General features: G+C 46.4%; 61 protein-coding genes (1 of these 61 running past the window's edge). 58 read left to right on the top strand and 3 right to left on the bottom strand.

Annotated elements, in window-relative coordinates; all coding sequences use genetic code 11:
- Window positions 1-78: 78 nt before the first annotated feature.
- The gene (locus HMPREF2626_RS05310; protein WP_070618452.1) at window positions 79-453 is read right to left on the bottom strand and encodes a RidA family protein; all 375 of its coding nucleotides are present in this window, start codon (window positions 451-453) and stop codon (window positions 79-81) included.
- Window positions 454-608: 155 nt separating this feature from the next.
- On the opposite strand from HMPREF2626_RS05310, the gene HMPREF2626_RS05315 reads away from it, so the two are divergent.
- The 4 genes from HMPREF2626_RS05315 (at window position 609) to HMPREF2626_RS05330 (ending at window position 3,691) form a co-directional block, all read left to right on the top strand.
- Window positions 609-1,121 (top strand): ribonuclease domain-containing protein, encoded by a 513-nt coding sequence (locus HMPREF2626_RS05315; RefSeq protein WP_070618453.1) that lies wholly within the window; start codon window positions 609-611, stop codon window positions 1,119-1,121.
- A gap of 1 nt (window position 1,122) precedes the next feature.
- Window positions 1,123-1,431, top strand: coding sequence for a barstar family protein (locus HMPREF2626_RS05320; protein WP_070618456.1), 309 nt, complete (start codon window positions 1,123-1,125; stop codon window positions 1,429-1,431).
- Window positions 1,418-2,221, top strand: a complete 804-nt coding sequence (locus tag HMPREF2626_RS05325) for a hypothetical protein (RefSeq protein ID WP_070618459.1) — start codon at window positions 1,418-1,420, stop codon at window positions 2,219-2,221. The genes HMPREF2626_RS05320 and HMPREF2626_RS05325 overlap by 14 nt, the downstream gene beginning before the upstream one ends.
- Before the next feature lie 66 nt (window positions 2,222-2,287).
- Entirely contained in the window at window positions 2,288-3,691 is a 1,404-nt protein-coding gene (locus HMPREF2626_RS05330; RefSeq protein WP_141744591.1) for a hypothetical protein, read from the top strand.
- Between the two features lie 522 nt (window positions 3,692-4,213).
- Here HMPREF2626_RS05330 and uvrC read toward each other — a convergent pair.
- Window positions 4,214-6,043: an excinuclease ABC subunit UvrC gene (gene uvrC, locus HMPREF2626_RS05335; protein ID WP_070618465.1), complete on the bottom strand. Its 1,830-nt coding sequence runs from the start codon at window positions 6,041-6,043 to the stop codon at window positions 4,214-4,216.
- Between the two features lie 218 nt (window positions 6,044-6,261).
- Between uvrC and HMPREF2626_RS05340 the strand changes: the two genes are divergently transcribed.
- From HMPREF2626_RS05340 to HMPREF2626_RS05360, 5 genes are all read left to right on the top strand, one after another.
- A complete protein-coding gene (locus HMPREF2626_RS05340) occupies window positions 6,262-7,419 on the top strand; it encodes a metallophosphoesterase (RefSeq protein ID WP_070618469.1) in 1,158 nt (385 codons plus the stop codon).
- Window positions 7,420-7,434: 15 nt separating this feature from the next.
- Window positions 7,435-8,676, top strand: coding sequence for a DEAD/DEAH box helicase (locus HMPREF2626_RS05345; protein WP_070618472.1), 1,242 nt, complete (start codon window positions 7,435-7,437; stop codon window positions 8,674-8,676).
- A gap of 13 nt (window positions 8,677-8,689) precedes the next feature.
- Window positions 8,690-10,072 (top strand): bifunctional UDP-N-acetylglucosamine diphosphorylase/glucosamine-1-phosphate N-acetyltransferase GlmU, encoded by a 1,383-nt coding sequence (gene glmU / locus HMPREF2626_RS05350; protein ID WP_070618474.1) that lies wholly within the window; start codon window positions 8,690-8,692, stop codon window positions 10,070-10,072.
- Between the two features lie 71 nt (window positions 10,073-10,143).
- A complete protein-coding gene (locus tag HMPREF2626_RS05355; RefSeq protein ID WP_070618477.1) occupies window positions 10,144-11,142 on the top strand; it encodes a ribose-phosphate diphosphokinase in 999 nt (332 codons plus the stop codon).
- Window positions 11,143-11,341: 199 nt separating this feature from the next.
- Window positions 11,342-12,280, top strand: coding sequence for an AEC family transporter (locus tag HMPREF2626_RS05360; protein WP_070618480.1), 939 nt, complete (start codon window positions 11,342-11,344; stop codon window positions 12,278-12,280).
- A gap of 147 nt (window positions 12,281-12,427) precedes the next feature.
- Here the strand turns inward: HMPREF2626_RS05360 and HMPREF2626_RS05365 are convergent, their stop codons facing one another.
- Window positions 12,428-13,390, bottom strand: coding sequence for an L-lactate dehydrogenase (locus tag HMPREF2626_RS05365; RefSeq protein ID WP_070618483.1), 963 nt, complete (start codon window positions 13,388-13,390; stop codon window positions 12,428-12,430).
- A 416-nt stretch (window positions 13,391-13,806) separates the two neighbouring features.
- On the opposite strand from HMPREF2626_RS05365, the gene pth reads away from it, so the two are divergent.
- The 49 genes from pth to rpsE all read left to right on the top strand — a co-directional run.
- On the top strand, window positions 13,807-14,370 hold the full coding sequence (gene pth / locus HMPREF2626_RS05370; RefSeq protein WP_070618486.1) for an aminoacyl-tRNA hydrolase: 564 nt from the start codon (window positions 13,807-13,809) through the stop codon (window positions 14,368-14,370).
- Window positions 14,371-14,385: 15 nt separating this feature from the next.
- On the top strand, window positions 14,386-17,925 hold the full coding sequence (mfd, locus tag HMPREF2626_RS05375; protein WP_246818930.1) for a transcription-repair coupling factor: 3,540 nt from the start codon (window positions 14,386-14,388) through the stop codon (window positions 17,923-17,925).
- A 9-nt stretch (window positions 17,926-17,934) separates the two neighbouring features.
- A complete protein-coding gene (locus HMPREF2626_RS05380) occupies window positions 17,935-19,557 on the top strand; it encodes a polysaccharide biosynthesis protein (RefSeq protein WP_070618489.1) in 1,623 nt (540 codons plus the stop codon).
- A gap of 12 nt (window positions 19,558-19,569) precedes the next feature.
- Window positions 19,570-19,848, top strand: a complete 279-nt coding sequence (locus HMPREF2626_RS05385; protein WP_070618492.1) for an RNA-binding S4 domain-containing protein — start codon at window positions 19,570-19,572, stop codon at window positions 19,846-19,848.
- Window positions 19,849-19,984: 136 nt separating this feature from the next.
- Window positions 19,985-20,440 carry an FtsB family cell division protein gene (locus HMPREF2626_RS05390; RefSeq protein WP_067973118.1) on the top strand — a complete coding sequence of 152 codons (456 nt, stop codon included), beginning with the start codon at window positions 19,985-19,987 and terminating at the stop codon, window positions 20,438-20,440.
- Between the two features lie 31 nt (window positions 20,441-20,471).
- Complete coding sequence (locus HMPREF2626_RS05395) at window positions 20,472-20,915, top strand: S1 domain-containing RNA-binding protein (RefSeq protein ID WP_067973116.1); 444 nt, start codon at window positions 20,472-20,474, stop codon at window positions 20,913-20,915.
- Window positions 20,916-20,985: 70 nt separating this feature from the next.
- Window positions 20,986-22,365, top strand: coding sequence for a tRNA lysidine(34) synthetase TilS (gene tilS / locus HMPREF2626_RS05400; protein ID WP_070618495.1), 1,380 nt, complete (start codon window positions 20,986-20,988; stop codon window positions 22,363-22,365).
- A 136-nt stretch (window positions 22,366-22,501) separates the two neighbouring features.
- Window positions 22,502-23,047, top strand: a complete 546-nt coding sequence (hpt, locus tag HMPREF2626_RS05405) for a hypoxanthine phosphoribosyltransferase (RefSeq protein WP_070618498.1) — start codon at window positions 22,502-22,504, stop codon at window positions 23,045-23,047.
- Window positions 23,048-23,092: 45 nt separating this feature from the next.
- On the top strand, window positions 23,093-25,234 hold the full coding sequence (ftsH, locus tag HMPREF2626_RS05410) for an ATP-dependent zinc metalloprotease FtsH (protein WP_070618500.1): 2,142 nt from the start codon (window positions 23,093-23,095) through the stop codon (window positions 25,232-25,234).
- A 451-nt stretch (window positions 25,235-25,685) separates the two neighbouring features.
- Window positions 25,686-26,567 carry an Hsp33 family molecular chaperone HslO gene (gene hslO / locus HMPREF2626_RS05415; RefSeq protein ID WP_070618502.1) on the top strand — a complete coding sequence of 294 codons (882 nt, stop codon included), beginning with the start codon at window positions 25,686-25,688 and terminating at the stop codon, window positions 26,565-26,567.
- A gap of 14 nt (window positions 26,568-26,581) precedes the next feature.
- Window positions 26,582-27,478, top strand: coding sequence for a pyridoxal-phosphate dependent enzyme (locus tag HMPREF2626_RS05420; protein ID WP_070618504.1), 897 nt, complete (start codon window positions 26,582-26,584; stop codon window positions 27,476-27,478).
- Window positions 27,479-27,553: 75 nt separating this feature from the next.
- Window positions 27,554-28,549, top strand: coding sequence for a tRNA dihydrouridine synthase DusB (gene dusB, locus HMPREF2626_RS05425; RefSeq protein WP_070618508.1), 996 nt, complete (start codon window positions 27,554-27,556; stop codon window positions 28,547-28,549).
- Window positions 28,550-28,637: 88 nt separating this feature from the next.
- Window positions 28,638-30,146: a lysine--tRNA ligase gene (gene lysS, locus HMPREF2626_RS05430; RefSeq protein WP_070618595.1), complete on the top strand. Its 1,509-nt coding sequence runs from the start codon at window positions 28,638-28,640 to the stop codon at window positions 30,144-30,146.
- Window positions 30,147-30,791: 645 nt separating this feature from the next.
- Entirely contained in the window at window positions 30,792-31,601 is an 810-nt protein-coding gene (locus HMPREF2626_RS05435) for a sensor histidine kinase (RefSeq protein ID WP_168162714.1), read from the top strand.
- On the top strand, window positions 31,594-32,325 hold the full coding sequence (locus HMPREF2626_RS05440; RefSeq protein WP_070618515.1) for a LytR/AlgR family response regulator transcription factor: 732 nt from the start codon (window positions 31,594-31,596) through the stop codon (window positions 32,323-32,325). The genes HMPREF2626_RS05435 and HMPREF2626_RS05440 overlap by 8 nt, the downstream gene beginning before the upstream one ends.
- 246 nt (window positions 32,326-32,571) lie before the next feature.
- Window positions 32,572-33,420, top strand: a complete 849-nt coding sequence (locus HMPREF2626_RS05445) for an ABC transporter ATP-binding protein (protein WP_070618518.1) — start codon at window positions 32,572-32,574, stop codon at window positions 33,418-33,420.
- Window positions 33,413-34,108, top strand: a complete 696-nt coding sequence (locus HMPREF2626_RS05450; protein WP_070618521.1) for an ABC transporter permease — start codon at window positions 33,413-33,415, stop codon at window positions 34,106-34,108. The genes HMPREF2626_RS05445 and HMPREF2626_RS05450 overlap by 8 nt, the downstream gene beginning before the upstream one ends.
- Window positions 34,109-34,581: 473 nt before the next feature.
- Entirely contained in the window at window positions 34,582-37,281 is a 2,700-nt protein-coding gene (locus tag HMPREF2626_RS05455) for a GW dipeptide domain-containing protein (RefSeq protein ID WP_070618523.1), read from the top strand.
- Window positions 37,282-37,733: 452 nt separating this feature from the next.
- Window positions 37,734-38,147, top strand: coding sequence for a 30S ribosomal protein S12 (rpsL, locus tag HMPREF2626_RS05460; protein WP_067973086.1), 414 nt, complete (start codon window positions 37,734-37,736; stop codon window positions 38,145-38,147).
- 24 nt (window positions 38,148-38,171) lie between these two features.
- Window positions 38,172-38,642: a 30S ribosomal protein S7 gene (rpsG, locus tag HMPREF2626_RS05465; RefSeq protein ID WP_070430141.1), complete on the top strand. Its 471-nt coding sequence runs from the start codon at window positions 38,172-38,174 to the stop codon at window positions 38,640-38,642.
- Window positions 38,643-38,850: 208 nt separating this feature from the next.
- Window positions 38,851-40,941 (top strand): elongation factor G, encoded by a 2,091-nt coding sequence (gene fusA / locus HMPREF2626_RS05470; RefSeq protein WP_070618524.1) that lies wholly within the window; start codon window positions 38,851-38,853, stop codon window positions 40,939-40,941.
- A gap of 172 nt (window positions 40,942-41,113) precedes the next feature.
- On the top strand, window positions 41,114-42,301 hold the full coding sequence (tuf, locus tag HMPREF2626_RS05475; RefSeq protein WP_070618528.1) for an elongation factor Tu: 1,188 nt from the start codon (window positions 41,114-41,116) through the stop codon (window positions 42,299-42,301).
- 177 nt (window positions 42,302-42,478) lie between these two features.
- Entirely contained in the window at window positions 42,479-42,871 is a 393-nt protein-coding gene (locus tag HMPREF2626_RS05480; RefSeq protein ID WP_070618531.1) for an SseB family protein, read from the top strand.
- A 116-nt stretch (window positions 42,872-42,987) separates the two neighbouring features.
- Entirely contained in the window at window positions 42,988-43,671 is a 684-nt protein-coding gene (locus HMPREF2626_RS05485; RefSeq protein ID WP_070618534.1) for a 2,3-bisphosphoglycerate-dependent phosphoglycerate mutase, read from the top strand.
- 203 nt (window positions 43,672-43,874) lie between these two features.
- Complete coding sequence (locus HMPREF2626_RS05490) at window positions 43,875-44,423, top strand: carboxymuconolactone decarboxylase family protein (RefSeq protein WP_070618537.1); 549 nt, start codon at window positions 43,875-43,877, stop codon at window positions 44,421-44,423.
- Window positions 44,424-44,434: 11 nt separating this feature from the next.
- Window positions 44,435-45,499 carry an acyl-CoA dehydrogenase family protein gene (locus tag HMPREF2626_RS05495; protein ID WP_070618540.1) on the top strand — a complete coding sequence of 355 codons (1,065 nt, stop codon included), beginning with the start codon at window positions 44,435-44,437 and terminating at the stop codon, window positions 45,497-45,499.
- A gap of 111 nt (window positions 45,500-45,610) precedes the next feature.
- Entirely contained in the window at window positions 45,611-45,994 is a 384-nt protein-coding gene (locus HMPREF2626_RS05500; RefSeq protein WP_246818931.1) for a YbaN family protein, read from the top strand.
- An 11-nt stretch (window positions 45,995-46,005) separates the two neighbouring features.
- Window positions 46,006-46,947 (top strand): FAD:protein FMN transferase, encoded by a 942-nt coding sequence (locus HMPREF2626_RS05505; RefSeq protein WP_371440393.1) that lies wholly within the window; start codon window positions 46,006-46,008, stop codon window positions 46,945-46,947.
- Between the two features lie 25 nt (window positions 46,948-46,972).
- On the top strand, window positions 46,973-47,599 hold the full coding sequence (locus tag HMPREF2626_RS05510) for an NADPH-dependent FMN reductase (protein WP_070618546.1): 627 nt from the start codon (window positions 46,973-46,975) through the stop codon (window positions 47,597-47,599).
- A complete protein-coding gene (locus tag HMPREF2626_RS05515; protein WP_070618550.1) occupies window positions 47,599-48,879 on the top strand; it encodes an NAD(P)H-dependent oxidoreductase in 1,281 nt (426 codons plus the stop codon). Before HMPREF2626_RS05510 ends, HMPREF2626_RS05515 begins: the two co-directional genes overlap by 1 nt.
- A 340-nt stretch (window positions 48,880-49,219) precedes the next feature.
- Complete coding sequence (gene rpsJ / locus HMPREF2626_RS05520) at window positions 49,220-49,528, top strand: 30S ribosomal protein S10 (RefSeq protein ID WP_067973054.1); 309 nt, start codon at window positions 49,220-49,222, stop codon at window positions 49,526-49,528.
- 77 nt (window positions 49,529-49,605) lie between these two features.
- Window positions 49,606-50,241 carry a 50S ribosomal protein L3 gene (gene rplC, locus HMPREF2626_RS05525; RefSeq protein ID WP_070618553.1) on the top strand — a complete coding sequence of 212 codons (636 nt, stop codon included), beginning with the start codon at window positions 49,606-49,608 and terminating at the stop codon, window positions 50,239-50,241.
- Window positions 50,242-50,267: 26 nt separating this feature from the next.
- A complete protein-coding gene (gene rplD, locus HMPREF2626_RS05530; RefSeq protein WP_070618556.1) occupies window positions 50,268-50,891 on the top strand; it encodes a 50S ribosomal protein L4 in 624 nt (207 codons plus the stop codon).
- Complete coding sequence (gene rplW / locus HMPREF2626_RS05535) at window positions 50,891-51,184, top strand: 50S ribosomal protein L23 (RefSeq protein ID WP_067973045.1); 294 nt, start codon at window positions 50,891-50,893, stop codon at window positions 51,182-51,184. The genes rplD and rplW overlap by 1 nt, the downstream gene beginning before the upstream one ends.
- A gap of 18 nt (window positions 51,185-51,202) precedes the next feature.
- Window positions 51,203-52,033 carry a 50S ribosomal protein L2 gene (rplB, locus tag HMPREF2626_RS05540; RefSeq protein ID WP_067973042.1) on the top strand — a complete coding sequence of 277 codons (831 nt, stop codon included), beginning with the start codon at window positions 51,203-51,205 and terminating at the stop codon, window positions 52,031-52,033.
- Between the two features lie 39 nt (window positions 52,034-52,072).
- Complete coding sequence (rpsS, locus tag HMPREF2626_RS05545; protein ID WP_070618559.1) at window positions 52,073-52,351, top strand: 30S ribosomal protein S19; 279 nt, start codon at window positions 52,073-52,075, stop codon at window positions 52,349-52,351.
- 21 nt (window positions 52,352-52,372) lie between these two features.
- The gene (rplV, locus tag HMPREF2626_RS05550; protein ID WP_067973036.1) at window positions 52,373-52,726 is read left to right on the top strand and encodes a 50S ribosomal protein L22; all 354 of its coding nucleotides are present in this window, start codon (window positions 52,373-52,375) and stop codon (window positions 52,724-52,726) included.
- A gap of 3 nt (window positions 52,727-52,729) precedes the next feature.
- Window positions 52,730-53,380 carry a 30S ribosomal protein S3 gene (gene rpsC / locus HMPREF2626_RS05555; RefSeq protein WP_067973033.1) on the top strand — a complete coding sequence of 217 codons (651 nt, stop codon included), beginning with the start codon at window positions 52,730-52,732 and terminating at the stop codon, window positions 53,378-53,380.
- 1 nt (window position 53,381) lies between these two features.
- On the top strand, window positions 53,382-53,810 hold the full coding sequence (rplP, locus tag HMPREF2626_RS05560; protein ID WP_067973029.1) for a 50S ribosomal protein L16: 429 nt from the start codon (window positions 53,382-53,384) through the stop codon (window positions 53,808-53,810).
- A complete protein-coding gene (rpmC, locus tag HMPREF2626_RS05565) occupies window positions 53,803-54,000 on the top strand; it encodes a 50S ribosomal protein L29 (protein ID WP_067973027.1) in 198 nt (65 codons plus the stop codon). The genes rplP and rpmC overlap by 8 nt, the downstream gene beginning before the upstream one ends.
- Before the next feature lie 28 nt (window positions 54,001-54,028).
- A complete protein-coding gene (rpsQ, locus tag HMPREF2626_RS05570; RefSeq protein WP_067973024.1) occupies window positions 54,029-54,292 on the top strand; it encodes a 30S ribosomal protein S17 in 264 nt (87 codons plus the stop codon).
- A gap of 28 nt (window positions 54,293-54,320) precedes the next feature.
- Window positions 54,321-54,689 carry a 50S ribosomal protein L14 gene (gene rplN / locus HMPREF2626_RS05575; RefSeq protein ID WP_067973021.1) on the top strand — a complete coding sequence of 123 codons (369 nt, stop codon included), beginning with the start codon at window positions 54,321-54,323 and terminating at the stop codon, window positions 54,687-54,689.
- A 29-nt stretch (window positions 54,690-54,718) separates the two neighbouring features.
- Complete coding sequence (gene rplX / locus HMPREF2626_RS05580; RefSeq protein ID WP_067973017.1) at window positions 54,719-55,027, top strand: 50S ribosomal protein L24; 309 nt, start codon at window positions 54,719-54,721, stop codon at window positions 55,025-55,027.
- Between the two features lie 23 nt (window positions 55,028-55,050).
- Window positions 55,051-55,593 (top strand): 50S ribosomal protein L5, encoded by a 543-nt coding sequence (gene rplE / locus HMPREF2626_RS05585; protein WP_067973015.1) that lies wholly within the window; start codon window positions 55,051-55,053, stop codon window positions 55,591-55,593.
- An 18-nt stretch (window positions 55,594-55,611) separates the two neighbouring features.
- Window positions 55,612-55,797, top strand: a complete 186-nt coding sequence (locus tag HMPREF2626_RS09935) for a type Z 30S ribosomal protein S14 (RefSeq protein ID WP_083272384.1) — start codon at window positions 55,612-55,614, stop codon at window positions 55,795-55,797.
- 34 nt (window positions 55,798-55,831) lie between these two features.
- The gene (rpsH, locus tag HMPREF2626_RS05590) at window positions 55,832-56,230 is read left to right on the top strand and encodes a 30S ribosomal protein S8 (protein ID WP_067973014.1); all 399 of its coding nucleotides are present in this window, start codon (window positions 55,832-55,834) and stop codon (window positions 56,228-56,230) included.
- A gap of 36 nt (window positions 56,231-56,266) precedes the next feature.
- Window positions 56,267-56,803 (top strand): 50S ribosomal protein L6, encoded by a 537-nt coding sequence (rplF, locus tag HMPREF2626_RS05595; RefSeq protein WP_070618561.1) that lies wholly within the window; start codon window positions 56,267-56,269, stop codon window positions 56,801-56,803.
- Between the two features lie 55 nt (window positions 56,804-56,858).
- On the top strand, window positions 56,859-57,206 hold the full coding sequence (gene rplR / locus HMPREF2626_RS05600; protein WP_070618564.1) for a 50S ribosomal protein L18: 348 nt from the start codon (window positions 56,859-56,861) through the stop codon (window positions 57,204-57,206).
- A 20-nt stretch (window positions 57,207-57,226) separates the two neighbouring features.
- Window positions 57,227-57,671, top strand: the 5' portion of a protein-coding gene (gene rpsE / locus HMPREF2626_RS05605; protein ID WP_070430158.1) for a 30S ribosomal protein S5. It continues 62 nt past the right edge of the window; only the first 445 of its 507 coding nucleotides appear in the window; its start codon is at window positions 57,227-57,229; its stop codon lies beyond the right edge, outside the window.

The following is a 57,671-nucleotide window of genomic DNA, read 5'->3' on the forward strand; positions in this document are numbered from 1 at the left end:
GGGAACGACCGGCTGGAGCCGCTCTTATCCCTTTTGCCTCCAGTTATCCCTTTCTGACCGCCTTTGCTCACACCCTGATTATTTAACTGCGATGGCGTCGACTTCGATTTGAACGCCTTTTGGTAGGGCGGCGACTTGGACACAGCTTCTTGATGGGAAAGGTTCTTCTAGGAAGGAGCCGTAGATCTCATTGACTGCTTGGAAATTAGCCAAATCCGTTAAGAAGATGGTGCAGCGAACGATATCGCTCACTTGGTAGCCGGCTTCTTCAATGATAGCCTTCAAGTTGGTCATGGATTGTTTGGCTTGGCTTTCAATATCTTCAGCAATTTCACCAGTGCTTGGGTCGACAGGAATTTGCCCAGAGACAAAGAGACTGTTGTTAATCTCTACAGCTTGGGAATAAGGTCCGATAGCAGCTGGTGCTTGCTTAGTTTCAATGACTTTTTTCATATGAGAAAACTCCTTTCAAAAATAAAGCGTTTCAACTAGTCTTATTATAGCAGAAAAATGAGCAATGGCTAGTTTCAGCTGGTATAAAATAAGTCCTAACCATGACCCCCTTCCTAAAATCAGTTATAATAAGGGTAAAAGGATGGAGGATAAGAATGAAGGGATTAAAGAATAATAAACTACTGCAAAGCTTGCTCGCCTTGATCGTCCTAGGTCTAGCGTTGTGGACGGGCCAAGACTTGGGGCAAGGAGGTCTAGAGACGGGGACGGATGAGCTGGCTACTAGCCAATCAAGCGCTACTTCTCAGTCTTCTCCAGCCGTCGTTGAAGGCGAGACTTACTCAAGTCCGGAAGAGGTGGCAGCCTATATCGATCAATTTGGTGACCTGCCTAAGAATTATATCAGCAAGGCTGAAGCCAAGGCGGCCGGCTGGATTCCCGAAGAGGGCAATCTTTGGGAAGTCACCGACCACAAATCGATTGGAGGCGATCGTTTTGGGAATTATGAGGGACAGCTGCCGGAAGATGAGGATTACCGGGAAGCCGATGTCAATTACCAGGGTGGGCCGCGGGGGCCAGAGCGCCTGGTTTATTCCGAAGATGGGGATAAGATATACTACACCAAGGACCACTATGATAGCTTTAAAGCATTAAAGGAGGCGAATTAGGATGCGAGACCAGGGACATGATCCAATCCAGATTGACTGCCGACACTTAGCGAAATCAGCTGAGGCTTATGCCTATCTTTACGAGCAGATCTTGGCCGGGAGACCGACCCAAGCCTCCTATAATCTCGATGCCTTGTATGATGTCCTGAGCCAGCTGCCTCCAGGCCAAGAAATTGTTGTCAGCCATTATGCTGACCTCCAAGCACGGGAAGGGCGCTGGGCTAAGCGGTGGCGGCGGGTATTGCTTGAAGCTGCAAGAGACTGGGCCTTGGACTTAACTTGGGAGGAGAACGATGATGCCAAGCATTAGTGTCTTACAATTAGCTTGCGGGGATTTGTCTATAAATGACCCGCTCTGGCTCACGGCCCAGGCTTTTGTCCGCGAATGGTTTAAACCAGGCCTGCTTGCGAGCCCACAGTCGGGAGACCTAGTATTCAAACACTCTGCCGCTGCTTTTTTGGCCTACCGGATTTTTAACCAGCTGCTTTTTCCCCTGCGTGTGGATGGGGGGATCGGCCTGGCGAGTGTGACAGAAGACCTGTCCTTGGACCAGGAGCGCGCACGATCCTACGCCCAAACGGTTTTGGAACAGAGCCAGCTTTTTGCTTCGTCGACGGTCCTCTATAATGCGGATTTCTTGGAAGACGCCATTGTCAATACCCAGCTTCTTCACTGGGCAGACCTCAAGGCCAAGCAGTCGGAAATTCAAGCCTTGTTGACCTTACTTTATGAACTCCACTATCCCCTCTACCTGGCAGAAGATATGCAGGAAGAAGAGCATTTGGTGCGGGGCATCCAGCGCATCTGGCAAGCCAAAAACAAGTATCTCGCTCAAGATGAGAAATTAGCGGCTTACCAGACACTTGACCTCTCCGCTCCTAAAGCTGTTCGCTACCGTGATATCCATGAAGAACTGGGCCGGTCACACTATTATGTGACAGGCTTCTTTAAGAAAGGTTATGCAGCTTCTATCGCTCGAATCGCCCAAACCAGCCGGCAGAATATTGATTATCATTTGCAGAATGGTCGCTTTGCTTGGGAGCGGGATACGGCCGCGGCCCTAGTTTTGCAGCTGGCGCGTGAAGAAGCGGCCCTTTAACTTTTTACAAGAGGGCGCGAGATGCGGTATAATAGGAAAGAAGATGCCTAGTGAATGGAGGAGAAGATGATGAAATACAAATTGAGTGTCGCGAACCGTGATATTCGCGAGCAGGCTGGCTACGCCCAGAGAGGTAACAGCTGGCAAATTATCCTAGCCTTTGTCTTAGCTGTGATTATTCTCAGTGCCATGGGGATTCTCGGGACAACAGGCCTGATTTATCTGAGCCAGCAAGAAGCGGCTGGATGGCTCCTAGGACTTGTGGGCCTTGTTATTGTTTTAATTTATTTATATGTCATTATTCAAATGATGGTATTCGGCTTTCCTTGGTCTTTCTTGGAGATGGTGGATACCGGCCGCTACCAGATCAAGACGATCTTCCGTCCTTTTAGACGGCGGCCAGGACGGAATGTTCTTGCCTATATTTTCTTTGAGCTACTTTTAGCTTTGGTTAGTCTCTTGCTGAGCTTGGTGTCAGGTGTCCTCTTTGGCTTGACCAGCTATAATTTCTTGCCTAATCAAGCTTGGAGCCTGACTGCCCAAATGCCCGATCTGGCAGCAGGTCAAGAATTGACCCAGGGACTTCTGGCAGGGGACACGCGCCTCTTGATCTTAGCAGGGATTAGCTTCGCTCTATGGCTGGTTCTGACTTTGATTTATTTGGTCTTTATCTATGGCTTTGCCTTTAGCCCCTTCCTGCCCTACGATAGTGAAACGGCTTCAGCCTCAGCACTCTTGGGGATTAGCCGGCAGATGATGCGGGGGAATAAGTTCAAACTTTTCCGTATCCACTTCTTCTATATGGTGGTTCCCTATCTCTTGGCCTTCCTCTTTGGCCTCGTGCTGATGGCAACGAGCTTGCTCTTCAATCTCGATGCGGGGCTCTTTGGTCTCCTGGCAGGGGTGATTACCTTTATTTTGGTGGTTGTTTATGTGGTCTTTGGCCTCCGTGCCTTCACCGCAACGGCTGTATTCTACCGGAACTATATTAAGCAATACCGCTTGGAGTTGAATGAAGCTTTCCCTGAATTAAATCTCACAACTTGGGGGCAAGGCAGCGAGACGGAGATTTACCAACAAGAGGACCGTCCCCAAGTGCCTGAAGAAACCATGGCCTTCGCTGTCCCAGATGAGCTGAAGGTGGACGAAGCGAGCGAAGAAGACCTGAGTCCAAGTGAACGTGCGGGGGCTGCAGCAGTCTTTACCGAAGCAGAGCCAAGCCTAGATGCAGATCCTGGCACAGTAGAAGATGACCTGCCTGAGACGACCCAAGTGGTGGATCCCCAACATGATCCTGAACTCTTTGACCACATGGACCAATCTTTCTCCGATGATATTCGCGGGAAGGATGAAGAGCCCCAGGCTATCTTTGATCCTGAAGATGACTTGACCTACGACGAGAAGACCCAATTGCGTGATAATCCGACCCTCTATGTGGACCAGTCGGATGATAAATCGTCCAAGGACTAGGCAAGCGGCTTTAAGGATTAATCAGTCTTAAGTTAAAAGCATAGTTTTCTTTATGACATTGTATTGGTGAGCATCCGTTCCGCTTTTGAATTTGGTCCTTGAATTTTAGAGGGTCAAGAACGGCTTTCGTCGTTTTGTACTTTATCCGTAAGTCGCTAGCGCTCCAACGGCTAAAGCAGCATCGGTTCGAGCCAAGGTCTCTCACCTAGCGAGCTTCAAACGTCTAGTACGGCTGACGCCTACTATACGTAATTCACATCGCTTGCTTATTCATGGCTAAGGACCAACTTCAAAGCTCCACTCCTGCTCACAAATAAACTGTTATAACAACCATTTTTTAATTACAAGTGACCTATACTTGCTGACTATGCCCTTGACCTGGTCGATGAAATTGAAAATAAAGCCTTTAACCAAGAAAGAATTTCAGGCATTTCATAAATAAGACAGTAGCTCATTCAAAAAAAAAGCCTCCGCCCAACTGCCAATCTTAAGAGATGCAGTGGGCGGAGGCTTTTTTTGTTTTTATTCGGATTTTTTAACTTGTGTTTCGCTTTGATAAGGATTATCCGGCAGGCCTTCCCAGGCGGCTTTGTGGATTTCTAGGGCGACTTGGGCGGGGATGGAGAGTTGCTGGATGTCTTCTGGGCTGGCGGCGCGGATCTTCTTCAGGGTCTTGAAGTGGCGCATGACCTTGGTCCGTGTCTTGGGGCCGACGCCTTTGATGGCATCCAGGCGGGAGGTGAAGGAGTTCTTACTGTGGACATTGCGGTGGAAGCTCTTGGCATAGCGGTCGACCTCGGTTTGGATGCGTTGGATCAGGTGGAAGGCTTGGGACTTAGGATCCAGGTCCACAATTTCAGGGGGCTGGCCATAGATCAGGTGGGCCGTCCGGTGCTTGTCGTCCTTAACCATACCGGCCACGGGGAGGTCCTCTAAGCCGAGTTCGTTATCCAGGACATCGCGGGCAGCATTGACTTCAATAATGCCCCCATCCATGAGAATAATATTGGGCAGGGGTTGGCCTTCCTTGAGCAAGCGCGAATAGCGGCGGCGGATGACCTCTTGGCTGGAAGCATATTCGTCAGCACCTTCGAAGCCTTTGATCCGGTACTTCCGGTACTTCTTCTTGTTGGGCTTGCCATCTTCATAGCAGACCATCCCCGACACATTATCTGCCCCTTGGTGGTTGGAGTGGTCGAAGCTTTCAATGACCCGCAAGTAGGGCAGCTTGAGGGCCTGGCTGAGTTCTTCGACGGCCCCTGTTGTTTTTTGTTCGTTCATGGCTAGGAGGCGGAATTTTTGTTGGTGGGCGAGTTCGGCATTGGACTTGGCCAAGTCGAGCATCTTGCGCTTGTCTCCGCGCTGGGGGGTGGCCACGGAAATGTCTAGGGTTTCTTCTAATAAGCGGTTGTCCAGACCCTTGGGCACCAGGATTTCTTTGGGCAGGGTGTGGTTCTTATCTTGGTAGAACTGGACGATATAAGAAGTCAGTTCCTCTTCGGGTTCTGTGTAGCAGGGGAAGAGGGCCGAGTCCCGCTTGATAATGGAGAACTGGCGGAGCATGAAGGTTTGGATGCTGATCCAGCCCTTATCCATGTAGAAGGCGAAAACGTCTCGGTTGTTGTATTGCTTGCTCATGACATTCTGGGGTTCAACGGTCTGCTCGATGTAGTGGATTTGGTCCCGGTAGTCGGCGGCTCGCTCGTAGTGCATGTTTTCCGCTGCCTGGGCCATTTTCTTTTTCAGATCATTTTTAATCTTTTTGACATTGCCATTTAGGAAGCGGGTAATGTTTCTGATCTGCTTATCATAAGTTTCTTTACTGACAGGGTGGTCACAGCAGCCGATGCACTGGCCCAGGTGGTAGTAGAAGCAGGCCCGCTTTTCGTTTTTACCGCAGCGTCGCAAAGGATAGGTCTTCTGCAGGAGGTCGCGGGTGGCATTGGCGGCATTGACATTGGGATAGGGGCCGAAGTAGTGGCCGCCGTCATTTTCAACTACGGAACTGATGATTAATTGGGGATCTTTTTCATTGGTGATCTTCAGATAGGGGTACATGGTGCCCTGCTTGAGCTTGATATTGTAATGGGGCTGGTATTTTTGGATCAGGTTGATCTCTAAGAGCAGGCTTTCCTTATCGGTGGTTGTGATGATAATTTCAAAATCATGGATTTCACTGACTAATTGGGCCGTCTTTCCGGTGTGAGAGCTCTTGAAATAGGAGCGAACCCGGTTTTTAAGATTTTTTGCCTTGCCAATATAGATAATATGGTTGTTGCGGTCCCGCATAATATAGCAGCCAGGATCGTTAGGCAGTAATTTTAATTTATTTTCAATTAATTCGCTCGCCATAAAAAGGCTCCTTTCTAGCTTGTTGAATTCAATTCTTTATTATAACACGTTGGTCTGGAAAGCGATAAGGAATTGACCCTTAAGTCCTTATCCTTTAAATTTTCTTTGGACTCAGTCAAAATTTCTCAAAGCTTGCTACATTATGATAAAATAGGAGTAAATGACTTGAAGAGCCCCGAGTGAACTGTCAAGGGGCAACAGAATGAGGAGGCCTTCATATGACTCAATCCCATTTCAAAAAATTGCTTTGGCGGGGAGGCTGTTTAGCGGCCCTCGCCCTCTACGGCTATGTCCAAAATTACCGCTTAAAACGCCAAGACTATCTCTTAGAGAGTCCGCGTTATGCGGGGGCCTTGGATGGTTTTACCATTGCCGTCCTATCTGATTTGAACTTCCCTAAGCACCGGGTAGACCTAAAAGATCTCTTGAAGCAGACCAAGGCTAGCCAGGTGGATATGATTGCGCTGACGGGGAATATCCTCAACCAAGAAGGAACGCTTAACTTGACTGAGCTCGCAGCCTTTGCCCGTGAACTGACAGCCCTTGCACCGACCTTTGCGGTTTATGGCCCTAACGAATTAAAACATCCCCAGGCACCCCAAATGGAGCGGCTCTTCCGCGAATATGGCGTCCAATTCTTGCACGACCAAGCCGTCGACTTGACCTATAAAGGCCAGGCTATTACCATCATGGGCCTTATGGAGAAGGGCAACCGCTCTTTCCTCAAAGGAGACGCCTTACGCCATGTGGACTTGACGCCTAAGCAGACCCAGCAGGTTAAGATTTTGTTGGCCAGCCATCCGGAAGCTTTCCTGCGCTACCATGAAGATCTCAGTAAGTCACCAGACCTGGTCCTCTCAGGCTTGGCTACTGGGGGCAGCATCCATTTAGGACCGCTGGGCGGTCTCTATGCACCAAGCCAGGGCTACCTGCCTAAGTATACGGAGGGTATCTTCCGCCTGCCCGGTAACCCGTACAAGTCTCTCTTGATTTCGCGGGGGATCGGTCGAGCCAGTCTGGGCGTCCGGGTGAACAATCGGCCTGAATTGGTCCGTGTCCAATTGACGGCCTCACGCGAGGATCAGCTCAAGGATTGGGCCCGAGATCTAGGGGAGAAGGCGGACCAGTCAGAACATAGCCAGCCTGGCCCAGATAGACAGGAAAACTTAAGCGAAGGGATTACGGTTTATGATGACCGGCCTAGCCAACACTACAGCCAGCCTGACCATGTCCTCATCCAGGACCAGGGTGGAGACTATCTGTTAGAGCCTTTACCGGAAGAGAAAGTAGGGGCTGAGGACCTGCCCTTAGCAGTCGATCCCAGCCATCCTGCTAGTCCGATTCGGCCCCTGCCAGACCTTGAAGAAGACAATTAGCGAGGAGCAAGACTTGTGTGGAATAATTTATCAGAAGAAGTCCGTGACTTAGTGGAAGCAGCCGGCTTCCAAGCGCCTACCGAGGTGCAAAAGGCAGCCTGGGAGCCCATGCTTGCGGGAGAAAATTTTTATATGGTATCTCCTACTGGGACGGGTAAAACCCTGGCCTATCTCTTACCACTATTAGAGAAACTTGAGACCAATGGGCAAGTGCAAGCTGTGATTCTTGCCCCTTCCCAGGACCTTGCCGCCCAGATTGCGGACGTGGCTAGGCATTGGGCCAAGGCGAAGGGAATCAAAGTCCAGTCCTTAGTTGGCGGGGCAAATATTAAACGTCAAATTGAAAAATTAAAAGGAAAACCAGAGCTGGTGATTGGGACCGCTGGCCGCTTAAATGAACTGGCTCAGAGCCGCAAGCTCAAGCTCCACCAAGTGAAGCGCCTGGTCTTGGATGAGTGCGACCGCCTCTTTAGCCAGGAGCAAGCAGCAACGACCCAAGCCTTCATCGACCGGCTCCAACAATCGGTAAGTCTGGCTGCCTTTTCAGCAACGGCTAATGCGGAAGCTTGGGCCCAGTTCGAAGGATTGCGCGAAGAGGTTTTCTTCCTCGATTGCAGCCAGGCCTCCCAAGCGTTGACGGCTAAGCGTCAACACCTCTACTTGCAAGTATCCAGCCGTAAGCGGGATGATGCCCTGCGACGCTTGGCCCAGGTGGAGGGGATGCAGGCCTTGGTTTTTGTCCGGAGTATTGCCGAACTTGACCGGCTCAAGGAGAAGTTGACCTATCGCCAGGTGCCGGTGGCTGTTCTCCATAGTGAGATGACCAGCCAGGACCGGCAAAATGCCCTGCAAGGCTTCCGTCAGGGGCGCTATGTCTATCTCTTAACCACGGATGTGGCGGCACGGGGAATGGATATTCCAGATTTGCCCTATGTGATTCAGTATGACCAGGCAGAAGACCAGGCCACTTATACCCATCGCAGCGGACGGACTGGCCGGATGGGAGCTGAGGGAAGTGTTCTAAGCTTTGTGACTGATCGCAGCTTACGCGAGCTTAAGAAGCAGGTCCCCGACCAAGCCAAGCTGGAAGAAGTCTTTCTCAGCCAGGGGCAAGTCAGCAAAGAAGCCCCTGTCCACCGCGACCAAGGGACAAGCAAATCTAAGCGGGGCCAATCGCAAACACAGAAATCAAAAAACAAAAATAAAAAGCGCAAGCGCCAACAGAAGAATAAGGGCGCACGTCGCCAGAAGAAGTAAACTGGAGGGAACTATGGGAAAGAAATTTGCAATTATCCTAGCAGCAGGTAAGGGAACACGGATGAAGTCCAAGCTCTACAAGGTCTTGCACCCGGTCGCTGGTAAGTCCATGGTAGAACATGTGGTGGATAATATCAGCCAGGCAGGCTTTGATGAGAAGATTACCGTAGTTGGTCATGGGGCAGACCAGGTGAAGGAACGCCTCGGTGACCGGTCCCTCTACTGCTTACAAGAAGAACAATTGGGAACGGCTCATGCGGTCATGCAGGCAGAATCCCTATTAGCTGATAAGGAAGGCCTTACCTTGGTCGTAGCCGGGGACACTCCTTTAATCCGCGCTGAGACTTTTGAAGCGCTAGTTGACTACCATGAAGCGGAAGGCGCTAAGGCAACTATCCTCACAGCCCATGCCGATAATCCTTATGGCTATGGACGAATTATCCGCCGAGCTGATGGGTCGGTAGACTGCAGTGTCGAAGAGAAGGATGCCACAGAGGAAGAACGCCAAGTCCAAGAAATTAACACAGGGACCTATGTTTTCGACAACCAATGGCTTTTCAAGATGCTCCATGAAGTGAACAATGACAATGCCCAGGGTGAGTATTACTTGCCAGATGTTCTCGAATTGCTCAAAGACCGGGGCCAGCATATTGCTGCCTACCAGATTTCCGATATGTCAGAGGCGCTAGGTGTTAATGACCGCCTGGCCTTGGCGGAAGCTAACCGTCTCTTCTTTAAACGACAAAATGAGCACTTTATGCGCCAAGGGGTCAGCTTCGTTGATCCGAGCACGGTCTATATTGAAGCAGGGGTATCGATAGCTAGCGATACCTTGATTGAAGCGAATGTTCAATTGAAGGGGCAAACGAGCATTGGTCACGATTGTGTGATCGGTAGCCAGACCTGTATTCGCGATAGCCAGATCGGTGATGGGGTTAAGATCCGGTCTTCAGAAATTGAAGAAGCTGAAGTTGGCTCAAATTCAGATATCGGACCTCATGCCCACCTCCGCCCCAAGGCTAAGCTGGCTAGCCATGTTCACATTGGCAACTATGTTGAAGTGAAGAACGCGACCATCGGCCAAGGGACCAAGGTTGGCCACTTGACCTATATTGGTGATGCCGACCTGGGTGCTGATATTAATGTTAGCTGTGGCGTTATTTTCTGTAACTATGATGGAGTCAACAAGGCCCGGTCGGTGGTCGGTGACCATAGCTTTATTGGCTCCAATGTGAATATCGTAGCCCCCGTCCAAGTTGCTGCCAATACCTTCCTAGCAGCAGGGTCTACCATTACCGATGATGTGCCGGAAAAGAGCTTAGCCATTGCCCGGGCTCGGCAGTCTAATAAAGAAAACTATTGGGATAAGCTGGCAATTGGCAAAAAGAATCACTAGTTTGTAAAAAATATGTTAAGATATGTGTGTAGCAAATTTTAAATGACCAATAGTAGGAGGAATATCAGGAAATGTCTCAACATAAGCCGAATAATCTTAAGGTGTTTTCTCTCAATTCGAACCCAGAATTAGCTGAAAAGATCGCTAAAGCTATGGATACTGAACTAGGGGAATGTTCTGTTACCCACTTTAGCGACGGCGAAATCTATATCAGTATCGATGAATCAATTCGTGGGGATGATGTTTATATTGTTCAATCAACATCAGAACCTGTTAACGACCACCTCATGGAACTCTTAATTATGATTGATGCCTGCCGCCGGGCGAGTGCGGCGACGATTACAGTTGTCATTCCTTACTTCGGCTATGCCCGTCAAGACCGTAAAGCCAAACCGCGTGAACCCATCACAGCTAAGCTTGTTTCTAATATGATTGAAAAGACTGGTGCTGACCGAGTGGTAGCCCTTGACTTGCACGCTGCCCAAATCCAAGGTTTCTTCGATATTCCAGTGGACCACCTGCTTGGTTCTCCTCTTCTGGCTAACTACTTCATTGAAAACCCAGACTATAGCTTAGAAGATGTTGTGGTGGTTTCACCAGACCATGGTGGGGTGACCCGGGCACGTAAATTGGCAGAGTTCTTGAAGGCGCCAATTGCTATTATTGACAAACGTCGACCTAAAGCCAACGTGGCAGAAGTGATGAATATTGTCGGTAATGTTGAAGGCAAGCACGCTCTGATCATTGACGATATGATCGATACTGCAGGGACAATTACGGCAGCGGCTAAAGCCTTGGGCGAAGCAGGCGCTGTTTCGGTAGCGGTTTGCTGTACTCACCCTGTTCTTTCAGGTCCAGCAGTTGAACGTCTGGCTAAGTCCAACATCTCAGAAGTTGTAGTTACAGACTCCATCTACCTGCCAGAAGAAAAACGAATCGATAAGATCAAGCAAGTAACCGTTTCTGAACTGATTGCAGAAGCTATCCTCCGTATCCACGACAAGCGTTCGGTAAGTCCTTTATTTGTTGAAGAATTCAAGGGCATGGACAATGGCCATAACGCCGACTAGAAGAAAAGAATTAAGGCTGGAACGAGTTTCCAGTCTTTTTTAGTGTTTAATTTTTTAGTATAGGCGATCATCTCATTCAGCTTTATCTGGAGCTTCGGACCAGGAGAGTCAAAAGGCTGAGCCAGTCTCTTGCTCGAACGGTTGACGGCAGGAGGGATTTATGCTTGAATACTTTTATCAGAAAGTGAGGAATGGATGAATGACGAATTTTATGATTGGCTTCAATGCGGTAATGCCTGTCCTGCTCTATATCTTGATCGGACAGCTGATCCACCGCATTGGTTGGATGTCCCGCAAGTCCCTTAGCGAGATGAATAAGGCACTCTTTGCCTTTTTCCTGCCCTTGAACTTATTTAACAATGTCTACCACATGGATCTGGATAAGAACTTTAATCCGCGGACCTTGGCCTTTGTGATTATCTATGCGATTGCAATTTTTATTGTCTATGCCCTGATTATTCCCATTTTTCAGAAACGTAATGACCGCCGGGGAGTGATGCTCCAAGGATCTATTCGTTCGAACGCCATTCTTTTCGGCTTACCCCTGGGAACAGCCCTGCTCGGCAAAGAAAACTTGGGCATGGTCAGTATCGCCCTAGCGATTATCGTGCCGGTGAATAATATCCTGTCGGTAATTGCCCTGTCCATTTATACGGATGAAGATTTCTCCTTCAAGGACTTGATGCACAAAATCATCAGCAATCCCATGGTGATCGCTACGGCTTCGGGGATTGTGGTAGCTGCCCTCGGTTTGCGCTTGCCCCGGTCTGTGGAAGTGGCTTTCGATAATCTGAGTGCTATGACCTCACCCTTGGCCCTCACCGTGATGGGCAGTCTCTTTAAATTTGATAAGATTAAAGATGCCGATTGGTCGCTCTACTTCACGGTGATCAATAAACTGTTGGTGAATCCAGCTATTGCTCTGAGCTTGGCTGTCCTCTTTGGCCTTCGTGATGATAATATTATCAGTGTCTTGATTGCGACCGCTGGACCGACCGCCGTTTCGTCCTATGCCCAAGCCGTGATGGCAGGGGGCGATGAAGATTTGGCCAATCAGATTGTCGTTTTCACCACTTGCTTTGCCATGTTTACCTTGGTCTTTTGGATCTGGCTTTTGAAGAGCCTAGCTCTCTTCTAAGAAGGTCAGTGTGACAAAAGTTCGATATAAAAACCGGTCATTTTAAAATCGGAGTGATCGCTAAGCAATATATTTGAAGTCAAAAAAGCCGTCCCAGCTAGCGCATGAGCGTTAGCTGGGACGGCAATTTTTATGGACTTAGAGAGCTTATTTGTTTTCTAATTCAGCAAAGGCTGAATCAATGACTTCTTTCATTTGACCGGCAGACTTGTCCATTAAGTTTTGTTCGTGGTCGCTGAGTGGTAATTCGATGACGCTACGAACACCTTCACTGGTTAGGACAGCAGGGGCACCGATATAGATGTCCTCTTGGTTGTACTCACCATCGAGGTAAACAGAGATAGGGAGAATTGCCCCTTCGTTGTTTAGGATAGCCTTCACGATCCGGGCTAGGGAAGCGGCGATACCGTAGAATGTTGCTCCCTTGTTTTCGATAATGTGGTAAGCTTTATCACGAACATCGTAATAGATTTCTGTCAAGCGTTCTTCATTGATTTCGGGGTGAACCTTAACCCAGTCTTCCATTGGGAGTCCCCCAATATTAGCGTGAGACCATACGGCAAATTCGCTGTCGCCGTGTTCCCCCATGATGAGAGCGTGGACACTACGGGAGTCCACATTGGTTAAAGCACCAATTTCTTGGCGGAAACGAGCGCTGTCGAGGGCAGTCCCTGAACCGATAACCCGGGAAGATGGGAAGCCAGAGAATTTCCATGTGGCATAGGTCAGGATGTCCACAGGGTTGGTGGCTACCAGGAAGATCCCGTCGAAACCACTAGCGACAACTTGATCAACCATGTCTTTGAAGATTACCAAGTTCTTGCTGACAAGGTCGAGACGAGTTTCACCTTCTTTTTGAGCCATGCCTGCGCAGAGAACCACGATGTCGGCATCTTTACAATCGCTATATTCAGCAGCAAAAATCTTTTTAGGGCTAGAATAAACTAGGGCGTCTTTTAAGTCTTCGACGTCACCAATCACACGTTTTTTATTAATATCAATGATTCCAAGTTCGTGGCCGATGCCTTGCAATACAGTGGAGAAAGCGAAGCTAGAGCCAACTGCACCATCACCAATTAAAATAATTTTATGTGTTTTATCTTTTGCCATCAATAAGACCTCTCATTTCTATTCTATCAATATGCTTATACTAGCAATTATAGTGATTAGCTAGGGGGATTTCAATGCTTTCCTAGAAATTGTGAAATGATAAACGAAGTTATAAAAAAACAGCAAGCGTTATCATATGTGATTTAACAAAAAAGGAAAGAAATAAAAGGGGATGAAGTAAATACAAAAAATGTATTTGATAGATAATTGTGATTGTTTTTACAATTATGATAGATAAAGTTTAAGCCTTAAAAGATAGGCTTGGTACTAGCTTAACTGCAAGCTGAGAACTTGTTTGCGCTGGGGGTCTAAGGTACAATAAGTATGAGTAGAAGCTACTTGCGCTTCGCAATCAGAGCAGCAGTATAGGATGCTTAGTAGAGAAGGGCTCCGCCCTTAAATAAAGGAGTATGACGATGAAATTAGTAGCAGGTTTGGGGAATCCAGGCCCTAAATATGAACGATCCCGCCACAATATTGGTTTTATTACTTTGGATGAATGGGCTTACCAGCACCATCTGACCTTTGACCAGGAGAAATTCAAGGGCAAATATGTGGAATACCGTATCCAAGGGGAGAAGGTTTTCTTTGTCAAGCCACAGACTTTTATGAACCTATCGGGCGAGAGTTTGATTGGCTTTGTGAATTATTTCGATATTGAATTAGAGGACCTCCTAGTGGTCTATGATGATATGGATATGGATGTGGGTCGCTTGCGTATGCGGCGCAAGGGCAGTTCTGGTGGCCATAATGGGATGAAGAGTATTATCCAACACTTAGGGACTGACCAAGTCCAACGTTTGAAACTAGGCGTGGGGCGGCCGCAAGCAGGCGTGAGTGTGGTGAACCATGTCTTAGGGAGCTTCCCCAAAGAAGACCATACCGCCATGCTCGAGAGCACTCGCCAGGCGGTAGCAGCCATTGATTATTGGCTAGCCGGCCATTCTTTTGAAGAAACTATGACCAAGTATAACCATTAGAGAGCAGGTGTTTTCTTGCAATTAGATCAATATATGACTGAAGCGCTCGATACGGATGCCCGTCAAGCTCTGGCTGAAGGGCAGAGCGTTCTCTTTCTAGGCTTACAGGGTTTATCCAAGGCCTATATCGCCCAACTTGCCTACAAGCAGGCGATGGGTCAAAAATATTTAATTGTGACTAATAATTTACTTGAAGCTGAACGCTATTTGGATGATTTAGCCAATTTCATTCCCGAAGACCGGCTCTATCTCTTTAATAGCGCAGAGAGTGTGGCAGCCGACCTAGCTGTAGCCAGTCCAGAAGCCTTGGCTGACCGCTTGGCCGTGATGAAATTCTTAAGAGAAAGTGAAGAAGGGGGAATCATTCTTGCCCCGCTTTTTGCTTTGAAGAAGCGTCTGATGCCTGCTGAACTCTGGGATAGTCTGCATTTAGAATTAAGCTTGGGGGACGACTTGCCTGCCCCCCAACTAGCCAAGGACCTCCTAGCGCGGGGCTATAAGCGTCGGCCGATTGTCGCGAGTCCGGGTGAGATGAGTTTACGGGGAGATATTGTGGATTGCTTTCCTCTTGACCGGGACCAACCCGTCCGCTTCTCTCTGGCCTTTGATGAACTGGAACGGATTTCAAGCTTTGATCCAGACAATCAGAAAAGTCTGGAGGACCTAGACCAAGTCCAGATCATCCCAGCTGATGACTTCCTCTTTCAACCTGAACAAATGAAGGCCCAAGCGGACCGGCTCCAAGAAGCAGTCAAACAAGAAGTTGAGGGCATGGCGGATGCTGACCTAGTCCAAGAAATCAAGGAAAATATGGCAGAAGAAGTCAACTTATGGCGGACCGGGGAGAGTTCGGAACTGACCGCTTACTTTAGCCAATACCTCTATGAGAGTGAGGATAACTTGCTCAGTTACTTAGGGGACAAGAGTCTTCTAATAATTGATGACTATCCCCGCCTCCAAGAATCTGCTGTTAGTATTGACGAGAATGCAGCAGCCTTCCTCCAAGCTAAAACGGAGCAAGGCCAGCTCCCTCCGCAGATCACTTATTATACTTCTTTTAAGGAGAGTTTAGAGGCCTACAAGGGGCGGTGCTTGTACTTGGGGATCTTCCAGAGGGGCTATGGACAGATGAAGTTTGACTATCTCCATGAATTCCAAACCCGTCCGGTCGTTCAATTCTATGAGCAGATGGATGCCCTCAAGATGGAAATCCAGGCCTGGCAGAAGACCAAGCGTCAAGTGGTCATTGCCCTGTCGACCGCTGACCGCCGGCGCAAATTAGAGGAAATCCTCCAAGCTGAAGGCCTGGCGGTGGTGTCTTCGGACTTAGGCCAGCTCCAAGAAGATGCCGTGAACTTAGTTTTAGCTAATTTTACTGCTGGAATTGAGTTCGTCAACGAGCGTTTGGTCCTAGTGTCGGAGGCAGATATCTACCAGCAGGTCAAGAAGAAGAAACGCCCTAAAGCTAACAAGCAGCTCTCGAATGCGGAGCGCCTTAAGAACTACCAGCAATTAGAGGTGGGCGATTATGTCGTTCATATCAATCATGGGATTGGGCAATTCACAGGGATTGAGACCATTGAAGTGGCGGGTTCGCACCGGGACTATCTGACCATTGTCTATGCTGACCAGGCGGCTATCCATGTGCCTGTGGAGCAGATCGACTTGGTACAAAAATATGTCTCTAGTGAAGGCAAGACACCTAAGCTCAATAAGATGGGTGGCAGTGAATGGGCCAAGACCAAGCGTAAGGTGAGCGGGCAGATCGAGGATATTGCAGATGATCTGATCGAAATCTATGCCAACCGGGAAGCCCAGGAAGGCTATGCTTTCGGCCCAGATACCCCGGAACAAGCAGACTTTGAAGCTGCCTTTCCTTACAGTGAGACGGAAGACCAGTTGCGATCCATTGACGAGATTAAGACGGATATGGAGAAGTCCAAAGCTATGGACCGTTTACTCGTGGGAGATGTCGGCTTTGGGAAGACGGAAGTTGCCATGCGGGCTATTTTCAAGGCGCTAATGGAAGGAAAACAGGCTGCCTTCCTAGTACCTACTACCGTGCTGGCTCAGCAGCATTATGAAACGCTCCTGGAACGTTTCCAAGACTGGCCCTTTGAAATTGCCCTCTTGAGTCGTTTTAGGACTAAGGCCCAGCAGGATCAAACCATTGAGGGCCTCGCTTCTGGCAGGGTCAACCTAGTTGTTGGTACCCACCGGCTCTTGTCCAAGGATGTCAGTTTCCTAGATCTGGGCCTCCTCGTTGTTGATGAGGAACAGCGCTTCGGGGTCAAGGCCAAGGAACGACTCAAGCAGCTCAAGGCCAATGTAGATGTGCTGACCCTGACGGCGACACCGATTCCACGGACCCTCCATTTATCGATTCTAGGCGCCCGCGACCTGAGTGTGATTGAGACGCCACCAGCCAACCGCTATCCAGTTCAGACTTATATTCTCGAGCAGAATCCAGAAGCTATCCGCGAAGCCATTGAGCGCGAGCTCGGCCGGTCGGGTCAAGTTTTTTATCTCTTTAATAATGTGCAAAAAATCGAAGAGAAGGCCTTGGCTATCTCGGGTCTGGTGCCAGAAGCCCGGGTCGGGATTGCCCATGGTCAGATGTCGGTGAACCAGCTGGAAGAGGTCTTGATGGCCTTTATCGAGGGGGACTACGATGTCCTCGTGACGACCACGATTATTGAGACAGGCGTGGATATTCCTAATGTCAATACTCTCCTCGTTGAATCGGCTGACCGCATGGGGCTCTCAACCCTCTACCAATTGCGCGGCCGGGTAGGGCGGAGCAACCGGGTAGCCTATGCCTACTTCATGTACCAGCCGGACAAGATGCTCAGTGAAGTCTCTGAGAAACGCTTGGCAGCCTTGCGTGACTTCACTGACTTAGGTAGCGGGTTCAAGATTGCCATGCGAGACTTGGCTATCCGGGGCGCCGGTAATCTCTTAGGCAAGCAGCAGCACGGCTTCGTGAATTCGGTCGGTTTCGACCTCTATTCGCAAATGCTCAGCGAAGCGGTGGCTAAGAAGCGGGGTCAAGCGCCAAGCCAAGCTGAAGAGCCGGTCGAACTCGAGATGAATATCAATGCCTATATTCCTTCGACTTATATTGCTGACGAGAAGCAGAAGTTGGAAATCTATAAGCGGATCAACCTATTAGAAGATACGGAAGCCATGTGGGACCTGGACGAAGAATTGATGGACCGCTTTGGCGAACCCCCACTCGAAGTCCAACTCCTCTTGAATGTGGGTGCGCTCAAGGCCAATGCCAAGAAAGTTGGCATCAACCATATTCAGACTCGCAATAATGGGGTAGAGTTACACTTCCATGCCAGTCTGGACCAGCAGACGGCTGTACCTAAGATATTTGAGGCCTTGGATAAGATTCCTATGCGCCTACAGATGAAAGAAGACAAGGAAGGCCAACTTACCCTCTTCCTACAGATTGGAAAGTTAGAGCCAGTAGAATGGCTCGACTACTTGCTCCAATTTGTGAGTCAGCTCGCTGACCAGATCGATAGCCCGTCCGATGAGGAGAGCTAGGAGGCTAAAATGAAAGACCCAAGGAAAAATATTGCCAAAGGAGCCTTCCTCTTGACCCTAGCCGGTATCATTGCCAAGATTTTGAGTGCGGTCTACCGGGTACCCTTCCAAAATATTGTGGGCGATGAGGGCTTCTATGTTTACCAGCAAGTCTATCCCATCTATGGGATAGGCATGACCTTTAGCCTGTCCGGTTTGCCTAATTTTATTGGCCGGCAGATTGCCTTCCAAGCCAAGCTGAGTCAGCGGCGTCTCTTTGTCCAACGTTACAGTCTGATGATGCTGGTTTTTGCTGGCCTATGTTTTATCCTGACTTATTTTGGAGCTGGAATCTTGGCCCAGGCCATGGGGGACTCCCTCTTGACACCGGTCATCCGCTCGGTTAGTTTTATGTTCCTCTTTATGCCGGTGCTGATGATCTTGCGGGGAAGTTTCCAAGCCTACCAAGTGATGCTGCCTGTCGCTCTCTCCCAGATCATTGAACAAGTAGTCCGGGTAGGGGTGATCCTCTTAGCCGCCTTCCATTTTGTCAACCTGAGTGCTGGAGGAAGAAATTATTACCAAATGGGAGCCCAGGCCATGCAGGGGGCTTGGCTTGCGGCCCTGGCTGCTAGCCTTGTCCTAGTTTGGGCCTTGGCTCAGAGCCGGAGCTTGCGGCGTTTTATTACTTGGCCCAAGCCCCAGCAGCAGGCGGAAAAGACGCCCTACCATCTGCGCTGGTCATATCTTATTAAGGAATTTCTCAGCGAAGGCCTGCTCTTGTGCTGCTTCGCTTCGCTCTTGGTCTTCTTCCAATTGGTGGATTCATTCACCCTCTATGAGGCCCTAATAGGGAGCGGTTGGTCAGATTTAAGCGCCAAGTTGGCTAAGGGGGTCTATGATCGAGGCCAGCCCCTCGTTCAACTGGGCATGGTCCTTGCTATTGCTTTCTCCAGTTCCTATTTACCGGCCCTGACCCGATCCTATATCCGTCGGCAAGAATCTGCCTTTATCCAGAATAGCCGTCTCTACCTCCGCCTGACCACTTTCGTTAGTCTTTTAGTGACGGCGGGCTTGGTGAGCATCATGCCCCAGCTTAACCACCTGCTCTTTAGCGATCGGGAAGGGTCTCTGGTTCTGGCCCAATATGTCCTGATGATTATCTTTGCCAGCCTGGTGACGGGTTTAGCCAATATCTACCAGGCCCAGGGGAGGAGCCTCTATGTTGCCTTTAGCTTTATCCTAGGTATTACGCTCAAGATGGTGGTCAACTCCCTCCTAGTAAGTTGGGCGGGCAGTCAAGGAGCCGTCTGGGCGAGCTTACTAGCCCTAGCTGCCATGCTGACCTTGCTCTATAGCCTCTTAAAGGCCAAGATTCGGTGCAAGCTAGGACTTGCTGATTTGCTGTTAAGGACCCTGCCTCTCTGCTTGCTCATGCTTAGCATCAATTATTTCGCCCTGACCAGCTTTGAAGCGGTCTTCGGGGCTAGCCGTTTCTTGGATAGCCTAGCTGTCTTTCTGGGTATGGGGCTGGGCCTTCTTCTAACAGCGGTCTACATGCACCAAGTGGCTGTTCTCAGTGAAGAGGAGCTTTTAAGCTTGCCTCTAGGTCGGGCTCTGTTAAAATGGATAAAAGTAAGAAAAACACAGTAAAGGAGTGCTCTTATGCGTTTAGACAAGTTTCTCAAAGTCTCCCGGGTGATTAAACGGCGGACGGTTGCTAAGGACATTGCCGACAAGGGGCGGATCCAAGTGAATGGGAATCCAGCTAAGTCGGGGACCAAACTCAAGATTGGGGATGAACTTACCATCGAGTTTGGTAATAAGACGCTGAAAATCCGTGTCGACGACCTCAAAGAATCAACCCGCAAAGCAGATGCGACCTCCATGTATACGATTCTGGAAGAAGACTTCAAGTCGCGCGACCTACCCGAATTTTATTAAAAAATAATAAAAATGGCGCTATACTTTCTGGCTTAAGATAGGTATACTGTATTAATAAGCTATCAGATGGAAGTTGTGCTATAATAGATGCTGATAGATAAGAGCTGGGAATTTAGGCGGCTTTTAATCCTAGGTGATGAAGGTAGGTGTCAGTGTGCGGCCTAAGAAACGAAATAAAAAAGTAACCCCCCTCTATGCAAAAAGCTCCTCAAAGAAACGTCCCCATCATTCTAAACAGTCTGCCCGCCAGTGGTTAGTGCGGGGGCTCTTAGTGATTATGGGAGTGATTTGCTTGACGAGTCTCTTCCAGATCCGGCGCACCCAGCAAGCGACTGCTTCGGTTAAGGAAGAAATGAAGGCAGCGGAGGCTGCCTTGCTCAGTGAGGAAAATAATCTGGCTTACTTGAAGGACCAGGAGACCCTGCTTGAGAATGAAGACTATGTGGCTAAGCTAGCCCGCAGCCGCTTCTACTTAAGCAAGGACGATGAGATTATCTTTAGCCTGCCTGAAGATAATGATTCCAAGCAAGCTAAAGCCTTCAATAAAGCCTATCTTAAGGAACAAGAGAATGCACAAAATCAAAAACAATAAGTAAGAGCTGAAGGGAGAAAGAAATTAGTTCATGGCAATTGAAATCGGAAGCAAACTTACTGGCAAGGTCACAGGCATTACAAATTTTGGTGCCTTTGTTGACCTTGGAGACGGTAAGAGCGGATTAGTACATATTTCTGAAATTTCAAATGAATATGTCAAAAATATTAATGACTTTTTAAGTGTAGGGGATGAGGTGAAAGTCCTCGTTACCAATATTGATCAATCAGGTAAGATTGCCTTGTCAATGCGGAAGGCGGAAGATTCTGCCCCAGCAAAAGCTCCTAAGGCAGCGCGTGACAACAAGCCACGCCGGTCCAAACCCGCCCCTAATTTTAAGCGGCAACAAAGTTCGCGGAGTTCGGATTTCGATACCATGATGAGTAATTTCTTGAAAGACAGTGATGACCGCTTAGCATCACTGAAGAAGAATACAGAAGGCAAGCGCGGTGGCCGTGGGGGTCGTCGCAGCTAGCAAGTGATGGAGAAGAGGCCTAGGAAGTAATTTCAAGCCTCTTTTTTCGTCTTTAAAGCAGGAGGTTGTGATGTTATTTAAAGAATTGGTTGAGCGAGTGGAAGCGTTTTTTAGACGGGAGGCGGCGGAAGTCTTTGAAGAGGGCGCGCCCTTATTGCTGGCTGTTTCTTATGGGGTGGACTCCATGGTTTTGCTGCGGGTGGTTGAGTATTTAGGAGAAATAAGGGGATTGAAATTTGCGGTGGCTCATATTAACCACCGCTTGCGTCCTGAGTCAGATGCTGAGCAGGAAGCGCTAGTGACCTACTGCCAGGACCGGGATATTCCAATCTATGTTCGCATCTGGGCCCATCCAGATTTTGGTCAAGCTTCTTATGAAGAGGCGGCCCGGCACTTTCGCTATGCCAATTTTGGCCAAATTTTGGAGCAAAAGGGCTGGTCCTATTTGCTGACTGCCCACCATATGAATGACCAGGCGGAGACGGTACTCATGCGGCTCATCCAAGGCAGTCAGCTCCAAGCCCTAGCAGGAATGCGGCCAGTCAGCGTGCTATATAGCTATCCTAAGGCTCAAGTCCTCCGCCCCTTCTTGGATGTTCCTAAGGCAGATCTCTATGCCATCGCCCAGGAAGAGGGGATTCCTTATGCGGAAGACGCGTCTAACCAAGAGCGAGCGGCTCTGAGAAACCGCCTGCGCTTAGACTATTTGCCCGCCTTAGAGGAGCTCAATCCTAATGTCCAGGACCAGCTAGCTACTTTTGCTAAGGACCTGGGAGCGGGTTGGCAATTGATGGAAGAGGCCCTAGAAGCGAAGACAAGGGGCCTCATGACAGGGGCAGAGGACCACTGGCAGTTAGCTATCGACCAGCTTGAGCGCTTGCCTAGGAACCAGCGTCTTTTGGCCTTGCAGTACGCTTTTCAAGGAAGTCGGGTGGAAGCCTTGGCTACTTTCCCGCGCCAGGGCCTAGAGAAGTTGCTGGACTTTTTATTAGAAGGCAAGGCTCAGGGTCTGTGGAGCTTACCTGCTGGCTACCAATTAGCTAAGGTCTACCGGCGAGCTTACATCTACCCTGCTGGCCAAGAAAAGCCCAGTCCTAGTCCCAGCCTGACTTATCCGCTAAAGATCGGCCAGTCTTTAACTTTGGAAGATGGAAGTCAAATCAGTCTAAAAGTACAAAATTACGGCTACGGCTTCCTCCCTCGATCAGCTAGCCCTGACTCGCTCCAAGTGCGCCACCGTCAGGCTGGAGATTATCTGCTTTTGAGCCAAGGCCAGCATAAGAAAATTCGGCGCTGGTTTATTGATCAAAAACTTCCTCAAGCGGACCGCGACCGGGCCTGGCTGGTCGCTTTAGTCGACCAACATATCCTAGCCATCTTCTTAGATGGCAACTTTCTCTACCTGGAACGGCACGAGAACAGCCCCTTCCATTTGTTTCTTGAAAAATAAGCATTAAATTTTATATAATTAAGCGGCAATTGGTTTTAAATTATTAAAGTTATGATAGAATGAAGGAGTTCAGAATATTTGCTGATTCTGTAATTATTTTGTTAGAATAGAAAGCGTGTGGAGGATTATTAAAGCTATGACACATCCTAATGATGATATCCAAGAAGTGCTGCTGTCTCAGGAAGAAATTGCCGAGACAGTTGATCGCTTAGGGCAAGAACTAACTGAGGACTACCGGGGCAAGAATCCCCTTGTAATTGGTATCCTCAAGGGTTCTGTCGTATTTATGACGGACCTGGTACGCCGTATGGACTGTCCTTTAGAGATGGACTTTATGTCTGTTTCCAGCTACGGCTCAGGGACGGAATCCTCCGGTCAGGTTAAGATACTCAAAGACCTAGACCAAAGCGTTGAAGGGCGTCACATTTTAATTGTCGAAGATATTATCGATACAGGACGCACCCTCAAGAAGGTCTGTGAACTGATGGCCCACCGCAAGGCAGCCTCCGTTAAGGTCTGCGCCTTGCTGAACAAGCCTGAGCGCCGGGTGGTGGACATGACTTGCGACTATACTGGCCGTGATGTTCCAGATGAATTCGTAGTCGGCTATGGCCTCGACTATAATGAGACGTACCGCGCCTTACCCTATATAGGTATCCTTAAGGCTGAGGTTTACAGTTAATCAGCATAACTATCAGATCAAAATTAAGCAGATAGGAGAAACTACATGCAGAGAAAAGGACCAAATAAGAGTTTTCTGACAAGTGGTCTTCTTTGGATTATTATCTTCTTCGCCCTAATTGGCTTGGTCAATTATATTGCAGGTGGTGGAGATGATGGATCAACCGAAGAAATCACGCAAACGGAATTTATGCAGGAATTATCGGATGAAAATCTGCAAAATATCGCCATTCAACCGCAAGCTGGAGCCTATCAGATAACTGGGGACTATCGGGCCTCGCGGGACAAGCAAGAGAGCCAGAGTGAAAACAACCTGCCTATTTTTAATAATGCTAAAACAGGCCAGGCTAAAAAGTTCTTCACGCGTGTCCTCCCCAACAATGACACCCTAGCTAAGATTAGCCAGACAGCTGAAGAGACCGATACCTCGCTCAAGGCCCTCAAGGAAGATAGCTCCGGGGTCTGGGTTAACCTCCTCTTCAGCGCCCTGCCATTAGTTATCTTTATTGGCTTTATGTACTTTATGACCCAGCGTGCCCAAGGCGGTGGCCGGGGTAACCCTATGTCTATGGGCAAGTCCAACGCCAAGGACCAATCCCAACAGTCTAAGGTACGCTTTGCCGATGTAGCTGGAGCCGATGAGGAAAAGCAAGAACTTGTTGAAGTGGTTGAATTCCTCAAGGACCCTCGCAAGTACCACCAATTAGGGGCACGGATTCCAAAAGGCGTCCTCCTCGAAGGCCCTCCAGGAACTGGGAAGACCTTGCTGGCTAAGGCAGTCGCCGGAGAAGCCCAGGTGCCTTTCTACTCGATTTCAGGGTCTGAATTCGTTGAGATGTTTGTTGGGGTCGGTGCCAGCCGGGTCCGCGACCTCTTCGATACCGCCAAGAAGAATTCACCGGCTATTATCTTCATCGATGAAATTGATGCGGTCGGGCGCAAGCGGGGTTCCGGTATGGGCGGCGGCCACGATGAACGGGAACAAACCCTCAACCAATTGCTGGTTGAATTAGATGGTTTTACTGAGCAAGATAATGTGATCGTCATTGCGGCAACCAACCGTTCCGATGTACTCGACCCAGCCTTGCTGCGTCCAGGTCGTTTTGACCGTCAAATCTTAGTTGGTCGCCCTGACGTCAAAGGCCGGGAAGCCATCCTCAAGGTCCATGCCCGCAATAAGAAGTTAGGGCCTGATGTGGATCTTAAGGTTTTAGCTCGTCAGACGCCAGGCTTTACTGGGGCAGAACTTGAGAATGTCCTGAATGAAGCGGCACTCTTAGCAGCCCGCTTGGACAAGGCAGCCATTGATATGGTGGATGTGGATGAAGCTCAAGACCGGGTGATTGCTGGGCCAGCTAAGCCAGACCGTCAAGTGAACGAGAAAGAAAGACGGGTGACGGCCTTCCACGAAGCGGGCCACACCGTCTGCGGTCTGGTCCTCAATGAAGCCCGAATTGTCCATAAGGTGACCATCGTTCCCCGGGGCAAGGCTGGCGGTTATGCTATTATGCTGCCACGCGAAGATCAGAACATGTACAATGCTAAGGATCTGCGCGAACAGATTGTTGGTTTACTCGGGGGTCGGGCAGCTGAAGAAGTCTTCTTCAATACCCAAACCTCTGGGGCTTCCAACGACTTTGAACAAGCCACCTCACTAGGACGCAGTATGATCACCGAATATGGGATGAGCCAAAGCTTGGGCCCTATCTCTTATGAAGGGAACCACAGCATGCGTGGGGCCCAAAGTTATGGTGAGAAGACCTATTCTGCTCAAACGGCAGCCAAGATTGACCAAGAGCTCCTCCAATTGATGGAAGACTGCTTGACTGAGGCTAAACAAATTCTCAGCGACCACCGTGAACAAGTGACGATTATCGCTGAAAAACTCTTGGAACTTGAAACCTTGGATGCCCGCACCATCAAGAGTCTCTTTGAAACGGGTGAAATGCCGGCTGAAACTGTAACAGAAGTCGAAGAAGAAGCCCGCCCTAAGACTTATGATGAAGTCAAAGAGAAGATGCAGCGTGAAGGTCAGAAGAAACAGGAAGAATCTAAAGAACAGTTAGAAGAACGCCAAGGTCTAGACGCTTCTGAATCTGATTCAGAAGACCAAGAACTTGGTCGGCGAAATGAACATATACAAGAAGAAATTGCTCAACGCCGGCAGGACGAAAAGGATGAGGACTAAGGCTCATCACTGGCTTGAAGATTAAGCAGGGAGCGCTTCGGCACCCTGCTTTTCTGCTTTTTAATTTACTTATATATTTGAATAGTATTAGGGAGCATTCGTTCCGCTTTTGAATTTGGTCCTTAAAAAGTCACGGCACCGGTTCGGGCCAAGGTCCCTCACCTAGCGAGCTTCAAAGGGCTAGTACGGCTAGCGCCTACTATCCCTAATTCACATCGCTTGCTTAGTCGTGACTAAGGACCAACTTCAACGCTCCACTCCTGCTCAAAACAAGCTGATATATGATTAATTCTTTAATTAATAACTAGTCTTCAACATTAATAAGTAGAGAATGTTTAATCGCAAAACTCAGCCGAGGATAGGGGCTTGGGATAGTTTTTGAAGCAAATTATTTGGCAAGGCCAAGAAAACAACGTAATCTGTAAGAAAAGATAAAAAAGGACGTGAAGAAGTGACAGATCAATTAGTTAAAGCCACAGCCTTCGACGGGCAGATCCGTGTACGTGCAGTAGATGCTAGTCAGGTGGTTGCTAGCGCTCAAGAAAAACACGATTCTTGGAGCGCTTCTAGTGCAGCTCTGGGACGAACCCTTGCAGGAACCCTTCTCCTAGCTGCGGATATTAAAGACGATGCCAAGATGACGGTACAAATCGCTGGGAATGGACCAGCGGGTAAGATTGTTGTGTCTGCAGATGGCCAAGGCCATGTTAAGGGTTATATTGACCAGCCCCATGTCAGCCTGGATTCCAATGCCCAAGGCAAGATTGATGTCCGCGGGGCCGTTGGAACAGAAGGGACTTTCTCAGTTATCAAGGACCTCGGTTTGAAGGAGCCCTTCCAGGGTCAAGTGCCCCTGGTATCAGGTGAGATTGCAGAAGACTTCACCTATTATTTAACCGTTTCTGAACAGGTGCCTTCTGCTGTTGGACTGGGCGTTCTTGTGAACCCAGATGAGTCGATTGCTTGTGCGGGTGGTTGGGTGATCCAAGTCTTGCCAGGTTGCTCCGAAGAAGTTATCGATCAGCTTGAGGCAAGTATCGCTGACATGCCCCAAGTGACAGACTTGCTCAGCCAGGGCTTGACGCCAGAAGAGATGATTTATCGCTTGCTAGGTCAAGACCAGGTCAAGATCTTGAGTCAGGAAGAAGTCAGCTTTAAGTGTGACTGTTCCAAGGAACGTTTCGCACAAGGCCTAGCTGCTATCGGAAGTCAAGAATTAGAAACGATTATTGAAGAAGATGGCGGGGCAGAAACTGTCTGCCATTTCTGCAATAAGACCTATCAATTTACAGCAGAGGAATTGAGAGAGATTGCGGCACAGGCAAGTGCCTAGAAGTGGAGGAAAGCATGCCAGCTGTAGAGAGCGATTTAAGTCAACTGATTACAGGGACTCCCCTGGTGAAATTGCAACGGTCAACCCCCTACCGTGCAGCGGATGTCTATGTCAAACTCGAAAACCGTAATTTGACAGGTAGTGGGCGCGACCGGGCAGCCTTAAACATGCTGGAGTTTAAGGAGGCAGAAGGCGCCTTTGCTGAGAAGCGAGCCTTTGTAGGGATCGACGACGGTTATTTCGGCCTCAGCCTGGCTAGCCTAGCTGCCATCCGGGGCTTCGATGCGGTCATCTTTCGCAGCCAGGCTTGGCAGCCAGCAGTGACGGAAAAAATCCAAGACTTAGGTGCCCACTTAGAAATGCTGGATGACCAGCTGACTTTTACGGAACAGATCGAGGCAGCTAGGACCTATGCCCTGGCCCATGACCTGCCCTTCCTAGATCCCTTCTCTGACCTAGCAAATCCAAGCATCCATGCAGTAACGACAGGCCCTGAGATTATTGAATCCCTGGGCCGGGTGCCGGATGCCTTTGTGGCGGGAGTTGGAACAGGTGGCACCCTGACTGGAGTCGCCCAGGCTCTCCGTGAACAGAAGGAAGAGGTCGGCATCTACGCCGTGGAGCCCGCCCAAGCTGCTGTCCTTTCAGGAGAAAGTGCCGGACACCACTACTTATCAGGCATCGGCTACGGTTTCATCCCAACCAGCCTGGACCGGGCTTGCTTCGACCAGGCTATTGTAGTGGATGAGACGAAGGCTTTACATTGCCAGCGTGCTTTAGCCATTAACGAGGGTCTGATCGTAGACTCTGGGAGTGGGGCCGCCGTTGCCGGAGCAATCGCCCTGGCTGAGCGTTTAGGCCAGGACCGGCAAGTGGTGGTTAGCGTGACTGCTAGCTATGACGCCCTATAAAAATAAAAACAAGTAGAAGCTGGGGCATCCCGGCTTCTTTGTACGAAAGAACGAATCAAGGAAAAAGGTGACTGAATGATAAAAATAGGAAATATTGATATTGCCAATCCTATCGCCGTTGCTCCCATGGCTGGCATCTCCAATGCGGCTTTCCGGGTAATGGTCAAGGAGATGGGCGCGGGGCTGGTAGTCTGCGAGATGATCTCCGACCAAGGGATCCACTACCGCAATAAGAAGACCCTGTCCATGCTCCATATTGAAGAGAGCGAATGGCCGCTCTCTGTTCAGATCTTCGGTGGGTCTGAAGAGTCTCTGGCTGAGGCCGCCCGCTTCGTCCAAGATAATACCAAGGCAGCGATCATCGACATCAACATGGGTTGCCCCGTCAATAAGGTTGTGAAGACCGATGCAGGCGCCCGCTGCCTCTTGGATCCAGAAGAAGTCCATGGCCGGGTTAAAGCAGTCGTGGATGCAGTGGACCTGCCTGTTTCAGTCAAGATGCGGACGGGCTGGGACGCTGACCATATCCTAGCCAAGGAGAATGCCCGAGCCGCCCAGGAAGCAGGCGTCTCTATGATTGCCATGCACGGACGGACCCGCGAGCAGATGTACCGCGGCCATGCTGACTGGGATATCATTGCTGAAGTGGCCCAGGAATTGACCGTACCCTTCTACGGCAATGGCGATATCCGGACCCCTGAAGAAGCCAAGGCGGCCCTAGATAATTATGGCGTCGATGGCGTCATGGTCGGTCGGGCCTGCCTGGGCGATCCTTTCATCATCCAACGCATGGTCCACTACCTAGAGACCGGCGAACTCCTGCCAGAGAAGAAGGGATCTGAACGGATCGATGAAGCCCTGGACCACTTGCGACGCCTAGTTGACCTCAAGGGAGAAGTCATCGGTGTCAAAGAATTCCGTGGTCTGGTGAGCTACTATCTCAAAGGGATTTCCCGGGCCTCCAAGGTGAAACTGGCCTGTACCCAAGCGGATACTTACGATGAAGTTGTGGGTCTGCTCAGCCAGTTCCAAGAACAAGTCTTAGAACGCGAAGCAAAAGAAGGGCGTTAGGTCCAAATAGACCTTGCAATTTCGACTAGAAATTGGCAAGATAGTAGGAGATAATAGAATTAGCGATAAAAGTATGGGAGTGAGAAGTTTGACCAAGGAAAATGTCAACCAAACAGCAGAATCAAGCACTGATCAATTGCAGGTTCGCCGTGATAAAGTTGATGAATTAAGAGAGCATGGGATTAACCCCTTTGCTTCAGGCTATCAACGGGAAAACACAGCGGGTGAATTGCACGACGGCTATGAGAGCTTCGACAAGGAAGAACTTGCTGAGAAAGATTTAGATGTGGCCATTGCCGGGCGTTTGATGACCAAGCGCGGTAAAGGGAAAGTTGGCTTCGGCCATGTCCAAGACATGAGCGGCCAAATCCAAATCTATGTCCGTAAAGACGAAATTGGTGAAGAAGCCTACAATACGATTTGGAAGAAATCTGACCTGGGGGATATCCTAGGCATCCGCGGAAAATTGATGCGGACCAATACTGGGGAATTATCCGTCCAAGCCAAGGAATTGATCCACCTGACCAAGGCCCTCCGTCCCCTACCGGACAAGTACCATGGCTTACAAGACAAGGAACAGATCTACCGTCAACGCCACCTGGATTTAATTACCAATTCTGAAAGCATGGACCGCTTTGTCAAACGGTCTAAGATTGTGCGTGAAGTTCGCCGCTTCCTAGATGACCAAGGCTACCTGGAAGTAGAAACACCAACCCTCCATAACTTAGCCGGGGGAGCGAGTGCACGTCCTTTCATCACTCACCACAATGCCTTAGATATTGACCTCTACCTCCGTATTGCGTTAGAACTTCACCTCAAACGCTTGGTCGTAGGGGGCTTTGAGAAGGTCTATGAAGTGGGCCGGGTCTTCCGAAATGAAGGGATCGACCATACTCACAACCCAGAATTTACCCTCTTGGAAGTCTATACCGCCTTCAGCGACATGGCTGGCGTGATGGACTTAGTCGAAGGTCTCTACCAACACGTAGCTCAAGAAGTTCTGGGGACCACCAAGGTAACTTATGGCGACCACGAATTAGAATTCGGGGGTAAATGGGCCCGCATCCACATGGTAGATGCTATTAAGGAAGCTTGCGGGGTGGACTTCTGGCAAGAAATGTCCGACCAAGAAGCCCGCGACCTGGCCAAAGAGCATGGGGTTCCCGTGGAAGATAATCACACGGTGGGCCACGTCATCAATGAATTCTTCGAACACTTTGTTGAAGATAGCTTGATCCAACCAACCTTTGTCTACGGCCATCCTAAGGCCATCTCCCCATTGGCTCGGACCAATGAAGAAGATCCGCGCTTCACCGACCGCTTCGAAGCCTTCATTGCAGGCGCTGAAGCTGGGAATGCCTTTACCGAGTTAACCGATCCCATCGACCAACGCGAACGCTTCGCGGCCCAAGCGGCTGAGAAGGAAGCGGGCAACGATGAAGCCCATCCTTATGATGAAGACTTTATCGAAGCTCTAGAAAGCGGGATGCCACCAACAGGGGGACTGGGTATCGGGATCGACCGGATGGTAATGATCATGACCAATGCCTCATCCATCCGCGACGTCTTGCTCTTCCCAACCATGCGGAATAAATAATTGATAGTAAAGAAAAAGACCAGCACGCCTTTTGCGTGGCTGGTCTTTTTTTGCTTGGGAAGATGGTGTGTGGAGAGCAGGTCTTTCAAAGCTGTTTCACTGTTTTTCAAAAGAAAAGTGAATGAAAAACTTATCATAGACAAATTAAAATGCATTATATATAATATGACTATAATAGAGTAAGGAGGTTATTATATCTTTATATTATGCCAACAACTAGTTACCTTCTTTGCTATTTTGGTCATTAGTCAAAATAAACTAAGTGTCCAACGATCAATTTATGGTCTCGCAGTTATTATTGCAGCAATTTTTTTATATCATATCGGCTCCATATACACCGTGTTTATCCTAATGTTTATTTGGGCGACTGTTGGCTATTTAGCTGGAGATAGTTGGCCAAAAAGTATTTTTTCGGTCACATATGCCTTTATACTTCTTGGCCTAAGTGAATACATGACTAACTTGTATTTCATTAAGGACCCCTACCTTAGTCAAACAATACAAAATCATCTAATTGTTTTTTCAATAGTCTATCTAATCTTAATTGGCCTTTTTCACTGCCTTCTTATTCGAATTAAGAAAAGAAAGCAAAAAAAAATAGTACTCTATTTAGGAATTTTTATCTTAATTACGGGTTATAGTTCTATGCTTATGGGAGTATCTTTAGACAATTCTTCTTTCTTGAGTCAATCCCATTTACTCTTGTTAATGATTTACGGATTAATAAGCATTTCCTTTCTATTTGTTTATTCAAATTGTGGACAAAATAACCATGAATTAAATCAAAAAGAAAAGGAGATCGATCACTTAAAAAAATATACTCTCCAGCTAGAACAAGACTATACAAATTTGAATTCTTTTAAGCATGATTATGCAAATATTTTGGCTTCTTTAGAGGGGTATATTCATGGTGATAACTCTCAAGAGCTCAAAGAATTCTTCTTTAATGAATTAAGAACGGTATCGACCCCTCATTTACCATATGACTCTGATTTGACTCCGCTTAGATATCTTAAAGTTCCCGCAATAAAGGGACTTTTGGTGAATAAATTAGTTCGCCTTCATGAGAGGAGGATCTCTTTTAATCTGGAGATAAAAGCAGAAATTTCGCAACTACATATGGAAACGATTGATTTTATTCGATTATTAGGTAATTTATTAGATAACGCTATTGAAGAATTAGAAAGACTAGAGGATGGCATATTAACAATCGTTATCTTCGAGCTAGATTCTTCGCTCCATGTGATTGTTAAAAATCCTTGCCAAAAGACCATTCCTCACCTCTCGCAATTAAAAGAAAAAGGATTTTCTACAAAGGCTAAACATCAAGGCTTTGGTTTATTTAATATAGAAAAAATTGTTCAACGCTATTCTAATGTCAATTTACAGACTGAAATAATTGATTATCATTTTGTCCAACATTTGATCATAAGAAAGGAGTTTAACAGTGATTAGTATTTTTATTTGTGAAGATAATAAACAGGAGCTAGAAAATATTAAGACTTGTATTGAAAATTATGTAATGATCAATGCTTTGGATATGAAGGTCGAACTTGCTACGGATGACCCGGTTAGCTTACTAAACCATGTCAAAAGACAATCAAGAGGAAATAATCTCTATTTCTTAGATATTGATCTGGGCAATGATACGATAGGGGGTATCCAACTTGCTGCAAGTATACGTTCATTTGATGTGCTTAGTCCCATTGTTTTTGTAACAAGTCATGATGAATTAGTCTTAACTACCTTTAAACATGCTGTGGAAGCGCTTGGCTATATCATAAAGGATGGCCCAGATTCTTGTGCTGGTCAAATTAGGCAAATACTTGATTTAGTTAATAAGCGGTATCTAACTAATCCTAATAATTATCGCGTCTTTACCGTTCGCTGTGAAGATAGTGTCCGTATATTTAACGTCAATGATATTATTTATTTTCAAACGTCTGATACTCACCGTGTCATTATGACCCATAATAAAGGGCAAATTGAATTTAGAATGTCTATGAAGGAAGTTGAAAAGGCTGATCCTGATTTTATAAGGTGTCATGAGTCCTTTATAGTTAATAGAAGCCATATATCAGAGATCAGTAAATCAAAGCGACTTCTAAAATTGTCAAATGGGTCAATATGTGAGATGTCTTTTAGGCGTATGAAACAGGTGCTGGATGCTATAAATTAGCAAAGTCTGACTATTTAAATGAAATATTTTCATGAGCTATTCGATTAACGAAGTATTGGTCGTTATTTGAATAGTTTTTGTTTTAATAAATACTACTTGCGTTAATAGATTTTTACAGTTTTTACGTATATCTAAACATCTACGCCAATAAAATCATTATGAAATATTTCACTTTATAATATATGTAAAAGGTTCAATCTATTGATATAGAGGTAAAGTAAGGAAATTATTCTAGAAGGGACAGTTATGACATCAAAACAAGACAATATTATAAGTGTTAAAAACCTATCCAAACGCTTTAAGGATACGGTGGCTCTTGACCAGATTAGTTTTTCTATCAAGAAAGGCGAAATCTTAGGTTTCCTAGGGCCTTCCGGGTCAGGCAAGACGACAACCATCAATATCCTCACCAAGCAACTTGCGCCAGACCAGGGGGATATCTATATCCTAGGCAAGACTGTCGGCCAGTTAAATTCAAATGATTTCAAGAATATAGGCATTATGAGTGACACCAGCGGCTACTATGAAAAGCTTTCCTTATTGGATAACCTTAGGACTTATGCGGATATCTTAAAGGCTGATTACGACTATGTTGACGCCTTATTAAAAGAACTGGACCTCTATGAAGACCGTGATAAGCCGGCTGAGAAATTATCAACAGGTATGAAAAAGAGGATGCTACTCATCCGCGCCATCCTAAACAAACCTGACTTGCTCTTTCTTGATGAACCCACCAGTGGCTTAGACCCTAGTACTTCAAGGAAAGTCCACCGCTTGCTCGCTCGCTTAAAAGACCAAGGAACCAGCATCTTCTTTACCACCCATGACATGGACGAAGCGGAAAAGTTATGCGACAACTTAGTTTTATTAAACAAGGGGCAGATTGTTGAAGAAGGTGCCCCTGAAGATATTATTCTGGCCCACACCACAGACCGCCAAGTTCGTTTAACTTATGCCGATAAAAGCAGTCAACAATTAGCCTTCGACGACTATGACCCTGATTTGACCAAGCAAGGCGTTGTCGCCGTCCATTCATGTGAACCAACGCTAGAAGACATCTTTATTCAAGTAACAGGAGAATCTTTATATGACTAATACCATTACATCTCTGATTAAACTCAGATCAAAACTTATTCTGAAAACACCCAATACCCTAGTTCTCCTCTTAATGCCCCTCGGCTTTTCTCTGCTTTATAACGGGATGTTAAATAATAATGGAGAAAATGGTAGTGAAATCCTCTTTATTAGCTTGACCTTTACTTTTGGCCTCTCGATCGGAACTCTGATTACTAGCACAATCGGGGAAGAAAAAGAGAAAAACAGTTTGCGTTCCTTACGCTTAATTGGTGTTAAGAGTAGTGAATATATATTAGCTACTATCTTTTATCCTAGTGTAATTAGTCTCTTAGCGATTATCTTATATCCCGTCTTAATTGACGGTTGCAATTTAAGAGAGATGTCGCTTAACTACTTCGTCATCAGCGCCCTCACTGCCCTAGCCTGTATCCTATTCTATTTCTTGATTGCCTGGCTTTCATCCACTCAGTCTCAAGGGCAGATCAATAGTATCTTGGCCATGGTCCTGATTACTCTCGTTCCTATGTTCTCCCAAATGAATGAAACTCTACAATCTATCAATGAATATTCCTTCATGGCTGCCTTAACCCAGCTCTTGTCCGAACAAAAGCAAGTCCAAATAGCTGATAGTAGTTCCATTGGCTTAGTCATTTGGATCATCAGCCTCTTTATTGCCAATATTCTCTTTTACCGTAAGAAAGCTTAATATTTATCCCAGCATTGAAAGGAGGTGAGGAGCATGGTTGGAGCCTTTGTTGTTGGAGTAGCAGTTGGAGTAGCCACTTATGTTGTTGCTTCGTAATGGTTGATCTTTTATTTAGAAAGGAGGGAATAGCATGGCTGTAGCATTTGCAGCAGGTTTTGTTGTTGGCTTTGGAGGCGCTGCTCTTCTATTAAATTAGATATAATTACTAAAATAAAAAGAATCTCGTATAGAAATGGCGTTCGATTCCAATTTTCTATACAAGATTCTTTTCTTATTGTAACATAGAATATTAATTCAATCATAACAATCAGCAGCACAAGAGCAATTCTGCTTTTTTGCGTGGTCAAGTTTAATGACATTGTCAAGAAAAGATTACAATTTGTTAACAAATACTTTAATAGCCCTAATCTTCTTTCGAATTCGATATAATAAGTGTACGCAAGAATATTAATAAGAATTAGGAGAGTTAAAGTATGAAGAAAAGATCCTATTTATTTTTAGCGTCACACCTGGCCTTAGCCAGCTTTATTGTGACAGCTCAAAATGTTCAGGCGGAAGAAGTGCCGGCTGAAGAGGAAAGCAACGCCTTAGAAGTAAAGGCGCCTGTAGAAGACAATACTCAAGTAAGTGAAGAAACACCTGAAGTAGAAGTACCTGCCCAAGACCAAGTCAAGGCAACCTACCAAGCGGGGAAGACGGACCAAGGCCCTAAAGTTGTTTATGAGGAACCCGGCCAAGCTTCTGAAAGCACTAAGACTGAAGAAAGCCAGCCTAAGAAAGAAGCAAACAAGGGAGATGCCTATACGACTGAACCCCACAAGGTATCTTATGATGGGACTATCGTTCGTACCCAGCATACTTTAGATACTAAACCCTGGGGCGTCCAAGGCTTCGAAACCATCTTAAATAATCTCAAATCCTATGATGGCCAAGCCGCTAAGGTAGATGCTGAAGCAGCGACCAAACGGGCAGATTGGATCCGGGTTTCCTTTGCTGATGGCCAGGAAGGTTGGACTGACCGCCGTGCCCTCCGCAAGGGTGAGCGTTACACCAGCTCTGTTAAGGAAGTGAATGAAACCATGACCCTGGCTAGCGGCAACCATACCCTGGACAGCCTACCTTGGGGAACTGCGGGCTTTAAGACCTTGAAGACCAACTTGAATGACCGCCAAGGTGAGGTCGTAACGGTCAGCAAACTCGTTTCAACTGAACGGGCAAACTGGGCCTATGTGACCTTCCAGGATAGCCTAGCCGGTTGGGTGGACCGCAATGCCCTATCTAAGAAATTACCTGGGGACAAGTACCTAACGGAACCCGAATCGCTTAAGGCTTACGGCCGGATCACAGGTAAGAGCCACACCATTGACTCCAAGCCATGGGGGATTTATGGTTACCAGACTCTGGTAAGCCGCCAACAATACCCGAACTACCGCAACAAAGCGGTTAAAGTTAACCAAGCTGTCTCAACGACACGCGGGGACTGGCTCCATATTGAAGCGGTCGACGGATCCGTTTCCGGTTGGATTGACCGCAAGGGGATCACTTTCTCTGGCGATGCTTATACTAGTCCAGTCAAGGAAGTCAACTACACTGCCCATATTAAGAACGGCAACCACACATTAGACTCCAAACCATGGGGCGCTCCTGGTTATGAAACCTTACGCAGCCGTGGTCAGATGAAGGCTTACCAAGGTCAAGATGTGAAGGTCACTAAGGAAGTCTCAACTACACGGGCTGACTGGGTCTATGTGAACTTCGCAGATGGTTTAGCCGGTTGGTTCGACAAGGCTGGTATCCAGTCAGGGGCTAACCCAGAGCCTAAGCAAAAAGGCGACCGCTATACCACAGCTGAAAGACAGGTCAACTTTACGGCAACCATCGTCCAAGGTAACCATACCCTCGATTCGAAACCATGGGGGATTGATGGCTTCAAGACTTTAAGGAGTCGCCAACAAATGAAAGGCCACCAAGGCGAGTATGTTAAGGTCACTAAGGAAGTTTCCACCAACCGTGCCAACTGGGCCTACATTACTTTAGCGGATGGGACCAGCGGCTGGTTCGACCGAGCAGGCCTCGTTATCGGTAAAGAAGATGCCTACACCAGTCCGATGAAGGATGTTAACTACACCGCCTATATTAAGAACGGCAACCATACCGTGGACTCGAAGCCATGGGGAATCCCAGGTTACCAAACCATTAAGAGCCGTCAACAGACTAAGGCTTACCAAGGCCAATCTGTTCAAGTAGACAAGGAAGTTTCTACCAACCGTGCCGACTGGGCCCATGTTCGCTTCAACGATGGGACCAAAGGCTGGATTGATGCAGCAGCCTTGACCCGTCAAGCCCCTCAAACCAAGCAAAAGCCAAGCACATCCAAGGGCGTTAAAGTGCGTGATGTGGCCTATGCGGTCCAACACGGGGATACCTTGAATTCGATTGCTCGTGACTTCGGCATTAGTGTGGCAACCCTTCAAAACTATAACAAGCATGTTTCGCCAAGTAACCTCTACTCAGGCCAGCGCATTTGGATTCCAGAAGCTGTGGCTAAGCCAATGGACCTCGCCCGCTCACGTGATGGGCGCAAGGTTATCTACCTGGATGCCGGACACGGTGGTGCCGAAACAGGAGCAGCTGCTTATGGTTACCTAGAGAAGAACCTGAACCTCAACTTCACCAACCAATTAGCAACTGACCTCCGCCAACGCGGCTATGAATTGATTTTGAGCCGGAACGGGGACCAATTCGTCTCATTGACTGGCCGTTCAGCCGATGCTAACCAATCCAATGCCGACCTCTTCCTGTCCATCCACCACAATGCGTCAGCTAATGGGGCTCAAAGTGGGATTGAAACCTTCTATTATGAGTACACAACAGGTTACCCATCCACCATTAATGGCAACTACCACAATGATGCCCAACGCCTAACCAACAGCCGCTACATTGCTGGTTTGGTTCAAGACAACTTGATCAATGCCACAGGGGCCATCAACCGTGGAGTAAAACGAAACACCTTTGCTGTTGTTCGTGAAACCATGGTGCCAGCCATCTTAATCGAACTAGGCTTCATCGATAACTATAATGAACTCCAAAAAGTCGCTACACCTTCCTACCAACAAAAGATGGTCAAAGCCATCGGTAGCGCTGTAGACACCTACTTTAAGAATCTTTATTAAGATAGAGTGCGACAAAAGTCGGGAGGCCTGGCTTTTGGAGCAGGTTTTAATAGAGTGCGACAAAAGTCGTTAGGCCTGGACCACTGGAATAACTATTAGGTCGGGCTATTGGAAGAGATGGCAAGAAATTTTTGATTTGAATAGAGAGACTGGGACATGGTTTCCGGTCTCTTTTTTCAATCATTATGGAAACTCCCCTCAGTTCAGAAGAAAAATTTGCGAAAAAGTTTGACAATGAAATGGCAACGTGGTATTCTATCAAAGGTGCTTTTTGTATACAGATTCCTGTTATTAGTGATACAGTCGTGCTGACTGCCATACATTAATGCACAGAAGTAGGAAAGTTAATCGATCATAGATCGGTTATTTCTTTTTTACAGTAAAATGACACACCAGGGTGTGTGGACTTAAAAAGAATCTCCCAATTATTGGGGAAGGAGGAGCAGTAGTAAATGCCTACTATTAATCAGCTAGTACGTAAACCACGTAAATCAAGCACAGAAAAATCAAAATCTCCTGCTTTAGGACGTGGTTATAACTCAATGAAGAAGAAACCAACTCATAACAACTCTCCACAAAAACGTGGGGTTTGTACCCGTGTTGGGACAATGACACCTAAGAAACCTAACTCCGCTTTACGTAAGTATGCGCGTGTTCGTCTTTCTAACCTTATCGAAGTAACTGCCTACATCCCAGGTATCGGCCACAACCTACAAGAACACAGTGTTGTGCTAATCCGTGGGGGCCGGGTAAAAGACTTACCAGGGGTTCGTTACCACATCGTTCGTGGCGCACTCGACACTGCTGGTGTTGATGGTCGTCGCCAAAGCCGTTCTAAATACGGTACGAAGAAACCTAAGGAATAAGAAAAGGCGAAAGGAGGAGTTTAAATGGCACGTAAAGGACATATCGCAAAACGTGATGTATTACCAGATCCAATTTACAATTCAAAAGTAGTAACTCGCTTGATCAACCGTTTGATGATCGATGGTAAACGGGGTAAAGCAGCTTCTATCTTATACAAATCATTCGACAGCATTAAAGAACAAACAGGTCGCGAAGCAATGGAAGTCTTCGAAGAAGCACTTGAAAACATCAAACCATTGCTTGAAGTTAAGGCTCGCCGTATTGGTGGGGCTAACTACCAAGTTCCAGTTGAAGTGCGCCCAGAACGTGGACAAACTTTAGCTTTACGTTGGTTAGTTGGTGCAGCTCGCGACCGTGGTGAAGGTACCATGGAAGTTCGTTTAGCACGTGAAATCATGGACGCTGCTAACAACACAGGGGCTGCTGTCCGTAAACGCGAAACTGCCCACAACATGGCAGAAGCCAACAAGGCCTTCGCACACTTCCGCTGGTAAGAGAGGAGCGAGTGGAGCATTTCTCCACTTGGCTGCTTTATTTATTGGCTATATCATCAGCATTCGCTCAATGCTCCGTAATTTTTATACGGAAATGCAAAAAGTGGTAGATTTTCAAGTCTGACGCTATCACTTTAGTATGATTAACGTTATAATATAAGTAGCAGAGCCAGCCTCTGTTGACTAAATTGAAAAGGAGTTAGAATAAATGGCTAAAAGAGAATTCCCTCTTGAGAAAACAAGAAATATCGGAATCATGGCCCATATCGATGCTGGTAAGACCACAACGACTGAACGTATCTTGTACTATACTGGTAAGATCCATAAAATCGGTGAAACTCACGAAGGGGCTTCACAAATGGACTGGATGGAACAAGAACAAGAACGTGGGATTACCATCACCTCAGCGGCTACAACCGCTCAATGGCAAGGTTACCGTGTAAACATCATCGATACGCCAGGGCACGTGGACTTCACAGTTGAAGTTGAACGTTCTTTACGCGTGTTGGACGGTGCGGTAACTGTACTTGACGCGCAATCAGGGGTAGAACCTCAAACTGAAACTGTATGGCGTCAAGCAGATACTTACCATGTTCCACGTATCGTTTTCGCTAACAAGATGGATAAGCTAGGTGCAGATTTCCTATATGCTGTAAGCACAATTAGAGACCGCCTAGGTGCAAATGCACACCCTATCCAATTACCAATCGGTGCTGAAGATAACTTCACTGGCATCATTGACTTGGTAACCATGAAGGCTGAAATCTACAAAGATGACCTTGGTACTGAAATTGAAGAAACTGAAATTCCAGAAGAATATCAAGAACAAGCCGAAGAATGGCGTACAGACCTCGTTGAAGCTATCGCTGATACAGATGAAGAATTAATGATGGCTTACCTCGAAGGCGAAGAAATCTCTGAAGACCAATTGAAGGCTGCTATCCGTAAAGCAACCTTAGCTTTAGACTTCTTCCCAGTAATGTGCGGGTCTGCCTTCAAGAACAAGGGTGTTCAAATGATGTTGGATGCGGTAATTGACTACTTACCAGCACCAACTGATGTACCACCAATCGAAGCAGAAATGGCTAATGACCCAGAACATACCTTCGAAGTTCGTGCAAATGATGACGCACCATTCTCAGCCTTAGCTTTCAAGGTCATGACTGACCCTTACGTTGGTCGTCTAACTTTCTTCCGTGTGTACTCAGGTACGCTTGAAGCTGGTTCTTACGTTCTAAACGCGACATCAGACACACGTGAACGTGTTGGTCGTATCCTCTTCATGCACGCTAACTCGCGTTCTGAAGTTGATGAAGTCTTCTCTGGTGATATCGCAGCAGCTGTTGGTTTGAAGAATACGACTACGGGGGATACTTTGTGTGATACTAAGACACCAATTATCCTTGAACGTATGGAATTCCCAGAACCTGTTATCGAAGTTGCGATTGAACCAAATACTAAGGCTGACCAAGACAAGATGCAATTAGCGCTTGCTAAGTTAGCTGAAGAAGACCCTACCTTCCGTGCGACAACTGACCAAGAAACTGGTCAAACGATCATCGCCGGGATGGGTGAGTTGCACTTGGACATCATCGTTGACCGTTTGAAACGTGAATTCAACGTTGAAGCTTCTGTAGGTGCACCACAAGTTTCTTACCGTGAAACCTTCACTAAGGCAACCCAAGCCCAAGGTAAATTCGTTCGTCAGTCTGGTGGTAAAGGTCAATACGGTGACGTATGGATTGAATTCACACCGAACGAAGAAGGCGCAGGCTTCGAATTCGAAGACGCTATCGTCGGTGGGGTTGTTCCTCGTGAATACATCCCTTCAGTTGAAGCTGGCTTGAAAGACGCTATGGAAAATGGTGTTCTCGCAGGTTTCCCATTAGTAGACGTGAAGGCTAAACTTTACGATGGTTCTTACCACGATGTCGACTCCAGTGAGTCTGCCTTCAAGGTTGCTGCTTCTCTTGCATTACGTAATGCAGCTAAAGAAGCTGGGGCTGTTATCCTTGAACCAATGATGAAGGTTGACGTGGTTGTTCCAGACGAATACCTAGGGGATGTTATGGGACACGTTTCTGCGCGTCGTGGCCGGATTGAAGGTCAAGAACCACGCGGGAACGCAATCCAAATCCACTCCATGGTACCACTTTCAGAAATGTTCGGTTATGCAACAACCTTACGTTCTGCAACTCAAGGTCGCGGTACCTTCACCATGGCTTTCGACCACTACGAGCCCGTACCTAAATCTGTAGGGGACGACATCGTTGCTAAATTCGGCAAGGGTGGCGAATAAGCTTAAGACTTTAAGACTTTAAGGCTTAAGTCTTGACAAAGAAAGAGTTGACGGGGCAAAATGAGCAAGTTTTCTTGACTTTAGCCCCTGTCCCTCTTATAATATAATCATTCAATCTATAGTAGATTATTATGGATAATATTGCTTAAAATCTGAGGAGGAAATTTAAAAAATGGCAAAAGAACATTTTGATCGTTCAAAACCACACGTTAATATCGGTACAATTGGTCACGTTGACCACGGTAAAACAACTTTATCAGCAGCTATCGCTACTGTATTAGCTAAAAAAGGCTTTGGTGAAGCTAAAGACTATGCTGCTATCGATAACGCTCCAGAAGAGCAAGAACGTGGTATTACAATCAATACTTCACACATCGAATACGAAACAGCTAACCGTCACTATGCTCACGTTGACTGCCCAGGACACGCGGACTACGTTAAGAACATGATCACTGGTGCTGCTCAAATGGACGGTGCTATCTTAGTAGTTGCTGCAACTGACGGCCCAATGGCTCAAACTCGTGAACACATCCTCTTAGCTCGTCAAGTAGGGGTTCCTTACATCGTTGTATTCTTAAACAAATGCGACATGGTTGACGACGAAGAATTACTTGAATTAGTAGAACTTGAAGTTCGTGACCTCTTATCAGAATACGACTTCCCAGGTGACGATACACCTATCGTTGCAGGTTCTGCTCTTAAAGCCCTTGAAGGCGACGCAGAATACGAAGATAAGATCATGGAATTAATGGATGCAGTTGATGAATACATCCCAACTCCAGAACGTGATACTGATAAACCATTCATGATGCCAGTTGAAGACGTGTTCTCAATCACTGGTCGTGGTACAGTTGCTACTGGCCGTGTTGAACGTGGTAAAGTTGAAGTTGGTAACGAAGTTGAAATCGTTGGTATCAACCCAGATATCACTAAGACAACTGTTACTGGTCTTGAAATGTTCCGTAAGACTCTTGACTATGCAGAAGCTGGTGACAACGTAGGTGCCCTTTTACGTGGGGTTACTCGTGAAAACATCGAACGTGGTCAAGTATTAGCTCAACCGGGAACTATCACACCACATACTAAATTCGAAGCAGAAGTTTACGTGTTGACTAAAGAAGAAGGTGGCCGTCATACGCCATTCTTATCTAACTACCGTCCACAATTCTACTTCCGTACAACAGACATCACTGGTGTGATTACTCTTCCAGAAGATACACCAATGGTTATGCCTGGTGACAACGTTACAATGTCAGTTGAATTGATCAACCCTGTTGCGATCGAAGAAGGGACAAACTTCTCAATCCGTGAAGGTGGCCACACTGTTGGTGCCGGCGTTGTATCAAAAATTAACGGCTAATTAAAGCCTTATTGACTGACACTCAAGCTAAATATGTTCAGACGAAAAAGGGGGCCTAGGCCCTCTTTTTATTTGCTTTTTTCTGGCGAGATTCTTATTTAAAGGATAGAGCCTTTAAATATTTGTCCTAAATCTGAAATCATGCTATATTTTATGGAGAGAAAAGGGGGCCTATTCATGACAAAGGATGTAGAAGCTGCAATCGATGATTATCAGGCGGAGCGGTCAGGGGCTAATACCCTGGCCTTGTTACAAGCTGTTCAAGCAGGCCACTTTCAAGTTCTGCTTGCTCAGGACCAAGAAGGATCTGTATCCGGAGAACAGGAGCGTTTGATTACGGTCAAAAGTCCAGATGGCTTGACCTACTTGGCAGTCTTCACCCCAAGAGGAGAGGCAAGTGTCTTGGCTGACTTAGGCCCCATGAAGACCAAGCAGCTTTCCTATAAAGACTTAGCGGCGATGTTTCTGCGAAAGGAAGATAATCCTCATTTAGCAGGCTTTATGATTAATAATAATACCGACCATATTAAATTTACCCGGGAATTAATTCAGAAAATTGCTCGAACTTAATGTGGCCTTTCAGCCGCTTTTCAGCTTTAGTGGATTGGTGTAAAATTAAGCTAGAAAAAAAGTAGCGCCAGGAGACAAGTTGGCTGGCTAGAAATTAAATAAGGTGAGGGATTGATATGAAACTAATCTTAATACGACACGGACAGAGTGAGGCAAATCTCGCGAATCTTTTTACAGGCTGGTTTGATTCTCCCTTAACAGACAAAGGCAAGGCGGATGCTTACCAAGCGGGTTGTCTTCTTAAAGCAGAAGGTATCAAACTAGATGCAGCCTACAGTTCCTTGCTTAGCCGAGCCATCCAAACCACTTACTTCGTCCTGTCGGCCATGGACCAACTCTATCTTCCTTACCAGAAGGATTGGCGCTTGAATGGCCGCCATTATGGGGCGCTGGAAGGTCACAATAAGCAGGCTATGAAAGACAAGTATGGACCTGACCAAGTTCATGCCTGGCGGCGGACTTTTGATGTGCGACCACCCCTTGACCCAACAGGCATTCGGGATCCCCGCTATCGGGGCTTAGACCAGGGGGCCCTGCGAGCGGGCGAGTCGCTTAAGGATACCTTAGACCGTGTCGCACCTTATTGGCAGGATACGCTCGCGCCTGCCCTTAAAGCAGGGCAAAATATTCTAGTCGTTGGCCACGGTAACGGTCTAAGAGCTTTAGTGAAATACATTGAAAATATTTCGGATGATGCCATTGAAAGCGTCGAGATCCCTAATGCTCAGCCTATTGTTTATGAGTTTGGATCGGATTTGATGATTCAATCACGGCAGATTCTAAAGCCTGATCAGTCATAATTAGGATAGAAAGCAGCCTTGTGAGGGGCTGCTTTTTAATGGCTTAGATACTTTAGACGGACAGGGAGTTAGGTAGTCATCACAGCTGATCGTCAATTCCTTTAATTTGAATCTTCGATCAGCTTTGAGCTAGAGCCAGTATTATCCAAGCTTAAATTACTATGATAAAGTAAGTGTAATCCAAAAAGAAAGAGCGTGATTACATGTCTGAATTTACTATTCATACGATTGAGACAGCTCCAAAAAAGTCGAAAAAAGTTTTAGAAAGTGTTTATAAGGAAAACCAAGGTTACATTCCAAATCTCATCGGTTTACTTGCCAATGCTCCCGCAAGTTTAGAAGCCTACCGCAAAGTAGGGGCTATTAATCGAAAAACTAGCCTATCTCCTTTAGAACGTGAAGTTGTCCAAATTACCGCTGCCCGTAGGAATGGGTGTGACTTCTGTGTCGCTGGGCACTCTGCCTTTTCGGTTAAGCAATTAAATATTGATCCCGAACTCTTGAAAGCTTTAAAAGACCAAAGTCCAATTGTTAGTGACAGGAAATTGGATGCTCTAGCCAACTTTACCCGTGCATTGATCCAAGAACGAGGCAAGGCGAGTGACCAAGACCTAGCTGGCTTTTTCGCGGCTGGCTATGACCAGCAAGCGGCTTTAGAAGTGGTTCTAGGAGTCAGTCTGGCGACTCTGTGTAATTATGCTAATAACTTGGCCCATACTCCGATTAATCCTGAACTTCAGGAATATGCTTAGGAGGGCTTACAATGTCATTTTTCTCAGAAGAATTTATTAGATATTTAGACCAACATGCTGATATTATCGATCAAGAGTCCGGCCGCTATGGGGATGCCCTATTGGAACGAATAGGTGCGGAGGGAGTCTTCCGCGTCGGGGTTCCTGAATCTTTAGGTGGGAGTGGGGGAGGCCCCCAAGATGTAGTTGAGCTTCTCTCAGAATTAGCTCAACACTCTTTAACTGCCGCTTTTATTTCCTGGGGGCATCGGACCTTTATTGATAATATTCTCCATAGTGCAAATCCTTACTACCGTGACCATTACCTGGACCGTCTGCTGACAGGAGACTATGCTGGGGCAACAGCCCTGTCTAATGCTGTTAAGTTCTTGTCAGATTTAGAAGAGCTCAATGTGACGATTCGTAAGGAAGAGGGAGGCTATAAGCTGTATGGCCGCTTACCCTGGGTCACCAATGCTCGGGCCCGCCACTTTATTACCATTTTTGTGGCTGGCTTTGAAGGGGAGAACCGGCCGCCGCTGGTCCTTGCCGTCCCCTCTCATGCCGCTCACTTCCACCGGTCGCGCGACTTAGAATTCGTTTCCCTCCAAGGCTCTAATACAGCTGCCCTTAGCTTCGACGGGGTTGACTTGGATGACAACTGGTTAATTGCCGAAGATGCCGAGGCCTTCCTTAAAGAAAACCGTCCAAACTTCCTAGGCTTTCAATTTGGTCTGGCTTTCGGTTTGGCCGAGAAGTCACTTTCTGAAGTCGCCAGGCACTTAGACCGACGCCAAGTCCTAGAGGCGGAATATGAGGCTAACCAGATTGAACTCCAACGTATTACAGCTGAGCTCTATCAAGGTTTAGAGAGCTCCCACTACTTTGTGGACCACCCGCGTGAACTCTTCCAATTGCGGATTGATATTGTTGATGTTGTCGCACAGAGTCTCTTACTTGAACTTCAAGCAGGTGGAGGAAGCGCGTATTTCAAGGCAGCCGAGTCAGGTTTCATTCGCCGCTGGAATGAAGGAGCTTTTCTCCCTATTGTATCACCAAGTGCCGTTCAACTGCGCCATATTCTCCAAACCACCTAATGAATGATGACTAGCTCTTTACCAGGGCGGGAGTATTAGCTTCCGCCTTTTTTACTGGCTTTTTCCTAGGTTAAAAGTTTATCTTATGTTACACTGAAGAAAATGTGTGTATTGAGAGGAGGGGATCCTATCAAACGAAAGCTCTATATTGTCCTAGGTTTTCTTTCTTTCCTAATTGGAGCCATCGGGGTTGTTCTGCCAGTTTTACCGACAACGCCTCTACTCTTACTTTCCGCCTGGTTCTTTGCTCGTAGTTCTGAGCGCTTTCGCCATTGGTTGGAAAATACCCGGCTTTATCAGATTTATGTCGGAGAATATGAGCGGACAGGTGGTATTCGTTGGCGGAAGAAGTGGCAGATTTTGATCTTTACCTACCTGGTGATGGGAATTTCCATTTACTTTGTTCCCTTGTGGCCAGTGCGCCTCTTCATTATTATTTGCGGCCTGTGTTTTGGCTATTTTCTCTTCTTCCGCATTAAGACTATTCATGAATAGGAGGGCTGCCAGTGACAGAGGCTAATAGTAGAATACGGTTGATGGGAACTTGGATAGACCTCCATGTTTGCCATGCAGAGGCTAAGCTCCTAGTTGCCCATGCGATTCAAAAGCTCTATGACTATAATGAGCGCTTCAGTGCCAATGATCCTTCCTCACAATTGATGCAGGTCAACCAAAGAGCTGGGCATGCTCCTATGGCAGTGGACCCAGACCTCTTCGAGCTTATTAAATTAGGCAAAACCCAGAGCATCGCTTCTGAGGGACGCTTAAATATTGCCATTGGGCCCTTAGTTAAATTATGGGGGATTGGCTTTGAAGGCGCTCATAGACCAGACGACTCATCCATTGCGGCTTGCCTGGAAAAAATAGATCCCCGACAGATTAAGTTGGAGGAAGCCAGCCAGGAGGTTTATTTAGCCCAGGAGGGAATGGAAATTGACCTGGGTGCCTTGGCCAAGGGTTATTTCGCTGACCGGATCATGGATGACTTTATTCGTGCGGGTGCCCAATCGGCTATGATCAATCTAGGAGGTAATGTGAAAGTATACGGATCGCCTCCCAAACGTCCCCACCAAACAAATTGGCGGATTGGAATCCAAGACCCTCGCAAGCCGAGAGGGCAGAATTGCGCGGTTCTCCAGGTCCACAATCAATCTGTGGTTACCTCAGGGGGGTATGAGCGACATTTGGAGGTAGACGGTCACTTCTACCAGCATATTTTTGACAGTCGGACGGGGTATCCAGTTGAGAATGAAGTGGCTAGCGTGAGTGTCTTAACCGATCAGTCGGTAATGGCCGAGGTTTGGACCACCCGTCTTTATCCAATGGGCCTGGCCGAGATCCAAGCGGAATTGGCCCAGGCTAGAGACTACCAGGCTCTAGTTATCGACAAGCAGGGGCGTCTCCTAGCCAGTCGCGGCCTCTTAGATCGTTTGCAGGTATTGAAATAAGAAATTAATAGAAAGGAAGGCAGTTATGAAAAAAATTGCAGCTATCGTTGGAACGAATTCCAAGCATTCGACCAACCGTGACCTCTTAAAGTATATGAAGGACCATTTCAAAGACCGGGCCCAATTCGATATCATTGAGATCGATGGTTTGCCCCTCTTTGCTAAGAATGAGGAAGGCAAGGTGCCAGAACTCGCTCTTGAGATGGGTAAACGTATCGACCAAGCCGATGGGGTAGTCATCAGTACACCGGAATATAACCATTCCATTACTTCAGCATTGACCAATGCTTTACACTGGTTGTCCTATCACCAGTACCCACTCGCTGATAAGCCAGTGATGATCACGGGGGCTTCCTATGGGCGCTTAGGCTCTTCTCGGGCTCAGATGCACCTACGTCAGATTCTAGATTCACCGGATATTCGGTCGCGGGTTATGCCTAACGAGGAATTTCTTCTAGGCTTTTCTCTGCAAGCCTTCGATGAAAATGGGGCTTTGAAGGATCCTAAAGAAATTAAGCAACTAGAAGACATGTTCGACTCTTTCCTTAATTACATTGATTACACCAATGAATTTGTCGCAAATAATGCAGATGTTAAGGCAGAAGTGAAGAACTTCTCCTGGCAAGATGAAGCAGAGAAAGGAGACGCCTAATGAGAATCGTAGGAATTGTTGGATCAGCTGGTGATAAGTCATACAATCGCCAATTGCTTCATTATATTCAATCAGAGTTTACTGATCTTTTTGACTTAGAGATTGTGGAGATTAAACACCTTCCCCTTTTCAACCAAGACCACCCAGAATTAATGGTTGAAGGGCCTCTCCATACCATTAATCGGAAGATCCTACAAGCGGATGGGGTGATTATTGCTGTACCCGAGCACAACCATACCATCCCAGGACCTTTAAAGAGTTTATTAGAATGGCTGTCTTTCACCGTTCATCCCCTAAAGAATAAACCAGTTAAGATCGTGGGGGCCTCTTATCTGGACCAAGGCACTTCCCGGTCCCAGCTCCACCTCCGTCAAATTTTAGAAGCACCAGGGATCGATGCTTTGGTTATGCCGGGACAGGAATTCTTGTTGGGCAATTGTCAGACCGCCTTTGATGCTGAAGGACGCTTGAAAGACCAAGAGACTGTTTACTTCCTTCGCGAATCCTTGAAGAAATTTATCAAATATGTGGAAGCCCTTAAGCCACTTGAATACACCCATAAATTCCCAGATGAAGATTTAACCGCTCAGAAGGGCACAGAGACGACCATTGAAGGTGTTGATATGACCGACCCTGAGTGGGTAGAAAAAGCTGCTGAAAAAGTTGGCGCGGTATCAGGTGATACCTATGTTAAGTTAGACCGCGGCCTACTTACTGTGGACCAATTGAATTGGTTCCTTAAGACCATCCCCTTAGAATTGACTTATGCGGATGAGAATAACCAATACCTCTATTACAACCGGGTTAAACCAGGTGAAGATATGTTTGCCTCCCGCTACGAACCCGATGTGGGCAAACCATTAGGTAGTGTTCACCCCCCTCGGACTTATAAGAATGTGTCGTGGGTGATTTCCCAATTACGCTCAGGCAATCTCGACGGCGTCCACGTCCATGTCCCTATCCACAAAGACCATTACGTCGTTCATAATTATGTAGCTATGCATGATGAAGAGGGTAAGTACAGAGGGATTAATGAGCATGTTCTCGACTTACAACCTGTGATTGACTGGTATCTAGAACAAACGGGTCAACAGTTGGTTGGGTCAACTGATGCCGATTCCGGCGCCTCCATGGGTGGGGCCTGGGGAACAGATGACTCCGACAGTTCAGACGCTGATAGCGGGGCTAGCGATAGTGAATCCACCGATCTTTCTTCAGGTGCGAGTGAAGCAGAAGCAACAGGCGAAACAGATATCGACTCTGGAGCTTCAGAAGTATAAGCATATCATCGGACTAAGCCTCCCTAGGAAACTAGGGAGTTTTTTATTTCGATCACTCAAAAGAAATTGCGACTCGCTAGGCAGCGTTGCCTTCAAAATCTTGCTTTTTAAGTCTTAGAAAGAAATATAAAAAAATCGCGAAAAAGCTTGAAATATCCATTAAGTATCTGTATAATATTACGAGTGCCCACCAGAAAGGGCGCAAACCCATATAAATCAATGGGTTGAGGAGCTTTGATGCGTAAGGTTGCGACACGCCCGGACGCTTTGCCATAGAGGGCGGGCCGGTCATTTACGCGGAGCAAGTCAATTTATAAAAACTGACGAGGAGGAAACAAACATGGCAAAACAAAAAATTCGTATCCGCTTAAAAGCATACGAACACCGTGCACTTGATCAATCAGCACAAAAAATCGTAGAAACAGCAAAACGTACAGGGGCAGAGGTTGCTGGACCAGTTCCACTTCCAACTGAACGTTCATTATTCACAGTAATCCGTGCGACTCACAAGTACAAAGATTCCCGTGAACAATTCGAACTACGTACCCACAAACGTTTAGTGGATATCGTAAACCCAACACCTAAGACGGTTGATGCGTTAATGAAATTAGATTTACCGTCAGGCGTTAACATTGAAATTAAACTTTAATTCCATTATCCTAGAGAAGTTGTATAACTTCGCATTAATATAGTTATCAAAATTAAAAAAATTACGGAGGTGTAATCATGACTAAAGGAATCTTAGGTAAAAAAGTAGGGATGACGCAATACTTCACTGAGTCAGGTGAATTAGTTCCTGTAACTGTTGTCGAAGTAACTCCTAACGTTGTGTTGCAAGTAAAATCTAATGAAACAGATGGTTACGAAGCAGTGCAATTAGGTTTCGACGATAAACGTGAAGTATTAGCTAACAAACCTGAAAAAGGTCATGTAGCAAAAGCAGAAACTACTCCTAAGCGCTTCATTCGCGAATTTCGTAATGTTGAGCTTGGAGAGTACGAAGTAGGTAAAGAAGTAACGGTGGATATCTTCCAAGCAGGCGACATTGTCGATGTAACTGGAACCTCTAAGGGTAAAGGTTTCCAAGGCGCGATCAAACGTCATGGTCAACAACGTGGCCCAATGTCACACGGTTCACATTACCACCGCGCAGCTGGTTCAATGGGTATGGCTTCTGATGCTTCTAAAGTATTCAAAGGTAAAGCTCTTCCAGGCCGCATGGGTGGCAACACCGTAACAATCCAAAACCTAGAAATCGTTAAAGTCTTAGCTGACCAAAACGCTATCTTAATTAAAGGTAACGTACCAGGTGCTAAGAAATCATTAGTAGAAATCAAAACTGCTAACAGCGCACAAGCCTAATAATTGAGGAAGGGAGGAATTTCAGAATGGCTAATGTAACAGTATTTAAACAAGATGGTTCACAAGCAGGCGAAATCACATTAAACGACAACGTGTTCGCAATTGAACCTAACGAAAACGCAATCTATGATGTTGTAATTATGCAACAAGCTTCTTTACGCCAAGGGACCCACGATGTAAAATCACGTGGCGAAGTAAGCGGCGGTGGCCGTAAACCATGGCGTCAAAAAGGGACTGGCCGTGCACGTCAAGGCTCAATCCGTTCTCCTCAATGGGTAGGCGGTGGCCGCGCATTCGGACCAACTCCACGCTCTTACCAATATAAATTACCTCGCAAGGTACGTCGTTTAGCACTTAAATCTGTGTTATCACAAAAAGTTGCTGAAGGTAATTTAATCGTTGTGGACGCTTTAAACTTAGAACAAGCGAAAACTAAAGAATTCAAAGCCGTATTAAACAACTTAAATGTTGACAGCAAAGTGCTTGCCGTAATCGATGCCGACAACCAAGAAGCAGCTCGTGCTGCCCGTAACTTGGCTAAGGTAACCGTTGTAGACGAAAAGAACGTGAACGTTTATGACCTCGTAAATAACGAAAAAGTTATCATTACGCAATCTGCACTTTCTGATCTAGAGGAGGTACTTGCATAATGACAGCACATGACATTATCAAACGTCCAGTCATCACTGAAGCATCAATGGATGCCATGGACGAAAATAAATATACCTTCGAAGTTGATGTAAACGCCAATAAAGCAGCAGTTAAACATGCCATCGAAGAAATCTTTGACGTAACTGTTGTTAAAGTAAACATCATGAACGTGAAAGGTAAATTAAAACGTATGGGTCGTTACGCTGGTTACACGCGTAAAACCCGTAAAGCAATCGTAACTTTAGCTGAAGGCGACGCAATCGAAATCTTCGGCGCAGAAGACGCAGAATAAGAATAGGAGGAAACGAACGTGGCGATTAAAAAATATAAAGCTACTTCTAATGGTCGTCGTAACATGTCAGGTTATGACTTCTCAGAAATCACCAAATCGACTCCTGAGAAAACACTCTTAGAAAAACAAAGCAAGCGCGCAGGTCGTAACAACCGTGGTAGCATCACAGTTCGTCACCACGGAGGCGGCCACAAGCAAGCTTACCGTATTATCGACTTCAAACGTAATAAAGATGATATCGAAGGTGTAGTTAAAGCAATCGAATACGATCCAAACCGTTCAGCAAACATTGCTTTAATCCACTACACTGATGGTGTGAAAGCCTACATCATTGCACCTAAGGGCCTTAAAGTAGGTACCCGCATCATGTCTGGTGAAAATGCCGACATTAAAGTAGGTAACGCACTTCCATTACGCTCTATCCCAGTGGGTACTGTTATCCACAATATCGAAACTAAGCCAGGTAAAGGTGGCCAATTAGTTCGTGCAGCTGGGACTAGCGCTCAAGTATTGGGTAAAGAAGACAAATACGTATTAGTTAAATTAAGCTCAGGCGAAGTTCGTATGATCTTAGGCACTTGCCGGGCAACAGTTGGTTCAGTTGGTAATGAACAACATGAACTAGTAACTGTTGGTAAAGCAGGCCGCTCACGCTGGTTAGGCAAACGCCCAACTGTTCGTGGTTCTGTAATGAACCCTAACGATCACCCTCACGGTGGTGGTGAAGGTCGTGCACCAATCGGACGTAAGGTTCAAATGACACCTTGGGGCAAACCTGCTCGTGGGATCAAGACTCGTGATAAGAACGCACGCAGCAATAAACTTATTGTTCGTCGTCGCAACAAATAGCACTTCCATTAAATAGGAGATACGAAAGGAGCCAAATATATGAGCCGTAGTATTAAGAAAGGGCCTTTCTGTGACGACCATTTAATGAAAAAAGTGGAAGCACAGCAAGATGCCGAAAAAAAATCAGTAATCAAAACCTGGTCACGTCGTTCAACAATTTTCCCTAACTTCATCGGGTTAACCATCGCTGTTTATGATGGGCGCAAACACGTACCAGTTTACATTCAAGAAGACATGGTTGGCCACAAATTAGGTGAATTTGTACCAACACGTACTTATCGCGGACATGCGAAAGACGATAAAGCAACACGTCGTTAAGATGAGGGGAGGAAATAAATAATGGCAGAACAAACAACTGCAAAAGCAACTGCAAGAACAGTTCGCATCTCTGCTCGCAAAGCACGCTTAGTTATTGATTTAATCCGTAACAAGACTGTCGGCGAAGCAATTGCTATTCTAAAGAACACTCCTCGTGCAGCATCGCCTGTAATCGAGAAAGTGTTGAACTCTGCAATCGCAAATGCAGAACACAACTATGACTTAGATGTTAGCAAATTATTTATCAGTGAAGCATATGTGAACGAAGGGCCAACAATGAAACGTTTCCGCCCTCGTGCAAAAGGTGGCGCATCAAGAATCAACAAGCGTACTAGTCACATCACTGTTGTGGTAAAAGAAGCAGGGGAGGAATAATTAGTGGGTCAAAAAATTAATCCTACCGGTTTGCGTATCGGAGTTATCAAAGACTGGGACGCACGCTGGTATGCAGAAAAAGATTACGCAGATACTTTGCATGAAGACTTAAGCATCCGTGAATACATCGACAAAGCCCTTAGCGAAGCTTCAGTTTCCAACGTAGAAATCGAACGTGCAGCTAACAAGGTTAACGTAAACATCCACACTGCTAAACCAGGTATGGTTATCGGTAAAGGTGGTTCAGAAGTTGATGCTTTACGTAAGAGCTTAAATAACTTAACAGGTAAACGTGTACACATCAATGTGGTTGAAATCAAGAACCCAGACTTAGATGCACGCTTAGTTGCTAAGAATATTTGCGAACAACTTGAAAACCGTGTGGCCTTCCGCCGTGCGCAAAAACAAGCTGTTCAACGTACAATGAAAGCTGGCGCCCAAGGGATCAAAGTTATGGTTTCCGGCCGTTTAAACGGTGCAGATATGGCGCGTTCAGAAACAACTGACGAAGGAACTGTTCCATTACATACTTTACGTGCAGATATTGACTATGCATGGGAAGAAGCAGATACAACTTACGGTAAGATCGGTGTCAAAGTATGGATTTGTCGTGGTGAAGTCCTTCCTACAGTAAATAATCAAGAGGAGGAATAGCATGTTAGTACCAAAACGTGTAAAACATAGACGTGAATTCCGCGGTAAAATGCGCGGCGAAGCTAAAGGCGGAAAAGAAATTGCTTACGGCGAATACGGTCTACAAGCCTTAGATTCAAAATGGATTACTAACCGTCAAATTGAATCTGCGCGTATCGCCATGACACGTTTCATGAAACGTGGCGGGAAAGTTTGGATCAAAATCTTCCCTCATAAATCATATACCGCAAAAGCTATTGGTGTTCGGATGGGTTCTGGTAAAGGTGCTCCTGAAGGATGGGTTGCTCCCGTTAAACGTGGGAAAATCATGTTCGAAGTAGGTGGCGTTCCTGAAGAAGTAGCAAAAGAAGCGCTTCGTTTAGCAATGCATAAATTACCAGTTCGTTGCAAAATCGTAAAACGTGAAATTGGTGGTGAACTGAATGACTAAATTTGAAGAAATTAAAAATTTATCCGCTGCTGAACTTGAAGCAAAGGAAAAAGAATACAGACAAGAGTTGTTCAATCTCAGATTCCAATTGGCAACAGGTCAGTTAGAAAATACAGCACGCATCAAACAAGTGCGCAAAGAAATTGCTCGTATTAAAACCGCTCTACGCCAGGAAGAATTAGCTAAGTAATCATCAGTGAAGGAGGGAACCCAGTAGTATGGCAGAACGTAAAAATCGTAAAGTATACCAAGGACGTGTCGTTTCTGACAAAATGGAAAAGACCATTGTTGTCCAAGTAGATACTTTTAAATTCCATCCAACTTATGGAAAACGTATTAAATACTCTAAAAAATATAAAGCACATGATGAAAACAATTCAGCAAAAATGGGTGATATTGTACGAATTATGGAAACACGTCCATTATCCAAAGATAAGCACTTCCGTCTTGTTGAAATCGTTGAAGAATCAGTTATCATTTAACAATTAACTGGAAGGAGGATACTTTAGGATGATTCAAACAGAAACTCGTATGAAAGTGGCTGATAACTCAGGCGCTCGTGAAGTTTTAACTATTAGTGTACTCGGCGGATCAGGCCGTAAAACCGCTAATATTGGTGACGTCGTAGTTTGTTCAGTGAAGAACGCTACACCAGGTGGCGTTGTTAAGAAGGGTGACGTTGTCAAAGCTGTTATCGTTCGTAGCAAGAGCGGGGCTCGCCGTGCAGATGGTTCATACATCAAGTTTGACGAAAATGCATGCGTGATTATCCGCGACGACAAGACACCTCGTGGTACACGTATCTTTGGCCCAGTTGCTCGGGAATTGCGCGAAAACAATTTCATGAAGATTGTTTCCCTAGCTCCGGAAGTATTATAATAAATAGATCAAAAAGGAGGTGCCCATCGATGCGTATTAAAACAGGTGATACTGTAATTGTGATTGCAGGTAAAGATAAAGGAACGCAAGCAACTGTTAAGCAAACTTTACCAAAACAAGATAAAGTCATTGTCGAAGGCGTAAACATTGTTAAGAAACACCAAAAACCTTCACAAGTTAACCCACAAGGCGGTATTGTGGAAGAAGAAGCGCCAATCCATGTTTCTAACGTTCAATTAGTAGATCCAAAAACGGGCGAAAAAACACGCGTAGGTATCGAAGAAAAAGATGGCAAACGTGTACGTGTAGCTCGTAAATCTGGCGAAGTAATTGACTAATACGGGAAGGAGGACAATAGAACATGACTAATCGTTTAAAAGAAAAATACTCAAACGAGATCGTACCAGCATTAATTGAAAAATTTAATTATAGCTCTCCAATGCAAACACCTAAGATTGACAAAATTGTGATCAACATGGGTGTTGGTGACGCTGTAACCAACTCTAAGAACTTAGACAAAGCAGTTGAAGAGTTAACTTTAATTTCAGGTCAAAAACCAGTTATTACTCATGCTAAGAAATCAATCGCTGGCTTCCGCTTACGTGAAGGAATGCCTATCGGTGCAAAAGTAACCCTACGTGGTGAACGCATGTATGACTTCTTAGACAAGCTAATCACTGTTTCATTGCCACGTGTACGTGACTTCCGCGGGATCAGCAAACGCTCATTCGATGGCCGTGGGAATTACACTTTAGGTATTCGTGAACAATTAATCTTCCCTGAAATCGACTTTGACAATGTTGACAAAGTACGCGGGATGGATATCGTTATCGTTACAACTGCGAACACTGATGAAGAATCAAAAGAGTTATTAACTCAAATTGGAATGCCGTTCCAAAAATAATAGGAGGAGGGAATCGATTTGGCTAAAAAATCAATGATTGCGAAAAATAAACGCAAAGCAAAATATTCAACACAAGAATACACACGCTGCGAACGCTGCGGCCGTCCACACTCTGTTTACCGTAAATTCAAGTTATGCCGTATCTGCCTCCGTGAACTTGCCTATAAAGGACAAATTCCTGGTGTCAGAAAAGCTAGTTGGTAATCGAGAGTAATAAGTAAAGGAGGGTGAACAGGTAATGGTCATGACAGATCCAATCGCTGATTTCTTAACACGCGTGCGTAACGCTAATATGGTACGCCACGAGTCTTTTGAAGTTCCAGCATCAGCAATGAAAGTTGCAATCACAAAGATTCTTAAAGAAGAAGGTTACATCAAAGATTTCGAAGTCATTGAAGATGACAAGCAAGGTATCATCCGTGTCTTCATGAAATATGGTAAGAATAACGAACGTGTTATCACAAACTTAAAACGTATTTCTAAACCAGGTTTACGTGTATATGCGAAAACTGATGAAGTCCCTAAAGTCTTGAACGGTTTAGGAATTGCCATCATCTCAACTTCTGAAGGTGTTATCACTGATAAAGAAGCTCGCGCTAAAAACGTTGGTGGCGAAGTCTTAGCTTACGTATGGTAGGCCCTAAAAAATAAAATTGAAAGAGGTGCAGTCTAGATGAGTCGTGTTGGTAATAAACCAGTAACAATTCCTAGTAACGTAACCATCGATGTACAAGACCACACTTTAACCGTTAAAGGCCCTAAAGGTGAACTAACTCGTACATTCGATCCACAAATTACAATCAATGTAGAAGAAAACGAAATCACTTTCGAACGTCCTAACAACCAAAAGAATGTTCGCGCTTTACACGGGACTACTCGTGCTTTAGTTAATAACATGGTTCAAGGGGTTAGCGAAGGTTTCAAGAAAACCTTACTCTTACAAGGGGTAGGTTACCGTGCACAAGCCCAAGGAAACAAATTAACGCTAAGCGTTGGTCTTTCCCACCCAGCAGAATTTGACATTCCTGAAGGTATCGAAGTTGATTTACCATCAAATACTGAAATCAATATTTCAGGTGCAGATAAAGACTTAGTGGGTCAATTCGCCGCTAACGTTCGTGAAATTCGTCGTCCAGAACCTTACAAAGGCAAAGGGGTACGTTACTCTGACGAACACATTATCCGCAAAGAAGGTAAAACTGGTAAATAATCTTAGGATTATTCTTACCTATCAAATTAAAGTAGAAATTAAGAGGTGAACCATTTTGATTAGCAAACCAGATAAAAATGTCTTACGTAAAAAACGTCACGCACGTGTACGTCGTCACATTTCTGGAACAGCAGAGTGCCCACGCTTGAGCGTTTTCCGCTCAAATAAACACATCTACGCTCAATTAATTGATGACGTAGCGGGTGTTACGCTTGCAAGTGCCTCTGATGGTGAAGAAACTGGGACAAAAGTTGAAAAAGCTGCAGCTGTTGGTAAGAAGATTGCCCAAGCCGCAGCAGAAAAAGATGTCAAAACCGTTGTCTTTGACCGTGGCGGTTACCAATATCACGGCCGTGTTCAAGCCTTGGCTGACGCTGCACGTGAAAACGGACTAGAATTTTAGGAAAAGGAGGAAGCCATAACATGACAAACAAATTTGTACAAGTTAACGACCGTGAAATCGAAGATCGCGTTGTTGCTATCAATCGTGTCACTAAAGTAGTTAAAGGTGGCCGTCGCATGAACTTCTCAGCACTTGTTGTTGTTGGCGACAAAGATGGACACGTTGGATTCGGTACAGGTAAGGCTGCTGAAGTTCCTGAAGCAATCCGTAAAGCGGTTGAAGCTGCTAAGAAGAACATGATCGAAGTTCCTCGTGCAGGTACCACTATCCCTCATGAAGTATTAGGTATCTTCAACGGAGGCCAAGTCCTCTTGAAACCAGCTAAGAACGGTTCTGGGGTAGCAGCTGGTGGCCCTGTTCGTGCCGTTGTTGAATTAGCAGGTATTGCAGATATCACTTCTAAGTCACTCGGATCAAACACTCCAATTAACATTGTGCGTGCAACCATCCAAGGGCTAAAAGAAT

This window comes from Aerococcus sp. HMSC062A02, assembly GCF_001809535.1.
Lineage (GTDB): Bacteria > Bacillota > Bacilli > Lactobacillales > Aerococcaceae > Aerococcus.

Excerpts from the sequence above, each read along its gene's own strand:
- HMPREF2626_RS05310 (WP_070618452.1), bottom strand. The coding sequence starts at position 453 with ATGAAAAAAGTCATTGAAACTAAGCAAGCACCAGCTGCTATCGGACCT.
- HMPREF2626_RS05315 (WP_070618453.1), top strand. The coding sequence starts at position 609 with ATGAAGGGATTAAAGAATAATAAACTACTGCAAAGCTTGCTCGCCTTG.
- HMPREF2626_RS05320 (WP_070618456.1), top strand. The coding sequence starts at position 1,123 with ATGCGAGACCAGGGACATGATCCAATCCAGATTGACTGCCGACACTTA.
- HMPREF2626_RS05325 (WP_070618459.1), top strand. The coding sequence starts at position 1,418 with ATGCCAAGCATTAGTGTCTTACAATTAGCTTGCGGGGATTTGTCTATA.
- HMPREF2626_RS05330 (WP_141744591.1), top strand. The coding sequence starts at position 2,288 with ATGATGAAATACAAATTGAGTGTCGCGAACCGTGATATTCGCGAGCAG.
- uvrC (WP_070618465.1), bottom strand. The coding sequence starts at position 6,043 with ATGGCGAGCGAATTAATTGAAAATAAATTAAAATTACTGCCTAACGAT.
- HMPREF2626_RS05340 (WP_070618469.1), top strand. The coding sequence starts at position 6,262 with ATGACTCAATCCCATTTCAAAAAATTGCTTTGGCGGGGAGGCTGTTTA.
- glmU (WP_070618474.1), top strand. The coding sequence starts at position 8,690 with ATGGGAAAGAAATTTGCAATTATCCTAGCAGCAGGTAAGGGAACACGG.
- HMPREF2626_RS05355 (WP_070618477.1), top strand. The coding sequence starts at position 10,144 with ATGTCTCAACATAAGCCGAATAATCTTAAGGTGTTTTCTCTCAATTCG.
- HMPREF2626_RS05360 (WP_070618480.1), top strand. The coding sequence starts at position 11,342 with ATGACGAATTTTATGATTGGCTTCAATGCGGTAATGCCTGTCCTGCTC.
- HMPREF2626_RS05365 (WP_070618483.1), bottom strand. The coding sequence starts at position 13,390 with ATGGCAAAAGATAAAACACATAAAATTATTTTAATTGGTGATGGTGCA.
- pth (WP_070618486.1), top strand. The coding sequence starts at position 13,807 with ATGAAATTAGTAGCAGGTTTGGGGAATCCAGGCCCTAAATATGAACGA.
- HMPREF2626_RS05380 (WP_070618489.1), top strand. The coding sequence starts at position 17,935 with ATGAAAGACCCAAGGAAAAATATTGCCAAAGGAGCCTTCCTCTTGACC.
- HMPREF2626_RS05385 (WP_070618492.1), top strand. The coding sequence starts at position 19,570 with ATGCGTTTAGACAAGTTTCTCAAAGTCTCCCGGGTGATTAAACGGCGG.
- HMPREF2626_RS05390 (WP_067973118.1), top strand. The coding sequence starts at position 19,985 with ATGAAGGTAGGTGTCAGTGTGCGGCCTAAGAAACGAAATAAAAAAGTA.
- HMPREF2626_RS05395 (WP_067973116.1), top strand. The coding sequence starts at position 20,472 with ATGGCAATTGAAATCGGAAGCAAACTTACTGGCAAGGTCACAGGCATT.
- tilS (WP_070618495.1), top strand. The coding sequence starts at position 20,986 with ATGTTATTTAAAGAATTGGTTGAGCGAGTGGAAGCGTTTTTTAGACGG.
- hpt (WP_070618498.1), top strand. The coding sequence starts at position 22,502 with ATGACACATCCTAATGATGATATCCAAGAAGTGCTGCTGTCTCAGGAA.
- ftsH (WP_070618500.1), top strand. The coding sequence starts at position 23,093 with ATGCAGAGAAAAGGACCAAATAAGAGTTTTCTGACAAGTGGTCTTCTT.
- HMPREF2626_RS05420 (WP_070618504.1), top strand. The coding sequence starts at position 26,582 with ATGCCAGCTGTAGAGAGCGATTTAAGTCAACTGATTACAGGGACTCCC.
- dusB (WP_070618508.1), top strand. The coding sequence starts at position 27,554 with ATGATAAAAATAGGAAATATTGATATTGCCAATCCTATCGCCGTTGCT.
- HMPREF2626_RS05435 (WP_168162714.1), top strand. The coding sequence starts at position 30,792 with ATGCTTATGGGAGTATCTTTAGACAATTCTTCTTTCTTGAGTCAATCC.
- HMPREF2626_RS05445 (WP_070618518.1), top strand. The coding sequence starts at position 32,572 with ATGACATCAAAACAAGACAATATTATAAGTGTTAAAAACCTATCCAAA.
- HMPREF2626_RS05450 (WP_070618521.1), top strand. The coding sequence starts at position 33,413 with ATGACTAATACCATTACATCTCTGATTAAACTCAGATCAAAACTTATT.
- HMPREF2626_RS05455 (WP_070618523.1), top strand. The coding sequence starts at position 34,582 with ATGAAGAAAAGATCCTATTTATTTTTAGCGTCACACCTGGCCTTAGCC.
- rpsL (WP_067973086.1), top strand. The coding sequence starts at position 37,734 with ATGCCTACTATTAATCAGCTAGTACGTAAACCACGTAAATCAAGCACA.
- rpsG (WP_070430141.1), top strand. The coding sequence starts at position 38,172 with ATGGCACGTAAAGGACATATCGCAAAACGTGATGTATTACCAGATCCA.
- fusA (WP_070618524.1), top strand. The coding sequence starts at position 38,851 with ATGGCTAAAAGAGAATTCCCTCTTGAGAAAACAAGAAATATCGGAATC.
- tuf (WP_070618528.1), top strand. The coding sequence starts at position 41,114 with ATGGCAAAAGAACATTTTGATCGTTCAAAACCACACGTTAATATCGGT.
- HMPREF2626_RS05480 (WP_070618531.1), top strand. The coding sequence starts at position 42,479 with ATGACAAAGGATGTAGAAGCTGCAATCGATGATTATCAGGCGGAGCGG.
- HMPREF2626_RS05485 (WP_070618534.1), top strand. The coding sequence starts at position 42,988 with ATGAAACTAATCTTAATACGACACGGACAGAGTGAGGCAAATCTCGCG.
- HMPREF2626_RS05490 (WP_070618537.1), top strand. The coding sequence starts at position 43,875 with ATGTCTGAATTTACTATTCATACGATTGAGACAGCTCCAAAAAAGTCG.
- HMPREF2626_RS05495 (WP_070618540.1), top strand. The coding sequence starts at position 44,435 with ATGTCATTTTTCTCAGAAGAATTTATTAGATATTTAGACCAACATGCT.
- HMPREF2626_RS05510 (WP_070618546.1), top strand. The coding sequence starts at position 46,973 with ATGAAAAAAATTGCAGCTATCGTTGGAACGAATTCCAAGCATTCGACC.
- HMPREF2626_RS05515 (WP_070618550.1), top strand. The coding sequence starts at position 47,599 with ATGAGAATCGTAGGAATTGTTGGATCAGCTGGTGATAAGTCATACAAT.
- rpsJ (WP_067973054.1), top strand. The coding sequence starts at position 49,220 with ATGGCAAAACAAAAAATTCGTATCCGCTTAAAAGCATACGAACACCGT.
- rplC (WP_070618553.1), top strand. The coding sequence starts at position 49,606 with ATGACTAAAGGAATCTTAGGTAAAAAAGTAGGGATGACGCAATACTTC.
- rplD (WP_070618556.1), top strand. The coding sequence starts at position 50,268 with ATGGCTAATGTAACAGTATTTAAACAAGATGGTTCACAAGCAGGCGAA.
- rplW (WP_067973045.1), top strand. The coding sequence starts at position 50,891 with ATGACAGCACATGACATTATCAAACGTCCAGTCATCACTGAAGCATCA.
- rpsS (WP_070618559.1), top strand. The coding sequence starts at position 52,073 with ATGAGCCGTAGTATTAAGAAAGGGCCTTTCTGTGACGACCATTTAATG.
- rplV (WP_067973036.1), top strand. The coding sequence starts at position 52,373 with ATGGCAGAACAAACAACTGCAAAAGCAACTGCAAGAACAGTTCGCATC.
- rplP (WP_067973029.1), top strand. The coding sequence starts at position 53,382 with ATGTTAGTACCAAAACGTGTAAAACATAGACGTGAATTCCGCGGTAAA.
- rpmC (WP_067973027.1), top strand. The coding sequence starts at position 53,803 with ATGACTAAATTTGAAGAAATTAAAAATTTATCCGCTGCTGAACTTGAA.
- rpsQ (WP_067973024.1), top strand. The coding sequence starts at position 54,029 with ATGGCAGAACGTAAAAATCGTAAAGTATACCAAGGACGTGTCGTTTCT.
- rplN (WP_067973021.1), top strand. The coding sequence starts at position 54,321 with ATGATTCAAACAGAAACTCGTATGAAAGTGGCTGATAACTCAGGCGCT.
- rplX (WP_067973017.1), top strand. The coding sequence starts at position 54,719 with ATGCGTATTAAAACAGGTGATACTGTAATTGTGATTGCAGGTAAAGAT.
- rplE (WP_067973015.1), top strand. The coding sequence starts at position 55,051 with ATGACTAATCGTTTAAAAGAAAAATACTCAAACGAGATCGTACCAGCA.
- rpsH (WP_067973014.1), top strand. The coding sequence starts at position 55,832 with ATGGTCATGACAGATCCAATCGCTGATTTCTTAACACGCGTGCGTAAC.
- rplF (WP_070618561.1), top strand. The coding sequence starts at position 56,267 with ATGAGTCGTGTTGGTAATAAACCAGTAACAATTCCTAGTAACGTAACC.